At 72.1% G+C, this 57671-nt stretch carries 53 protein-coding genes (2 of these 53 only partly in view); 20 read left to right on the forward strand and 33 right to left on the reverse strand.

Features of this window, described 5'->3' with window-relative positions; genetic code table 11:
* From ABGB17_RS07645 to ABGB17_RS07655, 3 genes are all read left to right on the forward strand, one after another.
* Positions 1–289, forward strand: partial view of a response regulator transcription factor gene (locus ABGB17_RS07645; RefSeq protein WP_347627095.1) — the final stretch only. Its footprint begins 374 nt before the window's first position; 289 of the gene's 663 nt are visible here — the last part of the coding sequence; its start codon lies off the left edge, out of view; the stop codon is at positions 287–289.
* Entirely contained in the window at positions 286–1389 is a 1104-nt protein-coding gene (locus tag ABGB17_RS07650; RefSeq protein ID WP_347627096.1) for a HAMP domain-containing sensor histidine kinase, read from the forward strand. The genes ABGB17_RS07645 and ABGB17_RS07650 overlap by 4 nt, the downstream gene beginning before the upstream one ends.
* An 87-nt stretch (positions 1390–1476) precedes the next feature.
* Positions 1477–1860 carry a VOC family protein gene (locus ABGB17_RS07655; RefSeq protein ID WP_347627097.1) on the forward strand — a complete coding sequence of 128 codons (384 nt, stop codon included), beginning with the start codon at positions 1477–1479 and terminating at the stop codon, positions 1858–1860.
* A gap of 57 nt (positions 1861–1917) precedes the next feature.
* Here the strand turns inward: ABGB17_RS07655 and ABGB17_RS07660 are convergent, their stop codons facing one another.
* The 6 genes from ABGB17_RS07660 to pcrA form a co-directional block, all read right to left on the reverse strand.
* Complete coding sequence (locus ABGB17_RS07660) at positions 1918–2700, reverse strand: GntR family transcriptional regulator (protein WP_347627098.1); 783 nt, start codon at positions 2698–2700, stop codon at positions 1918–1920.
* Positions 2701–2812: 112 nt separating this feature from the next.
* Entirely contained in the window at positions 2813–3304 is a 492-nt protein-coding gene (locus tag ABGB17_RS07665; RefSeq protein ID WP_347627099.1) for an ATP-binding protein, read from the reverse strand.
* A gap of 98 nt (positions 3305–3402) precedes the next feature.
* The gene (locus ABGB17_RS07670; protein WP_347627100.1) at positions 3403–4572 is read right to left on the reverse strand and encodes a helix-turn-helix transcriptional regulator; all 1170 of its coding nucleotides are present in this window, start codon (positions 4570–4572) and stop codon (positions 3403–3405) included.
* 334 nt (positions 4573–4906) lie between these two features.
* Positions 4907–5788 carry a succinate--CoA ligase subunit alpha gene (gene sucD / locus ABGB17_RS07675; RefSeq protein WP_347627101.1) on the reverse strand — a complete coding sequence of 294 codons (882 nt, stop codon included), beginning with the start codon at positions 5786–5788 and terminating at the stop codon, positions 4907–4909.
* 2 nt (positions 5789–5790) lie between these two features.
* Positions 5791–6969, reverse strand: a complete 1179-nt coding sequence (sucC, locus tag ABGB17_RS07680; RefSeq protein WP_347627102.1) for an ADP-forming succinate--CoA ligase subunit beta — start codon at positions 6967–6969, stop codon at positions 5791–5793.
* A gap of 224 nt (positions 6970–7193) precedes the next feature.
* The gene (pcrA, locus tag ABGB17_RS07685) at positions 7194–9452 is read right to left on the reverse strand and encodes a DNA helicase PcrA (protein WP_347627103.1); all 2259 of its coding nucleotides are present in this window, start codon (positions 9450–9452) and stop codon (positions 7194–7196) included.
* A 181-nt stretch (positions 9453–9633) separates the two neighbouring features.
* On the opposite strand from pcrA, the gene ABGB17_RS07690 reads away from it, so the two are divergent.
* The gene (locus tag ABGB17_RS07690; protein WP_347627104.1) at positions 9634–10362 is read left to right on the forward strand and encodes a PIG-L deacetylase family protein; all 729 of its coding nucleotides are present in this window, start codon (positions 9634–9636) and stop codon (positions 10360–10362) included.
* Here ABGB17_RS07690 and ABGB17_RS07695 read toward each other — a convergent pair.
* The 4 genes from ABGB17_RS07695 to ABGB17_RS07710 all read right to left on the reverse strand — a co-directional run bounded on the left by ABGB17_RS07695 (position 10326) and on the right by ABGB17_RS07710 (position 14825).
* Entirely contained in the window at positions 10326–11351 is a 1026-nt protein-coding gene (locus tag ABGB17_RS07695; protein WP_347627105.1) for a CPBP family intramembrane glutamic endopeptidase, read from the reverse strand. The two genes, ABGB17_RS07690 and ABGB17_RS07695, sit on opposite strands and share 37 nt — an antisense overlap.
* 142 nt (positions 11352–11493) lie before the next feature.
* Complete coding sequence (locus ABGB17_RS07700; RefSeq protein WP_347627106.1) at positions 11494–12207, reverse strand: neutral zinc metallopeptidase; 714 nt, start codon at positions 12205–12207, stop codon at positions 11494–11496.
* A 786-nt stretch (positions 12208–12993) separates the two neighbouring features.
* Positions 12994–13632 (reverse strand): response regulator transcription factor, encoded by a 639-nt coding sequence (locus ABGB17_RS07705; protein ID WP_347627165.1) that lies wholly within the window; start codon positions 13630–13632, stop codon positions 12994–12996.
* Between the two features lie 5 nt (positions 13633–13637).
* Entirely contained in the window at positions 13638–14825 is a 1188-nt protein-coding gene (locus ABGB17_RS07710; protein WP_347627107.1) for a PspC domain-containing protein, read from the reverse strand.
* Positions 14826–15011: 186 nt separating this feature from the next.
* Here ABGB17_RS07710 and ABGB17_RS07715 point away from each other — a divergent pair, with 186 nt between their 5' ends.
* The 8 genes from ABGB17_RS07715 (at position 15012) to ABGB17_RS07750 (ending at position 25660) form a co-directional block, all read left to right on the forward strand.
* Positions 15012–16514: a PspC domain-containing protein gene (locus tag ABGB17_RS07715; RefSeq protein WP_347627108.1), complete on the forward strand. Its 1503-nt coding sequence runs from the start codon at positions 15012–15014 to the stop codon at positions 16512–16514.
* Complete coding sequence (locus ABGB17_RS07720; RefSeq protein ID WP_347627109.1) at positions 16504–16728, forward strand: hypothetical protein; 225 nt, start codon at positions 16504–16506, stop codon at positions 16726–16728. The genes ABGB17_RS07715 and ABGB17_RS07720 overlap by 11 nt, the downstream gene beginning before the upstream one ends.
* A gap of 234 nt (positions 16729–16962) precedes the next feature.
* Entirely contained in the window at positions 16963–17469 is a 507-nt protein-coding gene (locus tag ABGB17_RS07725; protein ID WP_347627110.1) for a (2Fe-2S)-binding protein, read from the forward strand.
* A gap of 50 nt (positions 17470–17519) precedes the next feature.
* Complete coding sequence (locus tag ABGB17_RS07730; RefSeq protein ID WP_347627166.1) at positions 17520–19871, forward strand: xanthine dehydrogenase family protein molybdopterin-binding subunit; 2352 nt, start codon at positions 17520–17522, stop codon at positions 19869–19871.
* Positions 19868–20761: a xanthine dehydrogenase family protein subunit M gene (locus ABGB17_RS07735; RefSeq protein ID WP_347627111.1), complete on the forward strand. Its 894-nt coding sequence runs from the start codon at positions 19868–19870 to the stop codon at positions 20759–20761. The genes ABGB17_RS07730 and ABGB17_RS07735 overlap by 4 nt, the downstream gene beginning before the upstream one ends.
* A gap of 349 nt (positions 20762–21110) precedes the next feature.
* Positions 21111–21938: an SRPBCC domain-containing protein gene (locus tag ABGB17_RS07740; RefSeq protein ID WP_347627112.1), complete on the forward strand. Its 828-nt coding sequence runs from the start codon at positions 21111–21113 to the stop codon at positions 21936–21938.
* Positions 21939–22055: 117 nt separating this feature from the next.
* Positions 22056–24599 carry a CDP-glycerol glycerophosphotransferase family protein gene (locus tag ABGB17_RS07745; protein ID WP_347627113.1) on the forward strand — a complete coding sequence of 848 codons (2544 nt, stop codon included), beginning with the start codon at positions 22056–22058 and terminating at the stop codon, positions 24597–24599.
* Positions 24596–25660 carry a glycosyltransferase gene (locus ABGB17_RS07750; protein ID WP_347627114.1) on the forward strand — a complete coding sequence of 355 codons (1065 nt, stop codon included), beginning with the start codon at positions 24596–24598 and terminating at the stop codon, positions 25658–25660. The genes ABGB17_RS07745 and ABGB17_RS07750 overlap by 4 nt, the downstream gene beginning before the upstream one ends.
* A gap of 28 nt (positions 25661–25688) precedes the next feature.
* Here ABGB17_RS07750 and ABGB17_RS07755 read toward each other — a convergent pair whose 3' ends face one another.
* Together ABGB17_RS07755 and ABGB17_RS07760 are read right to left on the reverse strand one after the other, a co-directional pair.
* Positions 25689–26732 (reverse strand): sulfotransferase, encoded by a 1044-nt coding sequence (locus tag ABGB17_RS07755; protein ID WP_347627115.1) that lies wholly within the window; start codon positions 26730–26732, stop codon positions 25689–25691.
* Complete coding sequence (locus tag ABGB17_RS07760; protein ID WP_347627116.1) at positions 26729–27745, reverse strand: CDP-alcohol phosphatidyltransferase family protein; 1017 nt, start codon at positions 27743–27745, stop codon at positions 26729–26731. The genes ABGB17_RS07755 and ABGB17_RS07760 overlap by 4 nt, the downstream gene beginning before the upstream one ends.
* Before the next feature lie 268 nt (positions 27746–28013).
* On the opposite strand from ABGB17_RS07760, the gene ABGB17_RS07765 reads away from it, so the two are divergent.
* On the forward strand, positions 28014–28766 hold the full coding sequence (locus tag ABGB17_RS07765) for a polysaccharide deacetylase family protein (protein ID WP_347627117.1): 753 nt from the start codon (positions 28014–28016) through the stop codon (positions 28764–28766).
* Positions 28767–28919: 153 nt separating this feature from the next.
* A complete protein-coding gene (locus tag ABGB17_RS07770; RefSeq protein ID WP_347627118.1) occupies positions 28920–29150 on the forward strand; it encodes a DUF397 domain-containing protein in 231 nt (76 codons plus the stop codon).
* A 16-nt stretch (positions 29151–29166) separates the two neighbouring features.
* On the opposite strand, the gene ABGB17_RS07775 is transcribed toward ABGB17_RS07770, so the two are convergent.
* The 4 genes from ABGB17_RS07775 to guaA all read right to left on the reverse strand — a co-directional run bounded on the left by ABGB17_RS07775 (position 29167) and on the right by guaA (position 33743).
* Complete coding sequence (locus ABGB17_RS07775) at positions 29167–29643, reverse strand: GDYXXLXY domain-containing protein (RefSeq protein ID WP_347627119.1); 477 nt, start codon at positions 29641–29643, stop codon at positions 29167–29169.
* Positions 29640–30842, reverse strand: a complete 1203-nt coding sequence (locus ABGB17_RS07780; protein ID WP_347627120.1) for a DUF2157 domain-containing protein — start codon at positions 30840–30842, stop codon at positions 29640–29642. The genes ABGB17_RS07775 and ABGB17_RS07780 overlap by 4 nt, the downstream gene beginning before the upstream one ends.
* 34 nt (positions 30843–30876) lie before the next feature.
* Entirely contained in the window at positions 30877–32118 is a 1242-nt protein-coding gene (locus tag ABGB17_RS07785; RefSeq protein ID WP_347627121.1) for an acyltransferase, read from the reverse strand.
* Between the two features lie 74 nt (positions 32119–32192).
* Positions 32193–33743 (reverse strand): glutamine-hydrolyzing GMP synthase, encoded by a 1551-nt coding sequence (gene guaA / locus ABGB17_RS07790; protein WP_347627122.1) that lies wholly within the window; start codon positions 33741–33743, stop codon positions 32193–32195.
* 138 nt (positions 33744–33881) lie between these two features.
* On the opposite strand from guaA, the gene ABGB17_RS07795 reads away from it, so the two are divergent.
* Positions 33882–36095, forward strand: a complete 2214-nt coding sequence (locus ABGB17_RS07795) for a beta-propeller domain-containing protein (RefSeq protein WP_347627123.1) — start codon at positions 33882–33884, stop codon at positions 36093–36095.
* 241 nt (positions 36096–36336) lie between these two features.
* Here the strand turns inward: ABGB17_RS07795 and glpD are convergent, their stop codons facing one another.
* The gene (gene glpD, locus ABGB17_RS07800) at positions 36337–38022 is read right to left on the reverse strand and encodes a glycerol-3-phosphate dehydrogenase (RefSeq protein WP_347627167.1); all 1686 of its coding nucleotides are present in this window, start codon (positions 38020–38022) and stop codon (positions 36337–36339) included.
* A gap of 369 nt (positions 38023–38391) precedes the next feature.
* Between glpD and ABGB17_RS07805 the strand changes: the two genes are divergently transcribed.
* Together ABGB17_RS07805 and nagA are read left to right on the forward strand one after the other, a co-directional pair.
* Complete coding sequence (locus ABGB17_RS07805; protein ID WP_347627124.1) at positions 38392–39267, forward strand: sugar isomerase; 876 nt, start codon at positions 38392–38394, stop codon at positions 39265–39267.
* Entirely contained in the window at positions 39264–40397 is a 1134-nt protein-coding gene (nagA, locus tag ABGB17_RS07810; RefSeq protein WP_347627125.1) for an N-acetylglucosamine-6-phosphate deacetylase, read from the forward strand. Before ABGB17_RS07805 ends, nagA begins: the two co-directional genes overlap by 4 nt.
* Positions 40398–40496: 99 nt before the next feature.
* Here the strand turns inward: nagA and ABGB17_RS07815 are convergent, their stop codons facing one another.
* The gene (locus ABGB17_RS07815) at positions 40497–41615 is read right to left on the reverse strand and encodes a GuaB3 family IMP dehydrogenase-related protein (RefSeq protein WP_347627126.1); all 1119 of its coding nucleotides are present in this window, start codon (positions 41613–41615) and stop codon (positions 40497–40499) included.
* A gap of 90 nt (positions 41616–41705) precedes the next feature.
* Positions 41706–43184, reverse strand: a complete 1479-nt coding sequence (guaB, locus tag ABGB17_RS07820) for an IMP dehydrogenase (RefSeq protein ID WP_347627127.1) — start codon at positions 43182–43184, stop codon at positions 41706–41708.
* Between the two features lie 187 nt (positions 43185–43371).
* On the opposite strand from guaB, the gene ABGB17_RS07825 reads away from it, so the two are divergent.
* Positions 43372–43749, forward strand: coding sequence for a DUF5319 domain-containing protein (locus tag ABGB17_RS07825; RefSeq protein ID WP_347627128.1), 378 nt, complete (start codon positions 43372–43374; stop codon positions 43747–43749).
* Here ABGB17_RS07825 and ABGB17_RS07830 read toward each other — a convergent pair.
* The 4 genes from ABGB17_RS07830 to groES form a co-directional block, all read right to left on the reverse strand.
* The gene (locus tag ABGB17_RS07830; RefSeq protein WP_347627129.1) at positions 43710–43853 is read right to left on the reverse strand and encodes a hypothetical protein; all 144 of its coding nucleotides are present in this window, start codon (positions 43851–43853) and stop codon (positions 43710–43712) included. The two genes, ABGB17_RS07825 and ABGB17_RS07830, sit on opposite strands and share 40 nt — an antisense overlap.
* A 56-nt stretch (positions 43854–43909) precedes the next feature.
* Entirely contained in the window at positions 43910–44536 is a 627-nt protein-coding gene (locus ABGB17_RS07835; protein ID WP_347627168.1) for a sigma-70 family RNA polymerase sigma factor, read from the reverse strand.
* 313 nt (positions 44537–44849) lie between these two features.
* Entirely contained in the window at positions 44850–46472 is a 1623-nt protein-coding gene (gene groL, locus ABGB17_RS07840; protein ID WP_347627130.1) for a chaperonin GroEL, read from the reverse strand.
* Between the two features lie 110 nt (positions 46473–46582).
* Positions 46583–46897: a co-chaperone GroES gene (gene groES, locus ABGB17_RS07845; protein ID WP_082776538.1), complete on the reverse strand. Its 315-nt coding sequence runs from the start codon at positions 46895–46897 to the stop codon at positions 46583–46585.
* A 287-nt stretch (positions 46898–47184) separates the two neighbouring features.
* On the opposite strand from groES, the gene ABGB17_RS07850 reads away from it, so the two are divergent.
* Both ABGB17_RS07850 and ABGB17_RS07855 read left to right on the forward strand, forming a co-directional pair.
* Positions 47185–48384: a class I SAM-dependent methyltransferase gene (locus tag ABGB17_RS07850; RefSeq protein ID WP_347627131.1), complete on the forward strand. Its 1200-nt coding sequence runs from the start codon at positions 47185–47187 to the stop codon at positions 48382–48384.
* Positions 48385–48583: 199 nt separating this feature from the next.
* Positions 48584–50368, forward strand: coding sequence for a hypothetical protein (locus tag ABGB17_RS07855; protein ID WP_347627132.1), 1785 nt, complete (start codon positions 48584–48586; stop codon positions 50366–50368).
* 84 nt (positions 50369–50452) lie between these two features.
* Here ABGB17_RS07855 and tsaD read toward each other — a convergent pair whose 3' ends face one another.
* The 10 genes from tsaD to ABGB17_RS07905 form a co-directional block, all read right to left on the reverse strand.
* Positions 50453–51484: a tRNA (adenosine(37)-N6)-threonylcarbamoyltransferase complex transferase subunit TsaD gene (gene tsaD / locus ABGB17_RS07860; protein WP_347627133.1), complete on the reverse strand. Its 1032-nt coding sequence runs from the start codon at positions 51482–51484 to the stop codon at positions 50453–50455.
* Positions 51485–51497: 13 nt separating this feature from the next.
* Complete coding sequence (gene rimI / locus ABGB17_RS07865; protein ID WP_347627134.1) at positions 51498–51950, reverse strand: ribosomal protein S18-alanine N-acetyltransferase; 453 nt, start codon at positions 51948–51950, stop codon at positions 51498–51500.
* Positions 51951–51973: 23 nt separating this feature from the next.
* A complete protein-coding gene (locus ABGB17_RS07870; RefSeq protein ID WP_347627135.1) occupies positions 51974–52120 on the reverse strand; it encodes a hypothetical protein in 147 nt (48 codons plus the stop codon).
* A complete protein-coding gene (tsaB, locus tag ABGB17_RS07875; protein WP_347627136.1) occupies positions 52117–52782 on the reverse strand; it encodes a tRNA (adenosine(37)-N6)-threonylcarbamoyltransferase complex dimerization subunit type 1 TsaB in 666 nt (221 codons plus the stop codon). Before tsaB ends, ABGB17_RS07870 begins: the two co-directional genes overlap by 4 nt.
* 412 nt (positions 52783–53194) lie before the next feature.
* Positions 53195–53743, reverse strand: coding sequence for a class F sortase (locus ABGB17_RS07880; protein WP_347627137.1), 549 nt, complete (start codon positions 53741–53743; stop codon positions 53195–53197).
* A 25-nt stretch (positions 53744–53768) separates the two neighbouring features.
* On the reverse strand, positions 53769–54350 hold the full coding sequence (locus tag ABGB17_RS07885; protein ID WP_347627138.1) for a hypothetical protein: 582 nt from the start codon (positions 54348–54350) through the stop codon (positions 53769–53771).
* Positions 54351–54570: 220 nt separating this feature from the next.
* On the reverse strand, positions 54571–55041 hold the full coding sequence (gene tsaE / locus ABGB17_RS07890) for a tRNA (adenosine(37)-N6)-threonylcarbamoyltransferase complex ATPase subunit type 1 TsaE (RefSeq protein ID WP_347627139.1): 471 nt from the start codon (positions 55039–55041) through the stop codon (positions 54571–54573).
* Positions 55038–56150: an alpha/beta hydrolase gene (locus ABGB17_RS07895; protein ID WP_347627140.1), complete on the reverse strand. Its 1113-nt coding sequence runs from the start codon at positions 56148–56150 to the stop codon at positions 55038–55040. The genes tsaE and ABGB17_RS07895 overlap by 4 nt, the downstream gene beginning before the upstream one ends.
* 11 nt (positions 56151–56161) lie before the next feature.
* The gene (alr, locus tag ABGB17_RS07900) at positions 56162–57277 is read right to left on the reverse strand and encodes an alanine racemase (RefSeq protein WP_347627169.1); all 1116 of its coding nucleotides are present in this window, start codon (positions 57275–57277) and stop codon (positions 56162–56164) included.
* A gap of 66 nt (positions 57278–57343) precedes the next feature.
* Positions 57344–57671 carry the 3' portion of an NAD(P)H-hydrate dehydratase gene (locus ABGB17_RS07905; RefSeq protein WP_347627141.1) on the reverse strand. The gene runs 1181 nt beyond the window's last position, so only the last 328 of its 1509 coding nucleotides appear in the window; the start codon falls outside the window, past its right edge — the gene reads right to left on this strand; the stop codon is at positions 57344–57346.

The following is a 57671-nucleotide window of genomic DNA, read 5'->3' on the forward strand; positions in this document are numbered from 1 at the left end:
CGTCCTGACGTACGGGGACATCACCCTCGATCCGGCTCGCCGTACCGTGTTCCGGGCCGGCCGGCGCCTCGAGCTGAGCCCCAGGGAGTTCGCCCTGCTGGAATGCCTGCTCGCCGTACCCGGCCTGGTCATCTCCGCCGAGGAACTGCTCGAACGCGTCTGGGACCAGGCCGCCGACCCCTTCAGCAGTGCCGTCAAGCACACCATGCACCGGCTGCGAGCCAAGCTGGGCGACCCGCCCGTGATCGAGACCATCCGCGAAGCCGGCTACCGCATCGGACCGTCATGACCCCTCGGACGCTCGCCAGAAGGTCCCTGCAGACGCGGCTCGCGCTCGCCTACGCGGCGGGTATCTACGCCGCCGGCGTCTTCGTGCTCGTCCTCGTCGCCGTCCCGCTCGCCGTCATCGACGCGGCCGTCCCCAAAGGCCGCCCCTCATCGAGCGCGAGCATCGACACCGGCCCCGGGTTCGGCCTGCCCCAGCTCCTCACGGGATCCGCCGTCGCCCTGGTGCTGCTGCTTCCCGTCGCCCTGGCGCTCGGCTGGCTCGTCGCCGGCCGGTTCCTGCGCCCGCTGCGCGCCATCACCGCCACCGCCAGAAGCATCTCCGCCGGGAACCTCCACCGGCGCCTCGACCTCGGCGCGCCCGCGGACGAGCTGACCGAACTCGGCCACACCCTCGACGACCTGTTCGCCCGCCTGCAAGCCGCCTTCGACGCCCAACGCCACTTCGTCGCCAACGCCTCCCACGAGCTGCGCACCCCCCTGACCGGTCTGCGCACCCTCCTCGAAGTCGCCCTCGCCGACCCCGACGCCGACACCGGCAGCCTGCGCACGGCCTGCCAAGAAGCCCTCGCTCTCGGCGATCACCAGGAGCGCCTCGTCCAAGCCCTGCTCACCCTGGCCACCAGCGAACGCGGCGTCACCCACCGGGACACCCTCGACCTCGCCCGCGTCGTCGCGGGAGTGCTCGCCTCCCAGCGCGACCAGGCAACACGGAAAGGCATCGACCTCGCCGACCACCTGCTGCCCGCGGTGACGACCGGAGACCCGAGACTCATCGAGAGCCTCGTCACCAACCTCATCGACAACGCCGTCCGCCACAACCACGCCGACGGCCACGTGAACGTCACGACCCAGACCTCTGGCACCCAGGTGACCCTCACGGTCACCAACAGCGGCCCCGTCATCCCCGCCGACCAGATCCAGCGCCTCTTCCACCCCTTCCAGAAACTGGCACCCGACCGCAACGGCTACGGCCTCGGCCTCGCCATCGTCAACGCCGTCACCCAAGCCCACCACGCCACCCTCACCACCAGCACACCCCCCGAAGGCGGCTTGTCCATCACCGTACGGTTCGCGCACGCATCTCAGCCGAACCATCCCTGACGGCAGGCACGACGCGTGCGAGGGCGGCCCCTGCCACCACTGTCGCCGCGCCGCCCCGCGACCTGTGGTGTTCGTACACTGACGTACATGGCATGCCGCATCAGTGAGCTGGTCATCGACGCCGCCGACCCCGCCCTGCTCGCCACGTTCTGGAGCGAGGTCCTCGGCTACGTGGAACTGGGCCGGGAGGACGACGGAAGCATCGAGATCGGCCCCCCCGACACCGGCTTCGGCGGCCCCCTGCCCACCCTCGTCCTCAGCCCCAGCACCGACCCCCGCCCCGCGAAGCTCCGCCTGCACATCGACGTCAGCCCCACCGACCGCGACCAGCCCGCCGAACTGGAACGCCTACTGGCCCTCGGCGCCAAGCCCGCCGACATCGGCCAGTCCGGCACCGAAAGCTGGCACGTCCTGACCGACCCCGAAGGCAACGAATTCTGCCTCCTCCGCACCCGCCTCCAGCCCCTCTGACCGCGCACCTCCCGATCACGACACCGTCCACATCAGCCGGCGCCCCAAACGGCGGCTCTACCGAGGCACGTCCCAGACCGACGTACCGTAGACCACCTCGTACCGGTCGACCGGGATCACGATGTCCGCCGTCTCCACCGCCCGCGCGTCGGCGTAATACGTCCGCTCGACGGTCAGCACGATGGCACCCGGTGCCACGTCCAACGCGGAGGACTCCGTCGTGAGCGCCACCCGGGCCGACACCACCTCGGCCGCATGGGTGACCAGCACGTCGATCTGCCGCATGCGAGCGACCACCCCAAGACCCGCGTACGGCCCGTCCTCAGGCAGGACGACGGGTGTCCCCCGGGTGATGGCCAGAGGTTCCCAGCTCTGGCTGAGCTGCACAGGCTGACCGTCACCGCGGAAGAGGTAACTGGTGTGCACCGTGTCCGGCTCATCCCCCTGCGGCTCCGGGAGCCCCAGCCGCTCACGTACGGCCGGCGGGGCCTGCCCGGTCCGGCTCTCGTAGTCCCACGACCCCACCTGGGCGTAGTCCTCCATCAGCCGGGCGAACGGCGACCCACCCATGGCGTTGCGATTCCAGGCCCGCACCAGACGCCGCCGACGCGGACGCGCCCGGACATAGGTCCCCGAACCTGGCCGCGCGACCGCCAACCCCTCCGTCACCAGCAGCCCCAACGCATCAGACGCCGTGTTGCGCGCCACCTTGTACTCACGCGCGATCTCAGGCGTGGACGGCAGCTTGTCTCCTTCGGACAACTCACCGGAGAGGATGCGGCGTCGTAGCCGGTCGGCGATCCGCATGTACACCGGGCGGCCACGCTCGTCCTGACTCACGTGAGTAGCTTGACGGGCTGCCTATGTAGGTGACAAGCGACGATGACGGCCGGGACACGAGGTCACGCGCAGGATTGCCGCTTCCCCCGCCGGCGACGCGATTCCGCAAGTCCTAGGGCAGGTACCGGCCAGGAGTGGCGGGGGTGTCACCGCGCTCGTAGGACACCTGGAACCAGACGGTCCGGCTCGTGTGATCCGTATGGACGCCCCAGCGGTCGGAGATCGCTTGCACCAGGAAGAGGCCTCGGCCGCCTTCCGCGAGTCTGTCCGTGTCCACGTGCGGATCGAAATCGCCGCCCTCGTCCACGACGTCGGCGTGTATCCGGTCGTGACAGTCGGCGAGGGCGAGTGTCACCCGGCCGCCGTTCCGTGAATTCGAGTGCACCACGGCATTGGTGACGAGCTCCGAAACGAGCAGGGTCACATCGCCCAGCGCCGGATGGTTGTCACCGAGTTTCTGCCTGACGTAATTCCGGGCCCGTGCCACCGATTCGGGGGAACCCGCCAGGTGAGTGGCACCCAGCAGCCTTCCCTGGATGTCACGATCCGAGTAATGGGTCCTACGGTCGGCGCCTTCGTATTCTGGCGCTTCCTGCGTTGCCATGCGGAAAACGGTATGAAGCTCAAGAGCGTACGCCTAGATCGACTTCGTATCACTCCACCGAGATCGGGACGCGAAGTGACACAGCTCTGTGCCGCTATTCACCCGTCCATTCGCATGAAATCAGCAAACTCCCGCATGTCACGGTTAGGAGTGCGCTTGCCAGCAAAAATCCCTTTAAGGATGGCTTTCGCGTAGCTCTGGTTGACGATCCACTCCGGTGAGTCCTGTCTGATCCGGCGCAGGAGCTCGAACGCCTCTCCGTACTGGCGCGACCTGCGATGAGCGTCCGCCACGTCGAGGAGATGACGGTTGCGGTTGTTGGACGTGGGGGCGAGATCGCCGGTGGGGATGACGCGTGACATGCGCAGCACCACATCGGGGCGGTCCTCCACCATGGCGTTCTCCGCCCGCTTCATGGCCACCGTGACCGGGCCGAAGGTACGGAGGAAATCGTCGTCCGGGGAGAGGTCGCGGCTCATGGCGACGGCGGCCGTACGAGCGAGCCGGATCGCGTCTTCGGCCTCACCAGGCCGGTTGTCTCGTACGGCGGCGGCCGAGGCCCGGAGGAGCAACCATCCCCAGGCCGACAACTCCCGAGGAGTGGCACGCGACATACGGGGCTCCACGTCGTCCGCCCACATGATGGCCAACCGGCGTGCCTGATCGAGCTGCCCCTGGCGGAGGAGGAGCCAGCAGCGGGTACTGACGATCGCTGCCGCGTCGAGGTGGTCATCGCTGTCGTCAAGCGCTCGCCGCAAAGCGAGTTCCGCGGGCGCGAACTGCCGGGTCTGCGTGAAGAGCCAGCCCGTGAGATGGAGCAGCCGCGATCGGACGATGCGCCGTGAACGATCGGCCTCGACGAGCGTGTCCGTGTCCGTCAGTAGCTTCGGCAGAGTCGTCGCCAGTTCCGCGTATCTGTCGTCCTTCCATAGCGGCATGGAAGCGTTCAGCACCGCGAGGACACCGTCCGCCGTCGGCGCCTCTTCGACCTGATCTCCAAGGCCGTGCAAGGCACGCCGGGCGGCCTCCCATTCGCCGGCCGTCTGAGCGTCCGCCTGGTCGGCACCATGATCCGTGATGAGCACGGTGGTCGGCACGCCCAACGCGGTGGCCAGCTTCCGGGCGGTCTCCAGCCGTGTGTCCGAACGCGACCCCTGCTCAAGCTTGCGGATCAGAGAAACGGAGATCCCGGAGAGGGCGGCGAGCTGTGTCTGACTCATGCCACGACGCTTACGAAGGCTGACGATCCGCTCACCGATGGTGGCCATGAAGCCATGCTAGGCCGGACCCTGTTCCTCATCGGGCGCCACACGATCCTGAGCTTCGGCTCGTACTCGCCAATGCCTCGTAAGTCCCCCACCGCAAGCGGTACGACGACGATCGACGTCCCGCGACAGTACCAGTGGGGGGTCGGGGGCGTGGGGGCGGAGCCCTTGCCTTGGGGTTTGGGGCGGGAGCCCCAATAAGAACAGTCCGAGCGGAGCGAGGCCCATTTCCGAGCGGTGGGCGCGATATCGCGAGGATGCGCCTTCCGGCAAGAAAGCTTGGGAAATACGTACGGCGCCCCCTAGGGGAGGGCGCCGTACGGGTATGGCTGAAAGGTCAGCGCATCAGGTCGCGCATCAGGCGGGCGGTTTCGCTGGGGGTTTTGCCTACCCTTACGCCTACCTTTTCGAGGGCTTCCTTCTTCGCTTGGGCGGTGCCGGCGGAGCCGCTGACGATGGCGCCGGCGTGGCCCATGGTCTTGCCTTCGGGGGCGGTGAAGCCGGCCACGTAGGCGACCACGGGCTTGGTCACGTGCTGCTCGATGTACGCGGCGGCACGCTCTTCGGCGTCGCCGCCGATTTCGCCGATCATGACGATGGCGGCGGTCTCGGGGTCGTCCTGGAAGGCTTCCAGGGCGTCGATGTGGGTGGTGCCGATGACCGGGTCGCCGCCGATGCCGACCGCCGTGGAGAAGCCGATGTCGCGGAGTTCGTACATCAACTGGTAGGTCAGGGTGCCGGACTTGCTGACCAGGCCGATGCGGCCGGCGGTGGTGATGTCGGCGGGGATGATGCCGGCGTTGGAGGCGCCGGGGCTCGCGATGCCGGGGCAGTTGGGGCCGATGATGCGGGTCTTGTTGCCCTTGGAGATGTTGTACGCCCACCACTCGGTGGTGTCGTGCACCGGGACACCCTCGGTGATGACGACGGCCAGGGGGATCTCGGCGTCGATGGCCTCGATCACGGCGGCCTTGGTGAACGCCGGCGGGACGAAGATGACGGTGACGTCGGCGCCGGTGGCGGCCATGGACTCGGCCACGGTGGCGAAGACGGGGAGCTCCACGCCGTCGAAGTCGACGGTGGTGCCGGCCTTGCGGGGGTTGGTACCGCCCACGACCTTGGCACCGGACTTGAGCATGCGGCGGGTGTGCTTGGAGCCCTCCGAGCCGGTCATGCCCTGAACGATGATCTTGCTGTTCTCGGTCAGCCAGATAGCCATTACTACGCACCTACCGCGGCGAGCTCGGCGGCACGCTTGGCCGCGTCGTCCATCGTGTCGACCAGTTCCACGCGGGGCAGGCCCGCGTCGGAGAGGATCTGCCGCCCGAGGGTGGCGTTGTTGCCGTCCAGCCGGACGACCAGCGGGTGGGTCACGGCCTCGCCGCGGTCCGACAGGAGCTTGAACGCCGCGACGATGCCGTTGGCGACGGCGTCGCAGGCGGTGATGCCGCCGAAGACGTTCACGAAGACCGACTTCACGCTCGGGTCGGAGAGCACGATCTCCAGGCCGTTGGCCATGACCTCGGCCGAGGCGCCACCGCCGATGTCGAGGAAGTTGGCCGGCTTCTGCCCGCCGAACGACTCGCCGGCGTACGCCACGACGTCCAGCGTGGACATGACCAGGCCGGCGCCGTTGCCGATGATGCCGACCGAGCCGTCGAGCTTGACGTAGTTGAGGTCCTTCTCCTTGGCCCGGGCCTCCAGCGGGTCCTCCGCGGCCTTGTCGGCGTACGCCGCGTGCTCGGTCTGGCGGAAGGCGGCGTTGTCGTCCAGGGTGACCTTGCCGTCGAGGGCCTTCACCTGGCCGTCCTTGGTGAGGATCATGGGGTTGACCTCGACCAGGGTGGCGTCCTCGTCCACGAAGACGGCCCAGAGCTTCTCGACGAGCTCGGCGGCGCCGTCCAGCGCGGCCTCGGGCAGGTGGCCGGCCTGCGCGATCTCACGGGCGCGGGCGCGGTCCACGCCGGTCAGCGGGGAGACCGGGACCTTGGCGACCTTCTCCGGCGCGGTGTGCGCGACCTCTTCGATGTCCATGCCGCCCGACGCGGAGCAGATCGCGAGGAAGGTGCGGTTCGCCCGGTCGAGCAGAAAGGAGAAGTAGTACTCCTCCGCGATGGCGCTGGCCTCCTCGACGAGGACCTTGTGGACCGTGTGGCCCTTGATGTCCATGCCGAGGATCTCGGTGGCCTTCCGCTCGGCGTCCGCGGCGTCGTCGGCGAGCTTCACGCCACCCGCCTTGCCGCGTCCTCCGGTCTTGACCTGGGCCTTCACCACGGTGCGCCCGGTCAGCTCCTCCGCCGCCGCGCGCGCCTCATCCGCGGTGTGCGCGACACGGCCGCGCGGCACCGGGATGCCATACTCCGCGAAGAGCTCCTTCGCCTGATGTTCGAACAGGTCCACGAGGGTCCGTCCTTGCTTGTCCGGCTGACTGCCATCTCTACGTTGAGGACCAGACCCCGGGTGTCCGCGATCCGCCGGAAGGCCTGGCCTCAGAAGCCTAGCCCCCGTCGGCACGTGGACAGCCCGGCGGGGGGCCTTTTGCCAGCGAGGGAAGCGCGAACGCATACCCCGGAATTCCCACAAAATACACAAAAGCCGCCGCAAACATTCCGCCTAATCAGCGGTCACAACTTGTCCAGCGGCGCGTACGCCAGCAGCAGGGTCTTCTCGCCGCCGGACCCGAAGTCGACCTTGACCTTGGTCTTCTCGGCGGCGCCCTCGACGGCCACCACGGTGCCGAGGCCGAACGAGTCGTGGCTGACGCGGTCCCCCGGGCTGAGGCTGGGCATGACCCGCCCGCCGGTCTTCTTCGGCGCGGCGGCGGGACGGCTCTCGCGCGTGGTGGCGGCGCTCCAGGCGGACTTGGCCGGGTCGCCGCGCCAGTCGACCAGGTCGGCGGGCACCTCGGCGAGGAACCGGGACGCGGGGTTGAACGCCGGCGCGCCCCAGGAGCTGCGCACGGCCGCCCGGGACAGGTAGAGCCGCTGCTGAGCGCGGGTGATGCCGACGTACGCCAGGCGGCGCTCCTCCTCGAGCTCGCGCGGCTCGCCGAGGGAGCGCATGTGCGGGAAGACGCCGTCCTCCAGCCCGGTGAGGAACACCACAGGGAACTCCAGGCCCTTGGCGGTGTGCAGCGTCATCAGCGTGACCACCCCCTGGTGGTCCTCGCCCTCGGGGATCTGGTCGGCGTCGGCCACCAGCGACACCTGCTCAAGGAAGTCGACCAGCGTGCCGTCCGGGTTGGCCTCCTCGAACTCCTGGGCCACCGAGATCAGCTCGTTGAGGTTCTCCAGCCTGCTCTCGTCCTGCGGGTCGCCGGACGTCTCGAGCTCCGTGCGGTAGCCCGTGACGGTGAGGACCTCCTCGGCCAGCTCGGAGATCGGCAGCTCTTTGCCGCGCAGGTCCTCGAGCAGCGCCACGAACTCGCGGATGGCGTTCACCGAACGGGTGGCGAGCCCGGGGGCCTCGTCCACGCGCCGCAGCCCCTCCCAGAACGGGACGCGCTCGCGGGAAGCGAACGCCTCGACCATCGCCTCGGCCCGCTCGCCGATGCCGCGCTTCGGGACGTTCAGCACCCGGCGCAGCGACACGGTGTCGCCGGGGTTGGCCAGCACCCGCAGGTACGCCAGCAGGTCACGCACCTCGCGGCGCTCGTAGAACCGCACGCCGCCGACCACCTTGTACGGCAGGCCGGTGCGGATGAAGATCTCCTCGAACACCCGGGAGGCGGCGTTGGTGCGGTAGAACACCGCGACCTGGCCGGGCGTGACACCCTCGTCGTCGGCGAGCCGGTCGACCTCCTGCGCGACGAACATGGCCTCGTCGTGCTCGTTGTCCGCGACGTACCCGATGATGCGGGGCCCGGCGCCCTGGTCGGACCAGAGGTTCTTCGGCTTGCGGCTCTCGTTGCGCGAGATCACGGCGTTGGCGGCGGACAGGATGGTCTGGGTGGAGCGGTAGTTCTGCTCCAGCAGGATGGTGCGGGCCGCCGGGTAGTCGCGCTCGAACTCCAGGATGTTGCGGATGGTCGCGCCGCGGAACGCGTAGATCGACTGGTCGGCGTCACCCACCACGCACAGCTCGGCCGGGGCCACCGCGCCCTCGCGCACGACGTCGCCGTCCGCGGTGCGCAGCTCGGCGAGGCCGACGAGCTCCCTGATCAGGATGTACTGCGCGTGGTTGGTGTCCTGGTACTCGTCCACCAGCACGTGGCGGAAGCGGCGGCGGTAGTGCTCGGCGACGTCGGGGAAGATCTGGAACAGCGTGACCGTCAGCATGATCAGGTCGTCGAAGTCCATCGCGCCGGCCTCGGTGAGCCGCTGCTGGTACGTGCGGTACGCCTCGGCGAGCGTGCGCTCCAGGTGGGTCTTGGCCTGCGAGGCCGCGGTCTCGTAGTCGACCAGCTCGTTCTTCAGGTTGCTGACCTGGGCCGAGAACGACCGCGGCGGGTAGCGCTTGGGGTCGAGGTCCAGCTCGCGGCACACCATGGCCATGAGGCGCTGGGAGTCGGCCTGGTCGTAGATCGAGAAGCTGGTGGTGAAGCCCAGCCGCTTGGCCTCGCGGCGCAGGATGCGCACGCAGGCGCTGTGGAAGGTCATCACCCACATGGCCTTGGAGCGGGGGCCGACCAGGCGCTCCACGCGGTCCTTCATCTCGCGGGCGGCCTTGTTGGTGAAGGTGATCGCGAGGATCTCCTGCGGCTGCACGTGGCGCTCGGACAGCAGGTAGGCGATGCGGTGGGTGAGCACCCGTGTCTTGCCCGACCCGGCGCCCGCGACGATCAACAGGGGCCCGCCCTCGTGCAGGACGGCGGCCCGCTGCTCGGGGTTCAGACCGTCGAGCAGGGGGTGATCAACAGCGGGGTTCACGGCACGGGTCGACACGCCCCCTAGCGTATGGCGCCCCACCGACAATGGCCGACTCTTCCGCCCCCTCCCCACCCCTGAAACCCCGGGACGGCGGGGCGGGACGTGCCGCGGAGGGCGATGTACCGGCACGCTGGAAATGCCGGGACAATGCAAAGGACGCGGACTGGGCAAACGCCGCGAACCGAGGAGGACGACCGTGACCGCGCTAGACGACGCCGACATCGCCAGGGTTCTCGTGGTGGTCGCACATCCAGACGATGTGGACTTCGGGGCGGCCGGCAGCATCGCCGCGTTCACCGACAAGGGCATCGAGGTCGTGTACTGCCTGGTCACCGACGGGGACGCCGGGGGCTTCGACCGGGAGACCGACGGCGAGGGCATGGCGGCGCTGCGGCGGGCCGAGCAGGCCGAGGCCGCCAAACGGGTCGGGGTGCAGGACGTGCGCCACCTCGGGTACCGCGACGGCGTCGTGGAGGCCACGCTGGGGCTGCGCAAGGACATCGCGCGGGTGATCCGGCAGGTGCGGCCGGACCGGGTGATCACGTCCTCGCCGGAGCGCAACTACGTGCGGATCAGCCCGAGCCACCCCGACCACCGGGCGGTCGGGAGCGCCACGTTGGACGCGGTCTATCCCGACGCCCGCAACCCGTACACGTTCCCCGAGCTCATCGCCGACGAGGGTCTGGAGCCGTGGGTGGTGCGCGAGGTGTGGCTGTCCGGAGGCCCGACGCCGAACCATTTCGTGGACATCACCGCCACCCTGGACCGCAAGCTGGCCGCGCTGCGGGCGCACGTGAGCCAGACCGGTCACCTGGACGACGGGCTTGAGGGGTTCGTCAAGGGTTTCCTGGCCCGCAACGCCGAGGAGGGTGGCCTGCCGCCCGGCACCTACGCCGAGTCGTTCCAGGTGGTGCCGACGCCCTGATCCTTGTCCTCGCGCCGGTCCGGCAGCAGGGCCGCGGCGCGGGCGGCGAGGAAGCCGAGCGAGTTGGTCGCCAGGTGGGTGAGGGACGGGGCCAGCAGCCCGCCTCGGCGACGCAACTCGTGGAAGAACACCCCGGCGGCGGTGGTCGAGACGACGGTGCCCGCCACGACGGCCGCCAGCGCGGGGCCGCGGCGCCGGGTCCATGGCGGGCGGGCGGAGGCGCCGGGCTTGGTGCCGCCGGGGCCGGGGCCGCCGGGTCCGAGGGTGTCGGGTCCGAGGGTGTCGGGTCCGAGGGTGTCGGGTCCGAGGGTGTCGGGTCCGAGGGTGTCGGGTCCGAGGGTGTCGGGTCCGAGGGTGTCGGGTCCGAGGGTGTCGGGTCCGGGGCTGGCTGGGGCGGGGTCGGCGAGGGCCGGGACGGCCGTGGCGGCGAGGTCGCCGAGGCCCGGGTCCGCGGCGGCGGCGAGGCCGCCCAGGGACGGGTTGGCGGCGGCCATGTCCACGGCGGGGAGGACGTGCCAGAGGCCGAAGAGGGCTGAGGACGCCAAGACGGATGTGGTGGGGCCGTGGGTGCGGCGCAGGGCTGCGGGGAGGACGCCGCGGAAGGCGACCTCCTCCAGCAGCACGGTGCCCACGGGGACCTGGATCAGGGTCTCCTCCAGGAGGCGGGCCCGGGACAGGCGCAGGGCCCGTTCGTCGTGGAAGAGCTTCCTGGTGGCGGGGAGCAGGACGCCGCCCGCGTACGCGGCGGTGACGGCCGCGGCCAGGGTGCCGCCGATGCGGGCGCCCTTGCGTCCCCTGGTGAAGCCCATCTCCTCCCAGGTCAGGCCCGCCCGCCGGGCCAGGAGCAGCAGGGTGCCCGCCGCGGCGGCCGAGGTGAGCGGGGCGATTCTTCGCGCGACACGGTTGTTCATGACGTTCGCGGCCAGGAGGACGGCGAGCGCGGACGGCAGCAGGTGGCCCTGTCCGCCCGGGTGCTCTTCTTCCTTCACGACCACCCCTGCGTCACGAATCCTCCCGCTTCACAAACAGCCCCTCGCACACGAATCCCCCCGCTTCGCGGACAGCCCCTCGCTCACGAATCCCCCTGCGTCACGAACCTCCACCTGCTTCACGAACGAGCCGTCGACCGGCTCAGCAGGAGTCGACGCCGTTGTTGTACCCGCCGGCGAAGGACTCCTGGCGCTGGGCGGCGGTGCCGTGGGCGTCCTCGCGCCACCAGGCGTCGCTGGGGTCGCCGGCCGCGGCGAGGTTGGTCATCAGCTCGTCCTCGTCGCCGTCCTCGGCCTGCAGTTGACCGCCCTGCACGAGGCCGCCGAGCGCACCGCCCGCGTAGCAGTCGGCCTGGAGCTCCCGCTCGACGCTGAAGCTGAAGTCGCTCATGAGCTGCGCCTGCACCGCGTGCCCGATCTCGTGGGGCACGATCACGTACACCGATCCGTCGCCGAGCTGGTCGTAAAGGCCGCGCATCCAGTCCGCGTCGTAAGCCACGAAGTGCCCGATCGGGCAGTAGAACGCGTTCTGCGGCACGGCCGGCTGCCCGCCGCAGTCGGGCCCGTCGTTGCCGGAGTACGCCTCGAAGCGGGTCAGCGGCCGGTACGACCGTCCCGCCGCCTCGAACCGCTGCTCCCAGAACTTCTCGGTGAGATCACGCGCGAGCGCGACGTCCTCTTCGAACGTCTGCCCAGCGGGCTGCTCTTCCTCCTTGGACGGCTCCGCCGACCGCGCCGGCTCGGACGAGCCCGTGTCCGAGTCCGGCGCACCCGAACCGTCCGGCCCGGCCAACCGGCCACAGCCAGTCGCGAGCACGGCCACCAGTACGAGCAAAACCACTGTGCGAGGGGTCACGTTCCAATCCTGACGGACCAACCCATTCCCCGCGCGACCGCTCCACCAAAGTGAGACCAAGCAGAACGAACCACCGAGCCACCCACCGTACGGCGACGCCGGTTCCGCCGCACCACATCCCACCGACGCGGCTCCGGTTCAGGACGACACACCTGAAAGCCTCGGCCGACGGGGTGCGCCGGTGTCCTGCCGTATGACGGCGCCGACTTCGCCGTGACCAGATCCCGCCGTACCGGCGCCGAAAAGACCGTTCTGGCCAGGAGCCCGACCATACCCCGGCCAGGGACCCGCCCCGGCACGGCGCAGCCCGTTCCCGGCCAGCCCAGCCCGTGCCCGGCGGGCCCGTATTTCGCGGTGGGAAGCCGCGCGGGGTTGGGTGAGGAAACTCGATGGTGGGCAAATGACCACAGCAGCCGAAGTCGGGTTGAAAGCCGATCGGCCTGAAAGCCTCGGCCGACGGGGTGCGCCGGTGTCCCGCCGTATGACGGCGCCGACTTCGCCGTGACCAGATCCCGCCGTACCGGCGCCGGCAAGGCTGCTCTGGCTGGGGGCCTGACCATAGCCCGGCCGGGAACCGCCTCCGTCGGACGTGGCCCACCCATCACGGGCCAGAGCGGACAAGGTCCACCCGCCACTGGCCAGGCCAACCAGCAGACGTGGCCCACCCACCACAAGCCAGGCCAACCAGCAGACGTGGCCCACCCACCACAAGCCTGACCAACCAGCGGACGAGGCCGACCCACCGTAGGTCAGAGCGGACGGCGGGCGTGGGTGGGGCGCTGTGGGTCAGACCAGGCGGCGGGCGGTGGCCCAGCGGGAGAGTTCGTGGCGGTTGGAGAGTTGGAGTTTGCGGAGGACGGAGGAGACGTGGGTTTCTACGGTCTTGACGGATATGAAGAGTTCTTTGGCTATTTCTTTGTAGGCGTAGCCTCGGGCGATCAGGCGGAGGACTTCGCGTTCCCGGGTGGTGAGGGAGTCGAGTTCGGGGTCGATGCTGGGGGCTTCGCTGGAGGCGAAGGCGTCCAGGACGAAGCCGGCGAGGCGAGGGGAGAAGACGGCGTCGCCTTCGGAGACGCGGACTATGGCGTCGGTCAGTTCGCGGCCGCTGATGGTCTTGGTGACGTAGCCGCGGGCGCCGCCGCGGATCACGCCTATGACGTCTTCGGCGGCGTCGGAGACGGAGAGGGCCAGGAAGCGGACCTGGGCGCCGGAGCCGAGGACGCGGCGGAGGACTTCCTGGCCGCCGCCGCCGGGCATGTGGACGTCCAGGAGGACGACGTCGGGGGTCAGTTGCTCGATGGCGGTGACGGCGGATTCGACGTCTTCGGCTTCGCCCACCACTTCGATCCTGGCGTCCAGTTCGGCGCGTACGCCGGACCTGAACAGCCGGTGGTCGTCCACGATCAGTACTTTGACCACGCTCACCGTGCTCACACCCGTTCCCGCTTCATCGTCAGCATTACCTCTGTGCCCTCGCCCGGGGCGGTCTTGACCCGGGCACTCCCGCCGTGCCGCTCCATCCTGCCGATGATCGACTGCCGGATGCCCATGCGGTCGTCGGGTACATCATCCATGCTGAACCCTTTGCCCCGATCGCGGATGAACACGGTGACCTCGTCGGCCTCCGCTTCGGCGTACACCGAGATGACGGGGGCCTCGGCGTACTTGGCGGCGTTGACCATGGCCTGCCGGGTGGCCTGCAGCATGGCGCGCAGCCCGTCGTCCAGGTCGCAGTCGCCCACGCAGACGATCTCGATCGGCACGCCGTGCTCGTCCTCGATCTCCGCGGCGACGCGGCGCACCGCGGCGGCCATCGACGCGTCGGCGTCCGCCTTGGGCTGGTACAGCCAGTTGCGCAGCTCGCGCTCCTGTGACCTCGCCAGCCGGGTGACCTCGAACGGGTCGTTGGCGTTGCGCTGGATCAGCGTCAGAGTGTGCAGGACCGAGTCGTGCACGTGCGCGGCCATCTCGGCCCTCTCCTCCTGCCGGATGCGCTCGCGGCGCTCCTTCTGCAGTTCCTTCCACAGGGCGGTGAGCCACGGCGCGGCGATCAGGCCGATGCCGCCGATCACGACCGCGGTGAACACCAGCCCGGGGCGGGCCTCGGCGAGCTTGCCCTGCGCCGCGAGGAAGCCGATCGCGCCGGTCATCACGAGCATCAGGCCGATGCCGGTGCGGACCCACGACCGGCGCACCTGGCGCACGGCGTCGGTCATCCAGCGTTGCCGCCGCCCGGGCTCGGCCTGCTGCCACAGGATCAGGGTGCCGATGCCGCCGATGGCGATCGACCAGGTGCCGAGCCCTCCGGCGGAGGCGCCGGTGAGCCAGCCGAAGGCGGTGAGGGCCAGGCCGAGCACGGCGTACGCGGTGAACTGGCCCCAGTCGCGCGGGGGCGCCTCGCCTTCATGGGGCTCGCGCGGTGTGAACATCCACAGCGCCGCGTAGGCGATGATGCCCACGCCGTCGAGCACGCTGAGCAGCACGAAGCCCAGGCGCAGCACGACGGGGTCCAGCCGTAGCTGCCCTGCGGCGCCCTGGGCGACGCCCGCGACGAGCCGGCCGTGCACCGGCCTGACCAGCCGCGGGGCGGTCTCGGGAAGTGTGGGGGTCTCGCTCATCTCCCCTGCATCGTCACACGTGAACGGCACCGAGCGCATCAGGGCGCTCCCTGACTCGTCCCCTGAGGGCTCGGGGACGAGTCAGGGGTGTCCCGGATGGTGGCCGGGAGCGGCCATGGCCACGATGGAGCCATGACAGAAGCAGGCGATCCCGGCGCACAGCCCGCAGCGGGTACCTTCGCGGCTGTGGACGACGAGGAGCGCGTGCTCGGGCGCGACAACGATGGCCGCATGATCACCGGGGTGTGCGCGGGCCTCGGGAGGTACACGGGGATGGACCCTGTGATCTTCCGGGTGGGCTGCGCGGTCCTGGTGATCGGCTCCGGCATCGGCATCATGCTGTACGTCGCGGCCTTCCTGCTGATGCGGGCGCCGGACGGCGGCCCCGGATACGCCGAGCAGTGGAGCCGCCGGGTGTTCGACCCCGAGACGGTGATGGGACTGCTCGGCACGATCTTCACGCTCGGCCTGGTCATCAACCTCGCCGCGGACGGCATCGGCGTCGCCACCGTCGTCGTCGGCACGCTGCTGGCCATCACCCTGCTCGCGGCGCACGCCCGCGGCGTGGACCTGCTGGGGCTGGCCAGGTCGCTCCCCGAGCGCCTGCGCACCGCCTCCCAGCGTCCCGCCCCAGCTCCGTACGCCCCGCCGGCGTTCGTGCCCTCCATGGGACCGCCTCCCATGGGGACGCCCGCCTCGGGGATGCCCGCGGCCGGGATGTCCGCCACGGCCACCTACCCGCAGGACGCTCCGCCCGCGGCACCCTCCGCCGAGCCCGCGGGGGCACCCGGGGCACCGGGCACACCAGGGGCGCCGCTCCCCTACCGCTCGTTGTCGGAGCTGGCACGAGAGGCCGCGCGTGAGGCACGCCAGGCCACCGAGGCCGCGCGCCAGGGCCGGCCCGTGCGGCCGGCCGCGCCACCGCCACCGCCGCCGCCCACGTGGCCGGGACGGCGGGGCGGCTACGACTCCTCGGGCGAGCCCTTCGCCCCGCACGGCCCGTACGCCCGGCAGCCGTACAACCCCTACGAATGGGCCCGCACCGGCACCGTGCACCCTCCGAACAAGAGGGAGCGGCGGCCGAGGGCCTACATCGGCGGGCTCACCGTCTTCATCGCGCTCCTGGTCGGAGGGATCATGGTCGCCACGCAGGCGCCGCCCAGCCCGTCACACCTCCCACTGATCGGCGGGGTGGCGCTCATCATCGTCGGCGCGGGACTGCTCATCACGACGTGGTTCGACCGGGGCGCCGGACTGGTCGCCGCCGGGACCGTCCTGTCGCTCGTCCTGATCGCGGGGGCCGGTGTGAGCGACATCCCGAAGAAGATCGGCAGCTACACCTGGGAACCGGTGGACACCTCCGAGCCGGTGCGCACCTACGCGGTCGGCATCGGGGACGGCACGCTCGACCTGAGCGACACCAAGCTGCCCCCCGGCTCCCGCACCCGGTTCGACGCCTCGGTGTCGGTCGGCGAGATCAAGGTCATCGTGCCCCGCACCGCGCGGGTCGAGGTGTTCGGCCACACCCGCCTCGGCGACGTCAAGATCGAGCACAAGGTGAAGGGCGGCACGGACATCACCCACAACGGGGTGCTGGCGCCGGACGTCCCGGTGAGCGGCCCGGTGCCGGTGATCGAGCTGCACGTCAAGGCGGGCATCGGGGACGTCGAGGTGTGCCGTGCTGCCTGAGCCCGGCGAGACCGCGCCGGTGAAGAAGAAGCGCCGGTACTGGCACCGCACCGACTGGTTGTCGTTGTTCTCCGGCCTGCTTTTCATCGGCATCGGGATCCGATACCTGGTGAAACCGCCGCCTGACACGGGCGTCATGCTCCTCGCCCTGGTCTCCGGCCTCGGTTTCGCCGGTTTCTTCGCGGTGATCTCCCGCGCGATCCGCAAGCGCTGAGACGGGAGAGGCGGGTCTTTTACCGTCACGGGGGTTGACCAGGGAGCCCATCGGCGTACTTTCGCATTTGTCGGTTCTCACTCCTACCACATCAATCCCCGTTAGTGCGCTCGCCAGGTACGGCGCCTGCCGAAGCTCCACCTCCAGCGAGGTCCGCACTGGCCGCGCACGGGACCACGGCCCGAGGGCCGTACGTCAGCGATGACGCCTGAACAGCGCGCGCATGGAGGACGAATGACCCGTATCACCGTCACCGTCGACGGAATCGCGTACGAGGAGGAGGTGGAACCCCGGCTGCTGCTCGTCCATCTGCTGCGAGATCGCCTCGGCCTGACGGGCACGCCGATCGGCTGCGACACCGGCAACTGCGGCGCCTGCACCGTCATGCTGGACGGCCGGAGCGCCAAGAGCTGCTCGGTGCTCGCCGTGCAGGCCGACGGATCCGACGTCGTCACCGTGGAGGGCCTGTCCGCCGACGGCGGCGGCTGGCACCCCATGCAGCGGGCCTTCCACGAGGAACACGCCCTGCAGTGCGGCTACTGCACCCCCGGCATGATCATCGCCGCGATCGACCTGCTCAAGGACGACCCCGACCCCTCCGACGACGCCATCCGCCACGGCCTCGAAGGCAACCTGTGCCGGTGCACCGGCTACACCAACATCGTCAGGGCCGTCCGGCGCGGCGCGCGGGACATGAGCGGCCAGGACGCGGCCACCGCGACCGGGGAGGGGGGCCGATGACCGAGGAACTCGACGCCGGCATGGTGGCGCGCACCATCGCCGAGAGCGACATGCTGAGCGAGCCCGCCCCCGGCCGCGCGGAGGTCGGCGCGGCGCGGCGGCGCAAGGAGGACGCGCGCCTGGTCACCGGCCGCACCCGGTGGACCGACAACATCCAGCTCCCCGGCATGCTGTACGTGGCGTTCCTGCGCAGCCCCATGGCGCACGCCCGGCTGACCCGGGTGGACGTCTCCGGCGCGCTCGGCCTGCCCGGCGTGGTGGCGGCGTTCAGCGGGCGCGACCTGGCGGACGAGCAGGGCAGCCTGCCGTGCGCCTGGCCGGTCACCGAGGACATCGTGATCCCCGACCACCCGCCGATGGCCGTGGACGAGGTGAGGTACGCGGGCGAGGCCGTCGCGTGCGTCGTCGCCACCGACCGGTACCGGGCCGCGGACGCGCTGGAGGCCGTCGAGGTCGACTACGACCCGCTGCCGCCGGTGCTTGACATGACCGAGGCCCTCACCGAGGGCTCCCCGAAGGTGCACGAGCAGGGCAACCGCTCGTTCGTGTGGAAGTTCGCCGCCGGGGACATCGGCGCGGCGTTCCAGGACGCCCCGGTGGTCGTGGAGCGCACCTACGTGCAGCAGCGGCTCATCCCCTCGGCCATGGAGCCGCGCGCGGTTGTCGCGCAGAGCGACGGCGACGCCTTCACGCTGTACTCGGCGACCCAGATCCCGCACATCCTGCGGATCATGCTGGCGTCGGTCACCGGCATCCCCGAGCACAAGCTGCGGGTGATCGCCCCGGACGTCGGCGGCGGCTTCGGCTCCAAGCTCCAGGTGACCGCCGAGGAGGTCATCCTGCTGCTCCTGGCGCGGCGGCTCGGCAAACCGGTCAAGTGGACCGAGTCGCGCTCGGAGGGCAACCTCACCGTGCACCACGGCCGCGACCAGCTCCAGCGCATCTCCCTGGCCGCCGAGGCGGACGGGCGCATCCGTGGCCTGAAGGTGGACCTGCTGGCCGACATGGGCGCGTACCTGATGCTCGTCACGCCGGGCATCCCGCTGCTCGGGGCGTTCATGTACAACGGCATCTACAAGATGGACGCCTACGACTTCACGTGCACCGGCGTGTTCACCACCAAGATGCCCACCGACGCCTACCGGGGCGCCGGCCGGCCGGAGGCGACGTATGCCATCGAGCGGGTGATGGACGAGCTGGCGCACGAGCTCGGCCTGGACCCCGTCGAGGTGCGGCGGCGCAACTGGATCAGGCACGAGGAGTTCCCGTACGCCACCATCGCCGGCCTGACGTACGACTCGGGCAACTACGAGGCGGCCACCGACAAGGCGCTCGCCCTGTTCGGGTACGACAAGCTGCGCGCCGAGCAGGCCGACCGGCGCGAGCGCGGCGACCACGTGCAGCTCGGCATCGGCACCTCGACCTTCACCGAGATGTGCGGCCTGGCGCCGAGCCGGGTGCTCGGCTCGCTCAGTTACGGCGCGGGCGGCTGGGAGCACGCGGACGTGCGCATGCTGCCGACCGGCAAGGTCGAGGTGGTCACCGGGTCGAGCCCGCACGGCCAGGGCCACGAGACGGCGTGGAGCCAGATCGTCGCCGACGCGCTCGGCGTGCCCTTCGAGGACGTCTCGGTGGTGCACGGCGACACCGCCGTCTCGCACAAGGGCATGGACACCTACGGCTCGCGCTCGCTGGTGGTGGGCGGCATCGCGGTGCTGCGCGCCTGCGACAAGGTGAAGGAGAAGGCCAGACAGATCGCGGCGCACATGCTGGAGGCGTCACCCGACGACGTCGAGTTCGCCGAGGGCACGTTCCGGGTGCGCGGCACCGACGCGGGCAAGACGATCCAGGAGGTCGCGCTGGCGACGTTCGCGGCGCACGACCTGCCGGACGGCGTGGAGCCGAGCCTGGACTCCTCGGCGACGTTCGACCCGGAGAACTTCTCGTTCCCGCACGGCACCCACCTGTGCGCGGTGGAGGTGGACACCGAGACCGGAGGCGTCAAGATCAGGTCGTACGTCGCGGTGGACGACGTGGGCAAGGTCGTCAACCCGATGATCGTGGAGGGCCAGGTGCACGGCGGGCTCGCCCAGGGCATCGCGCAGGCGCTGTTCGAGGAGGCCGTGTACGACGCCGAGGGCAACCTGCTCACCACCACGATGGCCGACTACCTGCTGCCGTCGGCCGCCGACCTGCCCGACTTCGTCACCGACCGCACCGAGACGCCGGCCACCACCAACGCGCTCGGCGTCAAGGGCGTCGGCGAGGCCGGCACGATCGCCTCGACCCCCGCCGTGGTCAACGCCGTCGTCGACGCGCTGCGGCCGTACGGCGTCCACGACGTGCCCATGCCCTGCGCCCCGGAACGTGTGTGGCGGGCGATCAACGGAGGTGCCGCGTGATCCCGGCCACGTTCGACTACGTCCGCCCGGCGACGCTGGAGGAGGCGCTTGACGTCCTGCGCGACGCCGGGGACGAGGCCAAGGTGCTGTCCGGCGGCCAGTCGCTGCTGCCCCTGCTGCGGCTGCGGCTGTCGTACCCCTCGGTCCTGGTGGACGTCGGCCGCCTCGGCGAGCTGCGCGGCGTCAGGGACGAGGACGACCACGTGCGCATCGGCGCGGGCACCACCCACGACGAGGTGGTGCGCTCCGCCGTCGTCAACGCCGAGTGCCCGCTGGTCGCGCTCGCCACCGCGACGGTGGCCGACCCCGCCGTCCGCCACCGCGGCACCTTCGGCGGTTCCCTGGCGCACGCCGACCCCGCGGGCGACCTGCCCGCCGTGGCGGTGGCCCTGGACATGGAGCTGGTGCTGCGCTCGGCGTCCGGCGAACGGGTGGTCGCGGCCCGCGACTTCTTCGCCGACTACCTGGAGACGGTCATGGAACCCGGTGAGATCCTCACCGCCGTCCGGGTCCCCAAGCTCGGCCCCGGCTGGGGTTGCCACTACGAGAAGTTCCAGCGCACCGCCCAGGCCTGGGCCATCGTCGGCGTCGCCGCCGCGGTCCGGGTCTCCGGTTCGGGTGGCTCGCGGCGCGTCGAGGAGGCCAGGGTCGGCCTGACCAACATGGGCTCCACCCCCGTCCGCGCCACCGCCGTCGAGTCGGCCGTCCCCGGTGCCGAGCTGAACGGCGCCGCGGCCAACGGCTCGGGCGGCGCACTGCGCGACGCGTCCGCCCTCGCCGCGGACGGCACGTCCCCTCCTGCCGACCTGCACGCGTCCCCCGCCTACCGCGCCCACCTCGCCCGGGTCCTGACCTGCCGGGCGCTGTCGGCGGCGGCCCTGGCGGTTTAGACCTGTTTTCCGCACGAGCCCGAAAGCCCCTGGCCGGGTGCTATGTGCTGTCCGGCACGGGGATCGATCGGTCCAGGTCGTCGAAGGCGACGTGCGGAAAACGGGTCAGGCGATACCGCGGGGATCGGCGGACCTTCTCCGCGGATCCCCGTGGGAGCGGTGACGCGCCGTAGGGTGGAAGGAGACGCCCGACCGGCGATATGCCGCAATAGTGATTTCAGTTATTGGGTAGTGCGGTATCGGGGTATCGCGGCATACAGCTGGTCGTGCGCACGAACTGGTGAGAGGAGGAGGCAGGCACTCCCGCCCTCCATCTGGGCGGCGCGTCCCTGCCGAGAATCTGATGGCGATGCGGTTCGAGCATGACTTCACGGTCCCCGTGCCCGTCGAGCAGGCGTGGGCGGTGCTCCTCGACGTGGAGCGGGTGGCGCCGTGCCTGCCGGGGGCGACGCTCGACACCGTGGAAGGGGACGCGTTCACCGGGCGGCTCAAGGTGAAGGTCGGGCCGATCACCGTGACGTACCGAGGCCAGGCGACGTTCACCACCGTCGACAAGGACGGCCACACCATCGGCATCAGCGCGTCGGGCAAGGAGGCGCGGGGCACCGGCACGGCCAAGGCGGACGTCGAGGCGGCGCTGTCCGGCGAGGGCGGCTGGACCCGGGTGAACGTGCGCACCTCCTTCAACGTCACCGGCCGCCCCGCGCAGTTCGGCCGCGGCGTGATGGCCGAGGTGGGCGCCAAGCTCATCGACCGTTTCGCCGCCAACCTCGCGGCCCTGCTCCGCGACGTCCAGGAGCCCCCCTCGGAGAAGGCCCTCGCCGAAGGCGCCGCCCCCGCGTCCACCGAGCCCGCCACCACCCCGTTCAACGAGCCCGTCGAGTCGCCCTCCCCTCAGGCGGTCCCCGCCCCTCTGAAGCCCGCCGCGAACGGCACCGAACCTCCCGCGCGCCACCTGTCGGCCGTCCCCGACCCCGCGGACGTGGAGGAGCTCAGCGCACGCGAGGCGCACCCGGCCGGCACGGCGCGCACCAGCCGCACCCCGGAGGAAGAGGCCCTGGACCTGCTGGAGGTCGCGGGTGTCCCCCTCCTCAAGCGCCTCGCCCCCGCGGCGGCGGCCGTGACCGCGGCGATCCTGCTGGCCTGGGTGCTGCGCCGCCTGTTCACCCGCCGCTAGACCCGGCGATATACGCAAAAGTCCGGCAAGTGGGGGTCAGCAGTCCCCTGGCAGAGGCGGCAGAGCGGGTGGCACGGGAATACCCGAGTCAGCACGGATGCCGACTCGGGGGGCAGCATGCGACCGGACGTCAGCGTTGTGCTCACCACCTTCGACGACCCGGACCCCCGGGTCGTGCGGTCGGTGCTCGGGCAGTCGCTGGGGAACCTGGAGCTGATCGTCGTCGGGGCCGGGACAGGCGGGCCCGGCGGCGGGGACGGGCGGGTGCGGTTCGTCGCGGGGCAGGACTCCGGCGGGCGGGGGGCGGCGCGCAACGACGGCCTGGACGCGGCGCGGGCACCGTTCGTCATGGTGCTGGACGCGGGGGCCGAGCTGACGCGGCACGCCTGCGGGAGCCTGCTCGCGGAGGTGGAGCGGACGGGGGCGGACTTCGCGACCGGGGCGATCGGGTGGGGCCAGGCGCGCGGACGGGGAACGGCGGCGGCGCCGCGGGCGGGGCTGTACGCGCCGCGGCGGGTGGTGGACGGGATACGCGCGGAGCCGCGGATGTTCCTGGACGCGGCGGCGACCAACAAGCTGTACCGGACGGCGTTCCTGCGCGAGCACGGGCTGCGGTTCCCCGAGGACGTCCACGGGGAGGACGTCGTGTTCACCTCCACGGTCTTCCGGGACGCGCGGCGGTTCGCGGTGGTGCCGTGGCCGGTGCGGCTCGTCACGGCGGGGAGGGCCGGGGACGACGCCGGCGACATGGAGGACGTGCGGCGGCGGGTGCGGGCCGCGCGGATGGCGGACGCGCGGCTGCGCGACGGCGGGGCGCCCGACCTCGTGGGTGACCGGCAGCGGCGGTTCCTGGTGCACGATCTGCGTGAGCACCTGGACGGGCTGCCGCGGCGGAGCACCGTGTGGGTCAAGGAGTTCGCGGCGGTGCTGCGGCCCTACCTGGACGAGCTGGAGCCGGGTGTCGCGGCCACGGTGGACCCGATGGTCGCGGTGTGCTGCCACCTCGTGCAGGCCGACCGGGTGGACGACCTGGTGGTCGCGGCGCGGTCGCTCACCACGCCGCGGGCCGCGCCGCGGCACGCGCTGCGGGTGGACGGGCGCACCTACTGGGGGACACGCGCGCACCCGGGACTGGACATCACGGGGCTGGGGCTGGCCGAGCTGCCGTTCTCCGCCTCGCGGATCCGGCACGAGGTCACCGAGATGACGGTGTCGGGCACGGTCGTGTCCATGACGATCAGGACGTACGACCCGTTCGCGGTGCTGCGCCGCCACCGTACCGTGGCCGACCTGGTGGTGCGGGGGGTGCGGGTGCGGCTGGCGCCCCGCAGGCAGCCCGACGGCGGGTACCTCATCAGGGCCGAGACCGACCTCGCGGAGATCCGGCCGGGACGCGACGGGCGTACCGACGCGCTCATCAGGTTCACCCGGGCCGACGGCCACCACACCAGCGACCGGCTGCTGATCGACCCCGCCACTCCCCCGCTGGCGCTCACCGCCGGCGGGCACCGGATCACCGTGGGGCCGGTGGGCGACAGCGCCTTCCTGCGCGTCCGGTGGCGCCGCGCCGGGGCGCGCCGCCGCACGGCCCGGCCGCGGCCCCGGGTGCTCACCGGCGTCCGCGTCAAGGAATGGGTGTACCGGCGGCTGATCCGCGTCGTGCGGCCCCGCCGCGACCTCGCGCTGTTCGAGTCGGCCGGCGGGGCGGCCTGCACCGGCAACCCGAAGTACGTCCACGAGGAGATCCGGCGCCGCGGCCTGCCGCTGCGGGTGTGCTGGTCGGTGCGGGACGACGCGGCGGGCTTCCCGGCGGACGTGCCCCTGGTGCGGCGGATGAGCTGGCGGTACGTCTGGCTGCTCGCCCGGTCGGGGTACTGGGTGGACGACCGCGGCCTGCCGCCCGGCTTCCCCAAGCCCGCCCGCACGCGTTACCTGCAGACGTGGGACGGGTTCCCCGGGCCGGGGGGCGGCGATCCCGCCGGGCGCGGGGCGGCGGTGACCCGGTGGGACGCCCTGGTGTCCCCCGGGCCGGAGTTCGCGCGGGTCTTCGTGCCGGCCACCGAGTTCACCGGCACCGTGCTGCCGTTCGGCTCCCCCAAGTGCGACGTGCTCGTCACCGGCGACCCCGGCGCGGCGGCTCGGGTGCGTGAGGCACTGGAGATCCCCCCGGACCGCCGGATCCTGCTGTACGCCCCGCACCCCGGCACGACGGCCGGCGACGAGCTGGAGACCCTCGCCGAGGCCCTGGCGGGCCAGTGGGTGATCGTGCTCCGCGCCGGCCCGCGGTACAGGGTGCCCCGCCGGGTGCGCCCCCTCGTGCGTTCCGCCGCCGGCTACCCCGAGGTCAACGACCTGATCCTCGCCTCGGACGCGCTGGCGGGCGACTGCATGCCGCTGGTCCGCGACTACGCCTGCACCGGCCGCCCCATCCTGATCTACTCCCCCGGCGGGCCCGCCGCGGACCCGCGCGAGCCCGTGCCCGGTCCCGTCCTGACCACCCCCAAGGAACTCGTGGCGGCCCTCGCCGACCTGGAGGACGTCAGGGAACGGCACGCCGCCCGGTACGCCGACTTCCGGGCCCTGTACTGCGCCGAGGAGACCGGGGACGCGGCCCGCCGGGTCGTCGACGCGTTCTTCCACCCGCACGAGCGCCGCCGATGACGGTCGTGTTCGTCTGTGTGGACGCCGACGCGCTGGGCGGGGTGCAGCAGGTCACGCACACGCTCGCGCAGGGCCTCGCGGTCCGGGGGTACGCGGTGCGGGTCGCCGGGCTGCGGCGGGCGGGGGCGCCGTTCCGTTACGTCGAGCGGCCGCTGTACGAGCGGCGGGCGCCGGGGTGGGGCACCCCGTGGCGCGGCGTGGCGCGGTGGTGGGGGGCGCGGACGCTGCGGGAGGCGGGCGGCGGGATCGCGGTGCTGACCTGCCCTGAGGTCACGGGCCTGCTGGCGGGGACGGTCCCGGAGGGCATGCGGGTGATCGGGCAGTACCACGGGTCGTTCGCGCAGGCCCGCGCGGGCGGACGCCTGGCGCAGGTGCGGCGGCACTACGGCACGCTGGACCGTGCCGTGTTCCCGAGCGCCGACGACGCCTGGCGGTTCGCCGAGGAGGCGCTGCTGCCGAACGCGGTGGACCTGCCGGGCCCGCTGCGCGCCTGGCCGGACACGACGTCGTACCTGGACGTGCCCCGGGTGCTCGGGGTGGGCAGGCTCGTGCCGGGCAAACGGTTCGACCGCCTGATCACCGCGTTCGCCCGCGCGGCCCGGGCCCGCGCCGGGTGGGAGCTCCACCTGGTCGGCGACGGGCCCGAGCTGCCGCGCCTGCGGGCCTGCGCGGCCGCGGCGGGCGTCGCGGACCGCGTGGTGTTCCGCGGGCGGGTCGCGGCGGCCGAGCTCGGCAGGGAGTTCCTCAACGCCGCCGTGCTCGGCCTGACCAGCGAGCACGAGGGCCTGCCGCCGGTGGTGGCAGAAGCGGCGGCGCACGGCATGCCGGCCGTCGCCTTCGACGTGTCAGGCGGGGTGCGCTCCCTGGTGCTGGACGGCACGACGGGTGTGCTCGTGCCGCACCCCGACCTGGACGCGTTCACCGGCGCCCTGGCCGGCCTGATGGCCGACCCGGCCCGCCGCCGCCGGCTCGGCGCCGCCGCCCGCGCCCACGCCGCGTCGTTCCGCCTGGAGCCGGTGCTCGACCGCTGGGAGGAGCTGTTCGCCGCCATCCACCGCTGATCAGCCCTTGATGAGCTCCCCCGCCGCGTCAGCCCTTGATGAGCTCCCCCGCCACGCGCGGCCGGGGCACCCCGGCCAGGGCGAGCTGGCCGGAGGTCAGCATGGCGGCGAGCGGGCCCGGCTCACGGCGGCGGTTCACCTGGTCGCGTGCCTGGCGCTCCAAGCGGCCGAGAGCGCGACGGGTCGCGGTCCTGCGGTAGGTGAGCAGGTGCCGGGCGGACGGCGACGGCGCGCCGCTGAGCTCGTAGCCGTGGTCGCGCAGGCGCCGGGACAGCACGTGCTCGCACAACGCGACCTCCCAGGGCTCGAGGCGCGCGGCCCAGCTCCCCACCCGGGCCGCCGAGACCTCGTTGCGGGTGTTGCGGTGCCACACCTTCCGCGCGGGCACGGCGACGTCGGCCACCCGCTGCGGCTCGCACATCGACGGGTCGAACTCCTCGCCGAGGAACTCGCACAGCTTGGACAGCTCCCCCGCGGGGTCGGCGGTGAGGTCCTCGTAGCGCAGCTCGTGGTAGCTCCCGGGCGGCAGCGACCTCGCCAGGCGCCGGCCCTGGTCCACGGACTCGGCCCAGTTGGCGACGGCGTGGTAGACGTCCAGGGTGTACCACGGCATCTCCTTCAGGGACGCGACGCAGTCACGGCCGTCCCTGACCAGGTGCACGAACTGCGCGTCGGGGAACAGCCGCAGCAGCACGTCGACGTACTTCACGTAGCTCGGCCGCTTGTCGCCCCACCGCGCCTTGCCGAACCGCTCGGCGTACTCGCGGAACGCCTCGCCGACCACCGAGCCGAGCGAGCCGGGCCCCTCGGTGGCCCGGCGCACGTACTCCGCCCGGTCGAGACCGAGCTCGTGGAACTTGGTGGCCTTGTCGCCCGCGATCCACTCGGCCAGCGCGCGGCGCCGCCCGGCGTCGCGCATGTCGCCGTGGACGCGGCGGTGGTAGTAGGCGGACAGCAGGAACCGCGTCTCCGGCGGGACCGCGATGCGCTTGTGCGCGTGCAGCATGAGCTGCAGCATCGTGGTGCCGGAGCGCGGGCAGCCGACCACGAAGATCGGCCGGTCGGTACTCATCGGATCTCCACCCCCGTACGGAACGGATCGGTCCGCAGGCGTGGGCCCGCGGCGGGACGCGGCGCCGGCCGTACGGCCCGGGCCGCCACCGCGCGCGTGGCCTGCCACATGCGGTAGATCAGGAAGACTTCGTTGAGGACGAGCAGGGCGCCCGCCCCCGCCGCGACCGGCAGCAACGCCCCGGCCCCGGCGAGCGGGGCCAGCACGAACACGGCCGCGTGGAACTCGATGCCGCTCATCAGGTGCGTGCGCACCCGGTGCGCGGCGAGGACCCCGCCGGCCCGCCGCCGCGCCCCGGCCACCGGGAGCGGCACCGGGGGCGGCGCCGCGACGTGGCCCGGCGGCGCGTGGGACAACTTCATCGCCGGGTGAGCCTCGTGAGCCACCTGAGCGTCGTGAGCCGGGGGGACCGGCGCGGTGGGCGTCACGGGGCCGAAGGGCGTCACGAACTCGGGCCGCGCCGTGGGCCGCGACGGCACCCGGTGCGGCGCGGGCTCCCTGGTGAGCCACTCGACCGCCATGGCGTCGAGCCGTGCCCTGGCGGTGCGGCGCACCCGCCTCATCTGCGGCGCGTTGACGTACCGGAACAGGTCCAGGATCGCGACGCCCGCGCCGAGCAGCACGTACTCCAGCCGTCCCGTGGCCGCGTACTGGCCGTACGCGAGGCCGCAGGCGCAGCAGACCACCCGGAAGCGGTCGCCCACGTGGTCAAGCCACAGGCCGAACGGCGTGCCGGTGCCCTTCAGCCGGGCGATCTTGCCGTCCACGCAGTCGACCGTGAAGCTCAGGTAGAACACCAGCGCGCCGAGCGCCAGGTGACCGGCCGCGAAGCACGCCGCCGCCCCCACGCCGAGGAGCAGTGACAGGCGGGTGAGGCCGTTCGGCGTGATGTCGGTGTGGTTCGCCACGAGCAGCGCGGCCCGGCAGGCGACCGGGTCGACGAAGAACACCGTCCACCACGAGTCTTTGCGCTTGCGCGTCGCCCGGATGTCATCCAGCGAATAGGACCCCATGGCCACCCAGCATGACTACCCCAAGTCATCGGAATCTTACCCTGTGTAAGTCGCATGAGGTCTGCAGATGGATTCTTGACCGGCCCGGGCGCCTGCCGTCGTTCCTCTTGACCTGCGCGCAGGGTAATGGCCGCCGGCGGAGGAGGAGTGAGACGCGATCACGGGGGAAGCGGGGACGCCGCGCGCTGATTTACCGGTATCGCATGGTTTCTCAGCTAGAGCGGCATTTGGGATAGGGTGGCGCGGCGCTGATGGAAGGAGATGGACGATGCGGCGGTGGTTCCCGATCGTGACGGCGGCCCTGGCGGCCCTGGTGGCGGCGGCCCCGGCCGCGGCGGCCGATCCGAGCGGGGCGGCGAGGACCGGCGCGACGGCGGGGAAGGCCGCGAAGGCGAAGCCCGTCAACTGCGCCAAGGTGAAGTGCATCGCCCTGACCTTCGACGACGGCCCCGGCCGCTACACCGGCAAGCTGCTGGAGACCCTGCGCGAGAACAAGACCACGGTCACGTTCTTCCTGATGGGCGAGCACGTCGACAAGTACCGTGGGACGGCCCGCGCCATCGCCCGCGCCGGGCACGAGATCGGCAACCACACCTACGCCCACCCGCACCTGACGTCGCTGTACGACGGCCTGATCCGCGACGAGCTGGTGCGCGCCCAGGACTCCATCGAGCGGGCCACCGGCAAGCGCCCCACCCTCATGCGACCGCCGTACGGCGACACCGACGACCGGGTGTCCGGCATCGCCGCCGAGCTCGGGCTGGCGCAGATCCTGTGGAACCGCACGTCCCGCGACTGGGAGCTGCGCGACAGCAAGGCCATCACCAAGCGGGTGCTCAAGGACGCCGCGCGCAACCGGATCGTGCTGATGCACGACATCTGGCCGGAGACGGTGGCCGCGATGCCCGGCATCCTGCGTTCGCTGAAGAAGAAGGGCTTCCACGTCGTGACGGTCGGCACGCTGCTGCGGGGCCGCGAGCTCGCGCCCGGGGAGATGTACCCGCTCACCGGCTGGCGCTGACCCGCCGGTTCCCGTCCGGAACCGATCCGTCACGGATCGGCGCGGCGGGCTGGGACGACGTGTATTCTCTCGAACTGGTGTGCCGTACCACTGTTCTCCGGCCACGCGTGATCCGACGTCCCCGGGCTGTTGCCGAAGGAGATCTGGTCGACGATGAGTGACGCAGGTGAGAAGACCGAGCTGTACGCCATGGACATCTCCGATGTCACCTGGCTGAGCGCCCCTGGCAGCACGTCCGACGACCGCATCGAGATCGCCTACCTGCCGGGTGGCGCCGTCGCCCTGCGCAACCCGGCCGATCCCAACGGCACCGTGCTGCGCTACACCGCCGGCGAGTGGCGCGCCTTCGTCCTCGGTGTGCGCGACGGCGAGTTCGACGACTGACGCCAGGCCGCCGCCCTCAGCGGGGCTCGATGTCCAGCACGGCGGCGTTGCCCTCGTCGTCGACGCGCACCACCGCGGCGGCGGTGCCGGCCCTCAGCTCGTCCTGCACCCGGCGGGCGGCGTCCTCCGGCATGAACAGGCTGTCGATGCCGCAGCTCAGCGGCCCCTCTCCCCGGGTCTCGCACGCCAGGTACGGCGGGGCGGCCGGGCGGCTCGTGACGATGCCGGTGCCCTTCCACACCGTGCCGTCGCGGGTCAGGGGCACGAACACCCGGCCGGGGCGCAGGTTCCGCGCGACGGGCAGTCCGGGGTAGTCGAGCGCGGCGTACGCGCCGCGGAACGGGTCGATGGGGTCCACCGGGCCCACGGCGAGGCGGTACCGCGTGCCGGTCAGCCGGGCGGACAACTGGGGCCACACCGCGACCGCGAGCAGCGCGAGCTGGAGCACGATCGCCGCGGCCACCAGCACCGGGCGGGACGTCAGACGGTTCATCGCACCACCCGCATGAGCCTGCGGCGGCCGTAGTCGACCAGCACGCCGGTGACCAGGAACACCACGCCGAGCACGAGGAACAACGCCGCGCCGGACAGCAGCGGCTGGAACACCGCGAAGCTCTGCACCGTCACGAACAGGACCAGCGCGGCGGTGACGAGGTACACCAGCGGCGACAGATCGCGCCGCGCGGCGACGACCGCGAACCACACGGCGGACAGCACGTACACCAGCGTGCCCGCGAGCGCCCGCGCGGTCTGCGCCGCTCCCGGTCCGGCCGGGTACGCCGGCAGCTCTGGCGCCCAGGCCACCAGCAGCAGCGCGGCGCCCAGCATGAGCACCACCGCGGCGACCTCCCTGCGCCCGCCGGTGTCACCCAGCGCGAACGCGGCCGCGCCGGCCAGCACCACGGCCACCAGCCCGGGCCAGATCGCCACCGAGCCGTACATGCCGCCGGCGCCGGACGCACGCGGGAAGGCGGCGACGAACAGGCCGACGAGCACGAGCACCACCCCGGTGAGGCGCCACAGCGGGGCGAACTCAGGACGCCACCCCGCCTCGTGCAGCACGGCGACCGCCACGGACACCACGCCCGCGATCAGCAGGGCCACCGCGACACCGCCCCCGACGGACAGGTGCTCCCCGGCGAACCAGCCGTACCAGCCCGCGCCGAGCACAAGCGCGGCAAGCAGGGGCCCGCGGGCCCCGGTGGCGTAGGCGTAGGCCAGGGACCCCGCGGCCCACACGCCGAGCAGGCTCGACTCGTACGCGGGAACCTGGAGGCTCTGCGCGGCCTGGAAGACCACACCGCCCCCCGCGAGCACGGTCACCAGCCGGGCCGCCTCCGCCCCGCCCTCGGCGCCCGGCCGGGGGCGGCCGTCCGGTCCGGGGCGGACGACACGCGCCAGGATCTCGCCGAGCACGGCGGCGCCCAGCCAGATGATCAGGATGCCGGCGAACCGGGTCAGCGGCGAGATGAGGTGGAGGTTGGCCGAGACCAGCCAGATGAGGCCGACGCCGAGGAAACCGCCGCCGAGCACGAGGATGAGCCGCTCCAGGCTCAGCCGGCGCCCGGGGACGTAGCGGCCGGCGATCTGTGCGGCCGTCCCGGCGTCGATCAGGCCGTCGGCCTGCCAGCGGGCCAGCTCACCGCGCAGCCACTCCAGGCGCCGTGCCGGCACCCGGGTCGTCGCGTCCATTGTTTCTTCTCCGCTCACGGGCCGCGCGGCCCGGTCAGCCAAGGTTACTGGCGGAAACCGCCCGGCGGCTCGGGGTGCCCTGAGGCGGCGCGGGCAGCGAACGCGCGAGGCGGCGGCCGAGGGCCTGCATGGGCCGCTCCACCACACGGTAGGTCAGCCAGCTCAGCCCGAGCACCACGGCGATGTACGCCACGGCGAGCGCCGCCTGCAGGAGCAGGGGCTCGCGGCGGGGGTCGCCGTACAGGGCGAGGAACAGTTTCAGCAGGGGGTGGTGGAGCAGGTAGACCGAATAGCTGACCAGGCCGAGCCACACCAGCGCGCGGGGCACCGCGCGGCGGCGGCAGGCCATGCCGAGCGCGAAGGTGGCGGCCGCCAGCGCCATGGTGACATGCCACACCGGCGGGTCGGCCCACCACCCGGCCCTCGCGGCGAAGAACGGCACGACGGAGAGCGGCACCACCACCCCGGCGACCGCCCAGAGGTGGGAGATCTGGCCACGCTCCCAGCGGTACAGCACGGTGCCGGTGAACATGACGGCCAGGATGGCCGGGCCGAGCCACGGCGCACGCCCGCCGGCCAGCACCAGGACCACCGCGAGCCCGCCGACGACCACCGCCCCGGCGGCGCGCACCCGGCCCGTCCCCGCGATCACGAGGGCGAGGCCGGCGGCCATCACGCCGAGGGAGATCAGCGCCGCGGGGACGTACGCGGTGAGCGGCCTCGCCAGCAGCAGACCGGTGCCGAGCGCGGCCACCGCGAACGCGACCGCCCACAGGCCGCTGCGCCGGTGCAGGCCGCCGACGAACAGCGCGGTGACCAGCAGGTAGAAGGCCATCTCATAGGAGAGGGTCCACATGGTGTCGGCGAACCCGGCCGCCCACACCATGTCGATCAGCATGGTGGCGTGCGCGGCGGCCGTCTCGGGGTCGAGCCCGAGCCCCCGCCGCAGCGGCACCAGCGGGACGCACAGCAGCACGACCCCGATGACCAGCAGGTACAGCGGGTAGAGCCGGAACAGCCTGCCCAGCCAGAACGCGCGCACGTCCCCCCTGCTCTCCAGCGAGGCCGGGATGACGTACCCGCTGACCAGGAAGAACACCATCACACCGTAGATGCCGAGGTTCATCCAGTACGGCCGCAGCCCCGGCAGGAAGCGGTACAGCATGTGCTCCAGCACCACCGCGATCGCCCCCACCCCGCGCAGCGCGTCCAGCCACGCCAGTCGCTGGCCTGCGTGCGAGGGGGTACCCGGGAGAACCGGCTGGGGGGTCGGCATCCGACCAGGCTGACCCACACCGCGCCGCGAGGCAACCGATATCGGTCAACCGGCGGCTGGGCGGCGCGGCGCGGTCACTCCCACTCGATGGTGCCCGGGGGCTTGCTGGTGACGTCGAGGACCACCCGGTTGATCTCGCGCACCTCGTTGGTGATGCGGGTGGAGACGCGGGCGAGCACGTCGTACGGGACGCGGGACCAGTCGGCGGTCATGGCGTCCTCGCTGCTGACGGGACGCAGGACGACCGGGTGGCCGTAGGTGCGGCCGTCGCCCTGGACCCCCACCGAGCGGACGTCGGCGAGCAGGACCACGGGGCACTGCCAGATGTCGCGGTCGAGGCCGGCGCGGGACAGCTCCTCGCGGGCGATGGCGTCGGCCTCACGCAGGATGGCCAGGCGGTCGGCGGTGACCTCGCCGACGATGCGGATGCCGAGGCCGGGGCCGGGGAACGGCTGGCGCCACACCATGGCAGGAGGCAGGCCGAGCTCCTCGCCGGCCCTGCGTACCTCGTCCTTGAACAGGGTGCGCAGGGGCTCCACCAGGGAGAACTTCAGATCGTCCGGCAGGCCGCCGACGTTGTGGTGTGACTTGATGTTGGCGGCGCCGGTGCCGCCGCCGGACTCCACGACGTCGGGGTAGAGCGTGCCCTGCACCAGGAAGTCGACCGGGCCGTCCGCCATGACGGCCCGCTGCTCGTCCTCGAAGACCCGGATGAACTCCCGGCCGATGATCTTGCGCTTCTCCTCGGGGTCGGTCACCCCGGACAGCGCCTTGAGGAACCGCTCCGCGGCGTCCACCACCCGCAGCCGCACCCCGGTGGCGGCCACGAAGTCGCGCTCCACCTGCTCGGCCTCGCCCTTGCGCAGCAGGCCGTGGTCGACGAACACACAGGTCAGACGGTCGCCGATGGCCCGCTGCACGATCGCGGCGGCCACCGCGGAGTCCACGCCGCCGGACAGGCCGCAGATCGCCCGCCCCTCGGGGCCCACCTGGGCGCGCACGGCGTCCACGGCGTCCTCGACGATGTTGAGCATGGTCCAGGACGGCCGGCAGCCCGCCGCGTCGAGGAAGTGCTTCAGCACGGCCTGGCCGTGGTCGGAGTGCAGCACCTCGGGGTGGAACTGCACGCCGTACAGCCCCCTGCCGGGGTGCTCCATGACGGCCACAGGCGTGTCGGACGTCCACCCCGTCACCTGGAAACCCTGGGGCGCGGCGACCACGCTGTCGCCGTGGGACATCCACACCGACTGCGTCGCGGGCAGCCCGGCGAGCAGCACGCCCTCGCTGCTCACTGTGAGCTGGGTGCGGCCGTACTCGGAGATGCCGGTGTGCGCCACCTGGCCGCCGAGCACCCGCGCCATCTCCTGGAAGCCGTAGCAGATGCCGAACGTCGGCACACCGGTCTCGAACAGGCCCTCCGGCGCGGCGGGCGCGCCCTCGGCGTACACCGACGCCGGGCCGCCCGACAGGATGATGGCCTTCGGCCGCTTGGCGAGCATCTCGTCCACCGGCATCGTGGACGGGACGATCTCGGAGTACACATGGCACTCGCGGACCCGCCGGGCGATCAGTTGCGCGTACTGCGCACCGAAGTCGACCACCAGGACCGTGTCGAACTCAGACACCGAAAGACCCCCAAAGAGCTGCCGCGATGCCCCTAGTCTATCGACGGCCCCGGATGGCCGGACGAATTCCAAGATCCACCGATGTGACCCCCGCCACTTCCCCGTGAACCGCGCCCGCGCCGGATTCGTCGTAGGGGCATGAGGACTTCGATCGGCACGGCCGCCGCCGTCGCACTCGCCCTCGGGCTGCTCGCGACGGCATGCACGGGCGGCGGTACGGCGACGCCCCCCGCCTCCTCCGCGACGGCCCCGGCGGGCACGCCGGTGAGCCTCGGCGCCATCAAGCTGGTCTCCTACAGCTCGTGCGACGACATGCTGTCCGGTCTGCGTGAGGCGGCGGCCAAGACGGTCGGGCCGTGGGGCTTCGGCGGGGACACGCTGTTCCGCTCCGCCCGCGAGAACGCGGCCACGGCGCAGGCCGACGCCAAGGGCGCACCCGCCCACTCCACGACGAACGTCCACGAGGCGGGCACCGACGAGCCCGACCTGGTCAAGACGGACGGCGAGCGGATCATCACGGTCACCCGGGGCGTGCTGCGGGTCGTGGACGCCGCCACCAGGAAGGTCACCGGCACGCTGCGGCTGCTGACGACCGAGCAGGGGTGGGTCGCGGCGAACCTGCTGGTGAACGGCGACCGGGCGCTGGTGCTGCTCGGCGAGGGCTCGATGGTCCCGCCCGGCGCCATGGCCAAGCGGGCGGCGCCCGTGTCCGGCCCGCGGTACGTGCTGGTCGATCTGGCGCAGATGAAGGAGATCGGCTCGCTCAGCCCGCTCGGGCAGCAGGTGGACGCCCGCATGGTGGGCTCCACCGTGCGGATCGTGGTCCGCTCCCAGCCGGTCATCGAGTTCCCCGAGGGGCGCCCGGACGACACGGAGCAGGAGCGCCTCGCGCGCAACAAGAAGGCCGTCGAGGAGGCGCCGATCGAGGCGTGGCTGCCGCGGTACGACGTCACCGGGGCCGACGGGAAGACGCGCACGGAGCGGGTGCCGTGCGAGCAGGTCAGCCACCCGGCCGAGTACACCGGCACCTCCATGCTCACGATGCACACCATCGACCTCGGGGCGGCCATCGACGGCGGCGAGCCGATCAGCGTGGCGGCGGACGGCGACACCGTGTACGCCACCCCGTCCAGCCTCTACGTGACCAGCAACCCCGGCTGGTGGGGCCGGGGCCGGGTCCGCCTCCCGATCATCGTCGAGGACGAGCCCGCCGACGTGGTGCCGGTCGACCCCAAGGCCACCCCGGTCCCGGCGCCGGTGAGCCCCGCCGGGGAGGCGGCGTCCACGCCGTCCGGCCCGGTCGCCCCGAAGGCCGAGACCTCCCCCCCGGACGAGAAGGTGGAGCCGAGCAACGACCCCTCGATGCCGTCGCTGCTCCCCGAGCCCACACCCACCGCGCCCTCCGCGACCCCCACCGGCGAGCTGCCGCCGCCCGCCACCGAGCCGCCGACCGGTACGCCCGAGCCCAAGGTCACCCCGGACCCCGCCGATTCGCAGCCGCCGGAGCGCACCGAGGTGCACCGGTTCGACATCACCGGCCCCGGCACGCCGCGGTACACCGGCTCGGGTGAGGTGCCGGGGCGGCTGCTCAACCAGTACTCCCTGTCCGAGCACGAGGGGTACCTGCGGGTCGCCACCACCTCGTTCGATCCTTCGGGGATGACCAGGGGGGACACCTCCAGCGGGGTGTACGTGCTGAAGGCCGACACCCTGGAGCAGGCCGGCGAGGTGACCGGGCTCGGGAAGAGCGAGCGGATCTACTCGGTGCGGTTCATCGGGCCTGCCGGGTACGTCGTCACCTTCCGTGAGACCGACCCGCTGTACACGCTGGACCTGCGCGACCCCGCCCAGCCGAAGGTCAGCGGCGAGCTGAAGATCACCGGGTTCTCGTCCTACCTGCACCCGGCCGGCGACGGGCGGCTGCTCGGCATCGGGCAGGAGGCGAGCGAGCGGGGCCAGATCCAGGGCACGCAGATCTCGCTGTTCGACGTGAGCGACCCCGCGGCGCCGGAACGCCTCGCCCAGTTCCACAAGAAGGAGTCGTCGTCCGAGGCCGAGGGGGACCCGCACGCGTTCTTCTACTGGCCGGCGACCGGGCAGGCCGTGGTGCCGCTGAACACCTGGAACGGCGAGCAGAACTCGGCGGTGGTGCTGAAGGTCGGCGAGGACTCCCTCACCGAACAGGGCGTGATCACGCATCCGGTGCCGAAGCAGGACGAGCGGAACCCGCTCGACCCGCGGGTGCGGCGGGGCCTGATGATCGGTGAGACGCTGTGGACGCTCTCGGACAACGGGCTCAAGGCCAGCGACGCCGCCACCCTCGACGAGCAGGGGTGGGTGCCCTTCACCTGACAGATGGCTTCCGGGTCGTATCGCGCAGTACGGCCCGGGGGTGCCAGGCCGTACGGTACTCGTCCGCGGCGAGCCGAGACGGGGACCGTACGGCCCACGGCACCGAGGGAACGGCGCCGCCGCCGGGCCACGCACCCACACTGCCCCGGCCCGGCGGCGGCGCTGGGCCACGCACCCGCGTCCGCCGGGCCCGGCCGCTGCGCATGCCCGTCCAGCAGGCGCTCGTGGCCGTCCCGGCCGGTCAGACGGACTTGGGGTCGGGCTCGGTGACCGGGACGATCTCCGGGGCGCCGAGGCGGATGGCGTCGGCCTCCTGGTCGGTGTCCTGCTCCTGGGAGCGGCGCTCGGCCTCGATGCGCTTGGTGTAGTACTCGACCTCACGCTTGACCTGCTCGGCGTCCCAGCCGAGCGGGCCAGCCAGCAGCTCGGCGGCCTCCTGGGCGACGGCCGTGCCCCGGTGGAAGGTCTCGATCGAGATGCGGGTGCGGCGGGTCAGGACGTCGTTGAGGTGGCGGGCACCCTCGTGGGTGGCCGCGTAGACCACCTCGGCGCGCAGGTAGTCGTCAGCGCCGGGCAGGGGGCGGCCGAGCGAGGGGTCCTCCTGGATCAGCGTGAGCACCTCGTCGATCAGCGAGCCGAACCGCTGGAGCAGGTGCTCGATGCGGGCGACATGCAGGCCGGACTCGCGGGCCAGCCGGTGCCGGGAGTTCCACAGCGCCTGGTAGCCCTCGGCGCCCACCAGCGGGATGCGGTCGGTGCAGGACGGCGGCACCCGCCGGTCCAGGCCGTGCGCGACGGCGCTCACCGCGTCCTCGGCCATCACACGGTACGTGGTGTACTTGCCACCCGCGATCATGACAAGGCCCGGCACGGGGTGGGTGACCACGTGCTCCCTGGACAACTTGGACGTCTCCTCGGACTCCCCGGCGAGCAGCGGCCGAAGGCCCGCGTACACGCCCTCGACGTCGTCGCGGGTGAGCGGGACCGAGAGCACCGCGTTGACGTGGTCGAGCACGTAGTCGATGTCCTGGCGCGAGGCCGCCGGGTGGGCCTTGTCCAGGGACCACTGGGTGTCGGTGGTGCCGACGATCCAGTGACGGCCCCAGGGGATCACGAACAGCACGGACTTCTCTGTGCGCAGGATGATGCCGGTGAGCGAGTGGATGCGGTCCCTCGGCACCACCAGATGCACGCCCTTGGACGACCGCACGTGGATCTGCCCGCGCCCGCCGACCAGTTCCTGGATCTCGTCGGTCCACACGCCCGTGGCGTTCACCACCTGCCGGGCCCGCACGTCGTACTCGGTGCCCGCCTCCAGGTCCCTGATCCGCACCCCGGTGACCCGCTCCCCCTCGCGCAGGAACCCGATGACCTTGGTCCGCGAGGCCACCTGGGCGCCGTACGCCGCGGCGGTGCGCAGCATGGTGGTGACGTACCGGGCGTCGTCCACCTGCGCGTCCCAGTACTGCACCGCGCCTGTCATCGCCGACTTGCGCAGCGCGGGCGCCAGCCGCAGGGCACGGCGCCGGGACAGGTGCCGGTGGCCCGGCACGCCGCGGGTCAGGCCCGCAGAGAAGCCGAGCGAGTCGTACATGACCAGGCCGGCGCCGACGTAGGGCCGCTCCCAGAGGTGATGGGTCAGCGGGAAGAGGAACGGCACCGGGCGGACGAGATGAGGTGCGATCCGCTGCAGCAGCAACGACCGCTCCCGCAGCGCCTCGCGCACCAGGTCGAAGTTCATCTGCTCCAGGTACCGCAAGCCCCCGTGGATCAGCTTGGACGACCGGGAGGACGTCCCTGACGCGAAGTCCCGCGCCTCCACCAGCCCCACAGAAAGCCCCCGGGTGACCGCGTCGAGCGCGACCCCCGACCCGACGACCCCGCCTCCCACGACCACGACGTCCAGCTCCTGCGCGGGATCCGCCATGCGGCCGAGCGCCGCCGCCCTCTCGGCCGGCCCGAGCCGCGCCGAATGCGTGCCCCCGATCCGGGTCCCGACGCCGTCCGCCCCCCATCCCCGCGTCGCGTCCCGCCGGGCGCCACCATCGTGCCCTGTCATCGCATCCCCCTGGGATATGGCATGTCGCGTCCCGTCATTTCTACCCGTGGGTAGATAACCACACGCCGCGCACACGCCCGCTGGGGCCGGTTCTCTGGACCGTTCCCGGCCCCCGCCGGCGTTCCCGGCCTGGTCCCGGTGGCCGGCGGCCCCAGCGGGAGCGGGCTCGGCGCACCTGCCTGCACACCATCCTGCTATAAATAGCCCTGACCAGGCTCGACCACCCCGGAGCGGCTCGTGACCACGCACCTCGCGACCGAGATCGCGTCCCAGCCGGGCTGCTGGCGCCGCGCCTCGGAGCTGGCGGGCACCGCCCCGCTGCCGCAGCGCGGGGAGCGGGTGGCCGTCACCGGGTGCGGCACCTCCTGGTTCGCCGCCCAGTCCTACGCCTCCTTGCGCGAGCGGGCCGGGCACGGCGAGACCGACGCGTTCGCCGCCTCGGAGTTCCCGCTCGGGCGGCGGTACGACCGGGTGGTCGCCCTCACCCGTTCCGGCACCACGACCGAGGTGCTCGACCTGCTGTGCGAGCTGCGCGGCACGCGGACCACCGTGATCACGGCCGATCCGTCGGCGCCTGTGGTGCCGGCGGCCGCCGAGGTGATCGTGCTGGACTTCGCCGACGAGCGGTCGGTGGTGCAGACACGGTTCGCCACCACCCAGCTCGCGCTGCTGCGCACCCACCTCGGCGAGGACCTCACCGAGGCGATCGCGGACGCCGAGCGGGCCGTCGCCGACGAGGTGCCGGCCGAGCTGATCGAGGCCGAGCAGTTCGCCTTCCTCGGGCGCGGCTGGACGTACGGGCTGGCGCAGGAGGCCGCGCTGAAGATGCGCGAGGCCGCGCGGGCCTGGACCGAGGCGTACCCCGCGATGGAGTACCGCCACGGCCCCATCAGCGTCGCGGGGCCCGGCCGGGTCACCTGGATGCTCGGCGTGCCCCCGCCCGGCCTGCCCGCCGAGGTCGCGCGCACCGGGGCCGTCTTCGTCACCCGGGACACCGACCCCATGGCGGAGCTGATCCGCGTCCAGCGCCTCGCCGAGGCCCGCGCCCTCGCGCTCGGGCTGGACCCCGACCGTCCGCCCCACCTCACCCGATCGGTGATCCTGTCCCCATGAGCACCACACTCACCGACGCCCGCGTCGTGACCCCCGGCGGCATCCATGAGGGCTGGCTCACCATCGAGGACGGCCGCCTCACCCACATCGGGCGGGGACGGGCACCGGGCGCGGGGGAGAGCCTCGGGGGCCGCCACGTCGTCCCCGGCTTCGTCGACATCCATACCCATGGGGGGGCCGGGGCCTCCTTCCCCTCCGGCGACCAGGACCAGGCCCGGCGCGCGGCGGAGTTCCACGCCCGCCACGGCACCACCACGATCATGGCGAGCCTCGTCACCGCCTCCATCGAGGACCTGTCCCGCGCCACGGCCGCCCTGGCCGAACTCTGCGACGACGGCCTGCTCGCCGGAGTACACCTGGAAGGCCCCTACATCGCCCCGTCGCGCCGCGGAGCCCACGACCCCGGCCTTCTGCGCCACCCGTCCCCCGGAGAGCTCACCGCGCTCCTGAAGGCCGGGCGCGGCCACGTCCGCATGGTCACCATCGCCCCGGAGCTCCCCGGCGCCCTGGACACCGTGCGCACCGCGGTCTCCGAAGGCGTGATCGCGGCCCTCGGCCACAGCGACGCGACCTACGACCAGGCCCGCGACGGCATCGAGGCCGGCTGCACGGTCGCCACCCACCTGTACAACGCCCTGCCTCCCCTGCACCACCGCTCCCCCGGCCCGGTCGCCGCCCTCCTGGAGGACCCCCGCGTCACCGTCGAGCTGATCAACGACGGCGTCCACGCCCACCCCGCCATGCTCCGCCTGGCCGTCTCCGCCACCGGCGCCGCCCGCGCCGTCCTGGTCACCGACGCCATGGCCGCCGCCGGCATGGGCGACGGCACCTACCGCCTCGGCACCATGGAGGTCGACGTCACCGGCGGCACCGCCACCCTGACGGACGGCGGCGCCATCGCCGGCAGCACCCTGACCATGGACACCGCCTTCCGCCGCGCCGTCCACGACGTGGGCCTGACCCTGGAACAGGCCACCGAGATGTCCTCCCACACCCCCGCCCGTGTCCTCGGCATCGACTCCCGCACCGGCTCCATCACAGTGGGCCACCAAGCCGACCTGGTCGTCCTCAACGACAACCTGACCGTCCACCGCGTGATGCGCCACGGCACCTGGCTCCCCACCACCTGACCCACCCCGCCGGGCCACGGCACCCGGCTCCCCCGGCTCCCCCGGCACCCGACCGGCCCCCGCCGGGTCACCGGCAGGGGCCGTTCGCCTGGGTGCGGGTCAGTGGTGCTGGGGGGCCACGACGACCTCGACGCGCTGGAACTCCTTGATGTCGGAGTAGCCGGCCGTGGCCATGGTGCGGCGGAGTGCGCCCATGAGGTTCATGGAGCCGTCGGCCACCGTGGAGGGGCCGTGGAGGATCTCCTGGAGGCTGCCGATGGTGCCCACCTCCACGCGGGCGCCTCTCGGGAGGTCGGGGTGGTGGGACTCCGAGCCCCAGTGGTGGCCCCGGCCGGGGGCCTCCACGGCTCTGGCCAGGGGGGAGCCGACCATCACGGCGTCGGAGCCGCAGGCGATGGCCTTGGCGATGTCGCCGGAGCTGGTCATGCCGCCGTCGGCGATGACGTGCACGTAGCGGCCGCCGGACTCGTCGAGGTAGTCGCGGCGGGCGGCGGCAACGTCGCCGATGGCGGTGGCCATGGGGACGGCCACGCCGAGGACGGTGCGGGTCGTGTGGCCGGAGCCGCCGCCGAAACCGACCAGCACGCCGGCGGCACCGGTGCGCATCAGGTGGAGTGCGGCGGTGTAGGTGGCGCAGCCGCCCACGACGACGGGGACGTCGAGTTCGTAGATGAACTGCTTGAGGTTGAGGGGCTCGGCGCGGCCGGAGACGTGTTCGGCGGAGACCGTGGTGCCGCGGATGACGAAGATGTCGGCGCCGGCGTCGATGACGGCCTTGTAGTGCTGGGCGGTGCGCTGGGGGGACAGCCGGGCGGCGGTGGTCACGCCGGCGGAGCGGATCTCCTCGATGCGGCGGCCGATGAGCTCGTCGCTGATCGGGGCGGAGTAGATCTCCTGCAGGCGCCGGGTGGCCGCCTCACCCTGGAGCTCGGCGACCTCGGACAGCAGGGACGCGGGGTCCTCGTAACGGGTCCACAGGCCTTCGAGGTCCAGCACGGCCAGGCCGCCCAGGCGGCCGATGTGGATGGCGGTGGCCGGCGAGACCACGCTGTCCATGGGGCTCACCACCACGGGGAGCTCGAAGCGGTAGGCGTCGATCTGCCACGCGATCGACACCTCCTCGGGGTCCCGGGTGCGCCGCGACGGCACGATGCCGATCTCGTCCAGCTCGTACCCGCGGCGGCCGCTCTTGCCCCGCCCGATCTCAACCTGAGTCATGCTTCGCTCGTTCCCGTTCCTCGGTGACGCCCGCGCCTGGGGCACACATCGTTCTACCCCGCCACGACCGGTGCATCCCGGGCGGGCGGCTCAGCGGCCGTGGTAGTTGGGGGCCTCGACGGTCATCTGGATGTCGTGCGGGTGGCTCTCCTTGAGTCCCGCGGCGGTGATGGGCATCAGCAGGCCGTTCTCGTGCAGCTCGGCGATGGTGCGCGACCCGGTGTACCACATGCCCTGGCGCAGGCCGCCGACGAGCTGGTGGGCCACGGCGGCCACGGGGCCGCGGTAGGGGACCTGGCCCTCGATGCCCTCGGGGATGTACTTGTCCTCGCCGGCGACGTTCTCCTGGAAGTAGCGGTCCTTGCTGTAGGAGCCGCCGCGCTCGCGGTTGCGCACCGCGCCGAGGGAACCCATGCCGCGGTACGACTTGAACTGCTTGCCGTTGATGAAGATCAGCTCACCCGGCGACTCCTCGCACCCGGCGAGCAGCGAGCCCAGCATCACGGCGTCCGCGCCGGCGGCGATGGCCTTGGCGATGTCGCCGGAGTACTGCAGGCCGCCGTCGCCGATCACCGGCACACCCGCGGGGCCGGCCGCCAGGGACGCCTCGTGGATGGCCGTCACCTGGGGGGCACCCACGCCGGCCACCACGCGGGTGGTGCAGATGGAGCCGGGGCCCACGCCGACCTTGACGGCGTCGGCGCCGGCGTCGATCAGCGCCTGCGCGCCCGCCCGGGTCGCGATGTTGCCGCCGATGACGTCCACGTGGGAGCTCGCCTTGATCTTGGCCACCATGTCGCACACCCCGCGCGAGTGGCCGTGGGCGGTGTCGACCACGATGACGTCCACACCGGCCTCGATGAGCGCCTGCGCCCGCTTCTCGGCGTCGCCGGCGACGCCGACCGCCGCGCCGACCACCAGACGGCCGTCGGCGTCCTTGGTGGCGAGGGGGTACTGCTCGCTCTTCGTGAAATCTTTCACAGTGATCAGGCCGCGCAGCCGGCCCCCGGCGTCCACCAGCGGCAGCTTCTCGACCTTGTTTTCGCGCAGCAGCCGGAACGCCTCGTCACGTGACACCCCGACGGGCGCGGTGACCAGCGGCATCGGGGTCATGACCTCGCGCACCGGCCGGTCGTGGTCGCCCTCGAACCGCATGTCGCGGTTGGTGACGATGCCGAGCAGCACCCCGCTGTGGTCGGTGACCGGCACGCCGGAGATGCGGTACTTGGCGCACAGCCGCTCCACATCGGCCAGCGTGTCGTCCGGCGCGCAGGTCACGGGGTTGGTGACCATGCCGGCCTCGGAGCGTTTCACCAGGTCGGCCTGCTGGGCCTGGTCCTCGATGGACAGGTTGCGGTGCAGGATGCCGATGCCGCCCTGCCGGGCCATGGCCACCGCCATGCGTGCCTCGGTGACCGTGTCCATCGCCGCGGAGACCAGGGGGACGCGCAGGGTGATCGAGCGCGACAGACGGGTGGTGGTGTCGGCGTCACCGGGTTGGAGATCGGAATACGCGGGCACCAGCAGCACGTCGTCGAACGTCAGCCCCTGCTCGGTGAACCTGGCCATCTTTCACCCCATCTGTACCCTTGGCGCACTCAAAACCGGGAAAGGCGCCGACCCCGGGACACCAGTTTAGTGGCCCCCTGGTCAGGGGCTTGTCCGCCCTGTGGACGGAGATCACATCCCGCTGCGAGGTCATAAGCTTCCCGGCACTTCCCTCACCAGGACAACCAAGGGTCATAAGGTGGAATGCGTGCTGGAAGACGTCCCCCGCGACCCGTTCGCGGACGACCCGAACGACCCCACCGCGGCACTCGGCGAGCTCGAACGCTGCGAGCCGCTGACCCTGGCCGAGCGCGAAGAGGCGCTCACCGACCTCGCCGACGTGGAGGTCTTTCGCTCGCTGCTCGAACCGCGGGGTGTCCTCGGACTGTGCCTGGACTGTCCTGAGTGTGGCGAGCACCACTATTTCGGCTGGGATCTCCTGCGGGGGAACCTGCGTCAGATGATCAACCATGGGCGGCCTCAGGTGCACGAGCCCGCCTTCGAGCCCGACCCCGCGCACTACGTGTCCTGGGAGTACGCCCGGGGCTACGTCGACGGCGTGATCGACACCGAGGAGAGCCGCTGATCGACGTCCTCGGCGAGCGCCCTCAGCAGGCGCACGGCGGCGTCGCCGCCCGGCACGGGTTCCCGGCGCGCCAGCGCGTCGAGGACCTCGTCCGTCCGGAGCACTGCCGGATCGGCCTCCGGCCCGTGTCTCCGGATCGGATGCGCCGGGCGGAGGGAGGTCAAGCTATCGACTCCATGTCGGCCATCGCCCGCAGCCTGGCCAGGGCCCGATGCTGGGCGACGCGAACAGCGCCTGGTGACATACCGAGTACGTTACCCGTCTCCTCCGCCGACAGTCCCGAGACCACGCGCAAGATGATCAGTTCGCGCTGGTTGTCGGGCAGGCGGGACAGCAGCGCGCGGGCGTGCTCGGCCTCGATGTAGCGCACCACGGTCTCCTCCGGCCCCGGCCCCTGGTCGGGGCCGTCCGGCAGGTCCTGCGTGGGCACGGCGGACCGCACGGAGCTGCGCAGCGCGTCGGCGACCTTGTGCGAGGCGATGCCGAAGACGAACGACGCGAACGGGCGGCCCATGTCCCGGTAACGGGGCAACGCGGCGAGCACCGCGATGCACACCTCCTGGGCGACGTCGTCGGCTATGTGGTAATGACCGGAGACCCGGCCGAGCCGGGCGCGGCAATAGCGCACCACCATAGGGCGCAACCGGCCCAGCAATGATTCGATCGCGCTGCGATCCCCCTGTACGGCAAGGCTTGTCAGATCCCTGAGGTCGGACTCGTCCGATCTCGTCGCAAGCCTTACCCCAGCCTTGGCGTCGGCGACGCATCCCTCGGTCACGTTACGCATGATGCCCGCCACGATCGCGTATGTCGTCATCGTGAATGGATACGGATTGGTCACATTGACGCGTCGATAACCGAGGGTAATCATTCGAACACAGGAGTGTTTCCATATTTCGCGGACGTAGCCGAATTCGCGGGTATTTGTTAGATGTCGCCCGCGGAGGGGAAGGATGAGGTTGACGTCCGCCCGACGCCCCGGCACGCCGATCGGTTTACCGTGCCCTCAAATCCGGTGCCGGCGAAAATCGTTTGAACGAAATAGCAGCGGCCCGCGCCTGTGACAGGCGCGGGCCGCTACGTCGAACCGTGGGGGCGGGTCAGTGGCCGTGGCCGTGACCGTGACCCTGGCCCGCGGCGGCCGGAGCCTCCTCCTCGGGCTTGTCCACGACGAGCACCTCGGTGGTGAGGAGCATGCCCGCGATGGAGGCGGCGTTCTGCACCGCCGAGCGGGTGACCTTCACCGGGTCGATGACGCCCTCGGCGACCAGGTCGCCGTACTGGCCGGTGGCGGCGTTGAGGCCGTGGCCCGCCGGCAGGTCGCTGATCTTGGCGGTGATGACGTAGCCCTCAAGACCGGCGTTCTCCGCGATCCAGCGGGCGGGCTCGACGAGCGCCCGGCGGACGATGGAGACACCGGTGGCCTCGTCGCCCGACAGGCCGAGGTCGTCCAGCTCCTTGGACAGGTGCACCAGCGCGGAACCACCGCCGGAGACGATGCCCTCCTCGATCGCGGCGCGGGTGGCCGAGATGGCGTCCTCGAGGCGGTGCTTCTTCTCCTTGAGCTCCACCTCGGTGGCGGCGCCGACGCGCAGGATGCACACGCCGCCGGACAGCTTGGCGAGGCGCTCCTGGAGCTTCTCGCGGTCCCAGTCCGAGTCGGTGTGCTCGATGGCGTACTGGATCTCACGCACGCGGTCGGAGATGGCCTGGGGGTCGCCCGCGCCGTCCACGATGGTGGTGTTGTCCTTGTCCACCACGATGCGGCGGGCGGTGCCGAGCACCTCGAGGCCGACGTTCTCCAGCTTGAGGCCGAGCTCCTCGGAGACCACCTGGCCGCCGGTGAGGATGGCCATGTCCTGGAGCATCGCCTTGCGGCGGTCACCGAAACCGGGGGCCTTGACGGCCACGGAGGTGAACGTGCCGCGGATCTTGTTGGTGACCAGGACGGCCAGGGCCTCGCCCTCGATGTCCTCGGCGACCACGAACAGCGGCTTCTTGGTCTGCGCGACCTTCTCCAGCAGCGGGAGGAACCCGGCGATGGAGGAGATCTTGCCGAGGTGCAGCAGGACGTAGGCGTCCTCCAGCACGGCCTCCATGCGCTCGGGGTCGGTCACCATGTACGGCGACAGGTACCCCTTGTCGAACTGGAGTCCCTCGGTGAACTCCAGCTCAAGGCCCATGGTGTTGGACTCTTCGACGGTGATGACACCGTCCTTGCCCACCTTGTCGAACGCCTCGGCGATCAGCTCGCCGATCTTGGCGTCCTGCGCGGAGATGGTCGCGACGTTCGCGATCTCCTTCTTGTCCTCGACGGTGCGGGCACGCTCGAGGAGGCGGTCGCTCACCGTGCGCGCGGCGATGTCGATGCCGCGCTTGAGGCTGAGCGGCGAGGCGCCCGCGGCGACGTTGCGCAGACCCTCGCGCACCATGGCCTGGGCGAGCACCGTAGCGGTGGTGGTGCCGTCACCGGCGATGTCGTTGGTCTTCGTCGCCACTTCCTTGGCGAGCTGCGCGCCGAGGTTCTCGTACGGCTTGTCGAGCTCGACCTCACGGGCGATGGTGACACCATCGTTGGTGATGGTGGGGGCACCGAACTTCTTGTCGATGACGACGTTCCGCCCGCGCGGCCCAAGGGTCACCTTGACGGCGTCCGCGAGGGCGTTCACGCCGCGCTCAAGCGCGCGGCGGGCGTCCTCGTCGAACTCCAGGATCTTCGGCATTTAAGGTCCTCTCACTGCATCAGAGCCCCGGGCCTTCGGCGAAGTACCCGGGGCTTGATACGCGTTTTCTGTAAGGCTCCGTGGAGATGGCCGCTTACGCGCCCGGGGCTTTACTTCTCGATGATCGCGAGAACGTCGCGGGCGGAGAGCACCAGGTACTCCTCACCGCCGTACTTGACCTCGGTACCGCCGTACTTGCTGTAGAGAACGACGTCCCCTTCCTTGACGTCGAGCGGGATGCGCTTCTCGCCGTCCTCGTCCCAGTTGCCGGGGCCCACCGCGAGGACCTTGCCCTCTTGCGGCTTCTCCTTGGCGGTGTCCGGGATGACAAGACCGGAAGCGGTCGTCTGCTCGGCCTCAAGCGGCTGGACCACGATGCGGTCGCCGAGCGGCTTAACGGGAACCTTGGTGGCGGTCGTCACGATCGGACCTCCCCTTCAGATATGTGATGACGAGCTGAAGAGGCGACCAGCGGCCTGCCGTCGCGGGTGTCAGACCTGCCTCGTCGCATTATGTCTGGCACTCTCACTAGCCGAGTGCCAACACTGAACAGTATGCAAGGGCGCCGACACAGTCAACACGGACAGGCCGTCCCAGGTCAGTGCGCTCAACGGTACCCCCGCCAACAGAACGTTCCTCGCGTGAAATGTCCGCTCAAGGCAGGCCGTGACCTGCTCTTGGCTCCCCCGCGGTGCCGGTAGCGTCAGCAAGCGTGGACCTTGACGCTTTCCGCGAACTTCTGACCCCGCACGGCCGGAAAGCGCTGGCGGACGCGGAGCGCACGGTGGCGGAGGGCGCGGACGCGGTCGCCGCGGCGGTGGCGCTGCGCAGGACGTACCCCGCCGGGCTCGCCGGCGCCGCGCTCACCCAGGCGCGGCTGCGGGCCCGCGCCGCCGCGAAGTTCGGGGCGGACGCCGCGGTGATGTACTTCACCCCGGACGGGCTGGAGCAGGCGACCCGGGCCGAGGTGGCGGCGCACCGCGCCCGCCGGTTCGGGCCGGGCGACCGGGTGGCCGACGCCTGCTGCGGCGTCGGCGGCGACCTGCTCGCGCTGGCCCGCGCCGGGTGCCGGGTCGACGCGGTGGACCGCGACCCGCTCACCGTGGAGGCCGCCCGCGCCAACGCCGCCGCCCTCGGCCTGTCCGGCCTGGTGACCGTGACGGTGGGCGACGCCGCGGCGGTGACTCCCGAGCGGTACGACGCGCTGTTCGCCGACCCCGGACGGCGCACCACCGGCAGGCGCGTCTTCGACCCCCAGGCCTACTCGCCGCCGTGGCCGGACGTGCTCGCCCTCGCCGCCCGCGCCAGGGGCGCGTGCCTGAAGGTGGCGCCCGGCGTGCCGTACGAGGTGCTGCCGCCGGGGGCGGAGGCCGAGTGGGTGTCCTGGCGCGGCGAGGTCAAGGAGGCCGCGGTGTGGACCGGCGCCCTGGCCACGGCCTCCGTGGAGCCCGGCCCGGGAGACGTCGTGCTGCGCCGGGCCACCATGCTGCCGTCCGGGCTGAGCCTGACGCCCGATCCGGCGCTCGGGGATCCGCCGGTCGGGCCGGTGGGGCGGTACCTGTACGAACCGGACGGGGCCGCCATCCGGGCGCACCTGGTGGCCGAGGTCGCCGCGTCCGTGGACGGGCGCCTGCTCGACCCGCGCATCGCGTACATCACCGGGGACGGGCCGGCGGTCACCCCGTGGGCGTCGCGGTACGAGGTGCGGGAAACCCTGCCCTTTTCCCTGAAACGGCTGCGGGCGGCGCTGCGGTCGCGCGACATCGGCACCGTGACGCTGAAGAAAAGGGGCTCGGCGCTGGACGTCGAACGGCTTCGCAGGGATTTGCGGCTGTCCGGGGGGAATTCCGGGATTGTGGTGCTCACCCGAATTGGCGAGCATCCGTACGCCCTCATCTGTGAACCCGCCTGACCTGCGACGATAGCAAAGCCGGGCAATTTCTCGGAAATCACGATCTTTTAAACTCGGCCCAGAAAGCGTCATGGTCAGGCACTACAGTTGGCCCGCGCGGGATTTCGCTGACCGTCGTTTCACTTTGTTTTGTTCGTCGTGCCCGCCGGCCGCACCCCCTTCACCGCCGGGCGTGCGCCCGCGAGCGAAGGAGCCCTCGGTGGATCACTCCAACCACACCCTCCTCCAGGCCGGAAGCCAGACCGCCATCTCCGACCGCATGCGCGAGCTCCTCGCCCGCGCGGCCCAGGACCACGTCTACGAGCAGCGCACCCAGGGTGCCGTGCTCGACGAGATCCGCCAGCGGCTCGAAGGCATGGAGTGGCTGCTGCGCGAGGTGCGCGAGCGCGAGCTCGGCGGGCTCAGCGGCGCGCTGGAGGACATGGGCGGGCGGCTCGGCGAGCTTGCCACCCGGCCGCCCTCGTGGGCCGAGGGCCTCGCCCAGCACGTCGAGATCGTCCGTGAACGGGTGGACGGCGTGGGCAGCCGCATCGCGGGCATCGGCGACCGCATCGAGTCGGTGAGCGACCGCGTCAAGCCCGTGTCCGAGCTCCCCGGCCTGTGGACCGACCTCGGCACCGTGCGGGAAGGGGTCGCCGAGGCGCTGAAACGCATCCAGGCGGTCCTGGACGGCACCCACGGCATGGCGGAGCGCATGGCCGAGTTCACCCGCCGCCTGGCCCAGTTCCAGTCCGGCATCGAGGCCGCCGGTGGCCGCTTCACCCGGGTGGACAAGGCCCTGCTCGACCTCACCCAGCGCACCGAGCGGGTGGAGGGTTGCGTCCTCGACCTCAGCGAGGGCATGGAGGACACCCTCGGCGCCACCATGGACCGCCTCACCGCCACCATGGAGAAACTCGCCGCCGGCCTCGACGGCGTCACCACCCGCCTCACCGGCACCGAGTCGCAGATCACCACCCGCCTCACCGCCATCGACACCCACCTGACCGCCCTGACCGCCCGCCTGGAGTCCCTGGACTCCCGCCTCACCACCCACACCGACACGACCCGCACCCACCTGGAGAGCCTGACGGCCACCACGGAGGCGACCCGCTCCGGCGTCCAGGACCTGACGGCGTCGGCGGAGTCCACCCGGTCCTGCCTCCACGATCTGACCGCGTCCGCCGAGGCCACCCGCACCGGCCTGGCCGGCCTGACCACGTCCGTGGAGTCCACCCGGACCGACGTCCGGGACCTGACCGCGACCGTGGAGTCCACCCGGACCGACGTCCGGGACCTGACCGCGACCGTGGAGTCCACCCGGGCCGGCGTCCAGGATCTGACCGCGTCCGTGGAGTCCACCCGGGCCGATGTTCGCGACCTGAGCGCGACCGTGGAGTCCACGCGGTCCGATGTTCGCGACCTGACGGAGGCCGGCCGGTCCGGCATGCGGGACCTGACCGCGTCCGCCGAGGCGACCCGGTCCGGCCTCCAGGGCCTCACCGCGTCGCTGGAGACCGGCCGGTCCGCGCTCCAGGAGCTCGGCACGCGGGCCGAGGCCGTGGAGGAGCGGCTGGCGGGGCACGACGCGCGTTTCAACGCCCTCGACCAGGGGGTCGGGGCGCTCAACAAGGACTTCGAAGGTGTCAACGAGCGCCTTGACCTGCTGGACGACCACCTGGAGGCCGTCAACCAGCGGGTCGGCCAGTTGCCCGCCCTCCTTGAGGTCGGCGAGGTCCACAAGCGCGTCGGCGAGCTGATCGACGCCCAGACCGGCACGCAGGGTGAACGCCTCGACGCCATCGCCGAGCGCGTGGCCGAGACCGTCCCCGCCCTCAGGGAACTCATCCAGGCCCGCCCCGACCAGGCGCAGCTCACCAAGACCGTGGACGACCTCCTGCGCCCCGCCCACACCGACCTCACCCGCCACCTCGGCGGCCTGGAGGAGACCATGCTGGCCCTCGCGGAGGCCCTGCTGCGCCCCGCCCGTCCCCCCAAGGACTGACCCGCAGCCTGCCGCGTCCTGGGGCGGGCCAGAACCTGCCGCCGCGTCCCCGAGGAACGGCCCCTCCCCGAGGGCCGGTCGGGTCTACAGGCGGGTCGTGGTGACGGGCAGCGAGGAGTCGGCGGGGATGTCCAGGCCGGACGGCGCGGCGCCCGAGGCAAGCAGTTCTGAGCCGAGGGCGGCCACCATGGCCCCGTTGTCGGTGCACAGGCCCGGACGGGGGACCCGCAGGCGCACGCCGGCGGCGTCACACCGCTCCTGGGCGAGGGCGCGCAGGCGGGAGTTGGCCGCGACACCGCCGCCGATCAGCAGGTCCTTCACGTCGTACTGACGGCACGCCTGGAGGGCCTTGCGAGTGAGCACGTCCACCACGGCCTCCTGGAACGACGCCGCGACGTCCGGCACCGACACGGCCTCCCCGGCCCGTTCCCTGGCCTCCACCCACCGCGCCACGGCGGTCTTGAGGCCGGAGAACGAGAAGTCCAGGGTGCCGTCGTCGTACTTGCCCCTCGGGAAGCCGATGGCGGTCCCCGAGCCGTTCGCCGCCGCCCGGTCGATGTGCGGGCCGCCGGGGAACGGCAGCCCGAGCACCCGGGCCACCTTGTCGAACGCCTCCCCCGCCGCGTCGTCCACGGTGGAGCCGAGCGAGATCAGGTCGCCCGCGACGTCCGGCACCAGCAGCAGCGAGGAGTGCCCGCCGGAGACCAGCATCGCGATGCACGGCTTCGGGAGCGGCCCGTGCTCGAGCTGGTCGACGGCCACGTGCGCCGCGAGGTGGTTGACGCCGTACAGCGGCACCCCGAGCCCGAGGGCGTACGCCTTGGCCGCCGCCACCCCCACCAGCAACGCGCCCGCGAGCCCCGGCCCCGCCGTGACCGCCACCGCGTCGACGTCGGAGAACCGCACGCCGGCCTTCCGCAGGGCCCGCTCCACCGTGGGCGCCATGGCCTCCAGGTGCGCCCGCGACGCCACCTCGGGCACCACGCCGCCGAACCGGGCGTGCTCCTCGACGCTGGACGCCACCGTGTCCGCGAGCAGCGTGTGCCCGCGGACCAGCCCGATCCCCGTCTCGTCGCACGAGGTCTCGATCCCGAGCACCAATGGTTGATCAGTCACCGTCTTGTCCACCTCATCCAGTGCCGCCGCCCGCCTCGGCGTGCGTGGTGAGCACCATCATGATCGCGTCGGTCCCGTCGTCGTAGTACCGGCGGCGAAGCCCGATGCGCTCGAACCCGAAGCCCTCGTACATGGCCTGCGCGGCCGGGTTGTCCGCCCGCACCTCAAGGAACACGGCCGTGACCGCCCGCCGCTCCGCCTCGGCCAGCAGCTCGCGGAGCATCGCGCTCCCGATCCCGGTCCGCTGCCGCCCGGACGCCACCGCGATGGTCTGCACGTCGGCCTGATCCCCCGCCGCCGCCAGCCCCGCGTACCCCACGATCTCGTCCCCCTCGATCGCCACGATGTAGTGCCGGGTACGCGGCTGATCGTGCAACTCCCCGCGCAACATCCCCTCACTCCAGGCGTCCGACGGAAACGTCGCCCGCTCGATGGCCAGCACGGCGGGCAGATCAGTCTCGTCCATCCGCCGCAACGAAACCGCCACCTTCACGCCGTCACCCTCTTGACCGCCCCCGGCACCGTCACGCCGCCACCTTCCACGACGGCCCCCGGCACCTGTACGCCGTCACCTTCCACGGCGGCCCCCGGCACCTGTACGCCGTCACCTTCCACGGCGGCCTCCGGCACCGTCACGCCGTCACCTTCTTCGGCGGCCCCGGCACCCGCGCGTCCGGCCGCCGCAGGTAGATCGGACGCGCCTCCGTCAGAACCCCCCCGATTTCCTCCCCGGCCGCCAGCCGTTCGGCGGCGAGCGCCGCGAGCGCCGCCCCCGTCGGGTACTCCGCCCCCGGCTCCCGTACCCGCCCCTGCCCGAGCACAGAGGCGTACATGCGCCCCCCTGCCCCGATGACCGGCAGATCCCCCGGCACGCCGTCCGGGGAGTCGACCGAAGGCCCCTCGACCCGAGTACGACGATCGGCGTACCGAGCCCAGAACACTTCTTTCCGCCGGGCGTCGGTGAGCACCAGGAACGGCTCGTCCAGCCCGCTCCCGTAAGCCAGCGCGTCCAGGCTGCACACCCCATAGACCGGCACCCCCGAGGTCGCCGCCAAGGCCTGCGCCGTCATCAGCCCGACCCGCAACCCCGTGTACGGCCCCGGCCCCGTGCCCGCGACGATCGCGTCCACGTCCCCCAGCGCCACCCCCGCCTCCAGCAGCACCGCCCGCACTGCAGGCGCCAGCAACTCCCCATGCCGCCGAGCGTCGACCACGGTCGACTCCGCCAGCACACGCTCCCCGTCATGCACCGCCACAGTCACAGCCGGAGTAGCGGTATCAAGCCCCAAGACCAGCACGAACAATTAGCCTAGCCGCTCCCAGCGACCCCACGCCCCCCTGGCGCCGCTCACCACTCGCGACCGGTTGGACACCGTACCCAGGCGCCGGATTCGCCGCACCACCCCCCACCGCGTCGGCGCCGGCCAGGAGGCCGCACGGACCGAGGGTGGGGAACCGTGCGGCGTGCGGACATGCGGAGGCGCCGGGCCCAGGGCCGGCCGGGCCGCGGCCGCTGGGCCGCGGGACCGCCGGAAGCCGGCCGCCGGAAGCCAGCCGCCGGAGAGCGGCGGCGCCGGAGAGCGGCGGTGCTAGATGATCAGTTCAAGATCATAGGCGGTGATGTGCGCATGGTCGGCTGGCTGATGTGGTCGTTACGCCAGATGGCGGCGCTCTGTGACGCGGTGGCGAGGTGCGGGATGGAGGTGGGGGTCAGGCGAGGGAGGCGTAGACGATCACGTTGTCCAGGTATTCGTGGGTTGTTCGGTCGAAGGCGCCGCCGCAGGTGACCAGGCGGAGGCCGTCGGCCATGTAGACGCGGTCCGTGGGGAAGTCGTCCTTGGGGATCTGTTCGACTGAATCGACCTTGTAGTGGGCGGTTCTGCCGTCGCTGCGGAGCACTCTGATGGCGGCGCCCTTCTTGACCTGGCGGAGGCGGTAGAAGACGGCGGGGGCCGTTTTGGTGTCCACGTGGCCGATGATCACTGAGGGGCCGGGGTCGCCGGGGACTTCGCTCTGGTCGAACCAGCCCGCGGTGGTGGGCTTCTCGTACGGGGGGAGTTCCACCTCGCCGTTGCCTGCCATGCCCAGTTTCATCAGGGGGGCCTTCAGGTTCAGGGAAGGGATCTCCAGGCGCTGGGGGGTGGCCGCGGAGGCGCGCTTCGGCTCCTCGGGGGTGCTGGAGCGGCCGTTGAGGGCGAACAGGACGGTTCCGGTGACGAAGCCGGCCAGGACGATTTTGAGCCACTTGGAGTCGGCCATGGGACTGCTCGGACAGGGGCCGTGGCTAGCGGGACCTGCGGCGGGCCACGGCTATGCCGCCTGCCAGGGCACCGGCGAGTACGGCTACGGTCACCCCTACGGGAATGCCGGTGGACTGGTCCTCGGTGGCCCCGGCCGCGGTGCCGCCGCCGCCGGCCCTGGGGGCGCTGGTGGGGACGACGCGGGTGCGGGTGGCGGTGGGGGTCGGGCGGGCGGTGACGGTGAGGGTGGCGGCGCCGGTGTCGTTGGTGCCTTCGCACTTGACCTCGACGCGGTAGCGGCCGGGGGTGGCGTCCTCGTCCACCAGGGCGAAGCCGCGGACCTCGGGTGAGGGAGCGGTCGTCTCGGTGGGGGTCGCGGAGCCGGACGGTGTGATCGGCGGGGGCTGCGTGAGGGTCACGACGCCGGTGAAGGCGTCGGACCTGGCGGTGGCGCGGTAGTCGGTGCCGCCCTGCGGGAGCGGGCAGAAGGCGCGGACCCGGATGGACCTGGTGGCGCCGCCCTGCACCCGGTTCGGGATGAGCTGCACGCGGATGTCCTGGCGGCTCATCGTGGGGGCCGGGGTGGCCGTGGGATCACCGGCCTGGGCCGAGGCCGTGCACCCCATGGCCGTGACTAAGAATGCTCCAGCAACCGTGACCTGCCCGACCCTGTGCACCGGCGCACTCCACTTCGCGTCCGACCTGAACCCGCCTGATATGACCACGCCTAGGTGTTACGCCACCTGAATACCCAGAATTATCCGGCCAACCCTTGGAACGATCTTCCTTCTGATGATCCGCACCAGGGACGGCCTGCGTCAAGGCACGCCAGACTACCGGTCTAGATCAGCCCGCAGGCGCCGGTTCGAACCACTCCGGCGAATCGGCCCACCGGGCCCCCACGCCACGCACCCGGATCACCCGCTCGTCCCCGGCGTCGGCCCGCTCGACCGACACCTCCAGCCGGTCCTCGGCGAGCCCCTCGACCAGGCCCTCCCCCCACTCCACGACGGTCACGGAGTCCTCCAGGGAGGCGTCCAGGTCCAGGTCGTCCACCTCGAGTGCCCCTCCGAGGCGGTACGCGTCCGCGTGCACCAGCGCCGGGCCGCCGGTCCGCGACGGGTGGACCCGCGCGATCACGAACGTCGGCGAGGTGATCGGCCCGCGGACCTTCAAGCCCTCGGCGATGCCCTGCACGAGGGTCGTCTTCCCGGCGCCGAGCGGCCCCGACAACACCACGAGGTCCCCGGGCCGCAACTCCCGCGCCAGTTCCTCGCCGAGCGCCCGCGTGGCCTCGGCTGTGTCCGCCCGCCTCATCGGGCCCCTCCCGCCGCGTCGTCCCCAAGCGTGTCCAGATCACCCAGGTTGCCGGACTTGTCGGCGTCGACCTCGGCGACGGCCGTGAGGAGTTCCGTGACGGCCGCGCCGACCACGGCCGGCTTCTCCAGCAGCACCAGGTGGGAGGATCCGGGGACCACGGTGAGGCGCGCGGTGGGCAGGCCCGCCGCGATGGCCCTGCTGTGCTCCACCGGGGTCAGCCAGTCCTTGTCGCCGACGATCACCGAGGTGGGGACCTTGTTCAGGACGTCCAGCGCGGCCAGCTTGTCGTGGGACATCAGCGCCGGGTAGAAGTCCGCGATCACGTCGGTGGGGGTGGACCGGATCATGGACTCGGCGAAGTCGACCACCGTCGGGCTGATGGTGGACGGGTCGCCGAACCCGAGGTAACGCAACGCGAGGAACGACAGGTCGGTGCCCGCCTGCCGCCCCCGGTCCACCAGCGCGGCCCGGCGGCCGAGCACCGACACCGCGGGCGGTGTCGCCCAGTGGACGACCTTGGAGATCAGCGCGGGCAGCCCGAGCGTCAGCTCGGCCAGCCGCCCCGCCGACGTGGCGATCAGCGCGACCCCGCAGACCTTCTCGCCGAACAACTCCGGGTGGCTGTCGGCGAGCGCCATGACCGTCATGCCGCCCATCGAGTGCCCCACCAGCACGCACGGCCCAGGCACCAGCGCCTTGAGCACCTCGGCCAGGTCGTACCCCAGCCGGTCGATCGTGCAGTCCTCCGCGGGCGTGCGGGTGGACCGGCCGTGGCAGCGCTGGTCCCAGAACACCATGCGGTGGGTCTCGCGCAGCTCACGACGCTGGTAGTGCCAGGAGTCGAGGTTCAGCGTGTACCCGTGGCAGAACACGACGGTCAGCGGGGCGTCCTCCGGCCCGTCCACCTCGGCGTACAGCTCCACGCCGTCCGACGTCTTCACGATCGCCGGACGGCCCCGCATCTCGCCGAAGGGCTCGCTCGCCTCCAGATCGGGCCGCAAACGGATGCGCCCAACGGCGTACCGCTTCGCCAGGGCACCCGCCGCCAGCCCCGCCGACGCGGTACCGACGATCGCCCCCGCGATGCCGACCTTCCGCCGCGACATTCGACCTCCTCTTACCGGTGAACGCGCGGGACACGCGCGCCGATCCTCGTCACGATCTCATGGGTGATCGTGCCCAGGGAATCGGCCCACTCCTGAGCGGTCGGCTCGCCCGACGTCCCCGGCCCGAACAGGATCACCTCGTCCCCTTCCCGCACGTCGTCGTCCGCCATGTCGATCATGAACTGGTCCATGCAGACCCGGCCCGCGATCGTACGCCTGCGGCCCGCGGCGAGGACCTGCCCACGGTTGGTCGCCGCACGCATCACACCGTCGGCGTACCCGAGGGGCACCAGCGCCAGCGTGGTCTCGCTCTCGGTGGTGTACAGGTGCCCGTACGACACGCCCGTGCCCGGAGTGACGCGTTTCACCATGGCCACCTGGGCCACCAGCGTCATCGCGGGCCGCAGCCCGAAGTCGCCGAGCTCGGGGATGGGGCTGAGGCCGTACACGGCGATGCCGGGCCGCACCATGTCGTACCGGGCGGCGGGCAGCGACACGGTGGCCGCGGAGTTGGCGATGTGGCGCAGGACGTGGGAGCCGCCCGCGCCGGCCTTCTCCGCGACGGCCAGCGCCTCGTCGAACGCCGCGAGCTGTCGGGCGATGGACGGGTGCCCCGGGATGTCGGCGCACGCGAAGTGGGACCACAACCCGGCGATCTCGACGGTCCCGGCGGCCTGGAGGGCGAGCGCGCGGTCCACGAGCGTGGGCCAGTCGGCCACCGTGGCGCCGCCCCGCGAGATGCCGGTGTCGGCCTTCAGGTGCACCCGCGCGGTACGCCCGGCGCGTCCCGCCGCGGCGGCGATGCCGTCGAGCACCCACGGGTCGCCCGCGGACAGCTCGACGTCCGCGGCGACCGCCTCTTCGAGGGGCTCCCCCGGCGTGATGATCCACGACAGGATCGGCGCGGTGACCCCGCCGGCCCGCAGCGCGAGGGCCTCCCGCACGAAAGCGGTGCCGAGGCGGGACGCCCCGGCGGCGAGTGCGGCGCGGGCGCACGGCACCAGGCCGTGCCCGTAGGCGTCGGCCTTGACCGCGACCATCATCTCGGCACCGGGGGCGTGCCCGCGCAGCACCGCGATGTTGTGCTCGATCGCCGAGAGGTCCACCCGGGCCTCGGCGGGCGTCATGAGGGATCCGCTGATGGGGAGACTCACCCTTTCAGTGTCGCAGCCACCCGGCGTCGCGGGACCGGTTCACCCGCCCGCCACCAGGGAGCGGATGACGCCGGGGAGCTCCCGCGCGACGTCGAGGGCCGCGATCGGCGCCTCGCCGCCTCGCGGCCCGCCGGCCGCCGCCCGCCCGGCGAGCCCGTGGAGGTACGCGGCGCAGGAGGCGGCGTCGCGCGTGCTCATGCCGCCGGCGAGGAAGGCCCCGCAGATGCCGGCGAGCACGTCGCCGGTGCCTCCGGTGGCCAGCCAGGGGGTGCCCGTGACGTTCACCAGGACCGGCCCGCCCTCCTCGGCCACCAGGGTAGTCGACCCCTTGAGCAGCACCGTCACCCCGAGCTCGGCGGCGGCGCGG

Origin of the sequence: Sphaerisporangium sp. B11E5 (genome assembly GCF_039871875.1) — a bacterium.
Classification (GTDB): Bacteria; Actinomycetota; Actinomycetes; order Streptosporangiales; family Streptosporangiaceae; genus Sphaerisporangium.

Coding starts and splice junctions, on each gene's coding strand:
- groL (WP_347627130.1), bottom strand. CDS start 46,472: ATGCCGAAGATCCTGGAGTTCGACGAGGACGCCCGCCGCGCGCTTGAG.
- ABGB17_RS07835 (WP_347627168.1), bottom strand. CDS start 44,536: ATGCGTAACGTGACCGAGGGATGCGTCGCCGACGCCAAGGCTGGGGTA.
- ABGB17_RS07775 (WP_347627119.1), bottom strand. CDS start 29,643: ATGAACCGTCTGACGTCCCGCCCGGTGCTGGTGGCCGCGGCGATCGTG.
- ABGB17_RS07745 (WP_347627113.1), top strand. CDS start 22,056: ATGCGACCGGACGTCAGCGTTGTGCTCACCACCTTCGACGACCCGGAC.
- ABGB17_RS07730 (WP_347627166.1), top strand. CDS start 17,520: ATGCTGAGCGAGCCCGCCCCCGGCCGCGCGGAGGTCGGCGCGGCGCGG.
- ABGB17_RS07880 (WP_347627137.1), bottom strand. CDS start 53,743: ATGGCCGACTCCAAGTGGCTCAAAATCGTCCTGGCCGGCTTCGTCACC.
- glpD (WP_347627167.1), bottom strand. CDS start 38,022: ATGGCGGATCCCGCGCAGGAGCTGGACGTCGTGGTCGTGGGAGGCGGG.
- sucD (WP_347627101.1), bottom strand. CDS start 5,788: ATGGCTATCTGGCTGACCGAGAACAGCAAGATCATCGTTCAGGGCATG.
- ABGB17_RS07765 (WP_347627117.1), top strand. CDS start 28,014: ATGCGGCGGTGGTTCCCGATCGTGACGGCGGCCCTGGCGGCCCTGGTG.
- ABGB17_RS07755 (WP_347627115.1), bottom strand. CDS start 26,732: ATGAGTACCGACCGGCCGATCTTCGTGGTCGGCTGCCCGCGCTCCGGC.
- ABGB17_RS07795 (WP_347627123.1), top strand. CDS start 33,882: ATGAGGACTTCGATCGGCACGGCCGCCGCCGTCGCACTCGCCCTCGGG.
- ABGB17_RS07710 (WP_347627107.1), bottom strand. CDS start 14,825: ATGAGCGAGACCCCCACACTTCCCGAGACCGCCCCGCGGCTGGTCAGG.
- ABGB17_RS07895 (WP_347627140.1), bottom strand. CDS start 56,150: ATGTCGCGGCGGAAGGTCGGCATCGCGGGGGCGATCGTCGGTACCGCG.
- ABGB17_RS07780 (WP_347627120.1), bottom strand. CDS start 30,842: ATGGACGCGACGACCCGGGTGCCGGCACGGCGCCTGGAGTGGCTGCGC.
- ABGB17_RS07760 (WP_347627116.1), bottom strand. CDS start 27,745: ATGGGGTCCTATTCGCTGGATGACATCCGGGCGACGCGCAAGCGCAAA.
- ABGB17_RS07665 (WP_347627099.1), bottom strand. CDS start 3,304: ATGGCAACGCAGGAAGCGCCAGAATACGAAGGCGCCGACCGTAGGACC.
- ABGB17_RS07785 (WP_347627121.1), bottom strand. CDS start 32,118: ATGCCGACCCCCCAGCCGGTTCTCCCGGGTACCCCCTCGCACGCAGGC.
- ABGB17_RS07770 (WP_347627118.1), top strand. CDS start 28,920: ATGAGTGACGCAGGTGAGAAGACCGAGCTGTACGCCATGGACATCTCC.
- guaB (WP_347627127.1), bottom strand. CDS start 43,184: ATGGCCAGGTTCACCGAGCAGGGGCTGACGTTCGACGACGTGCTGCTG.
- ABGB17_RS07650 (WP_347627096.1), top strand. CDS start 286: ATGACCCCTCGGACGCTCGCCAGAAGGTCCCTGCAGACGCGGCTCGCG.
- tsaE (WP_347627139.1), bottom strand. CDS start 55,041: ATGAGGCGGGCGGACACAGCCGAGGCCACGCGGGCGCTCGGCGAGGAA.
- rimI (WP_347627134.1), bottom strand. CDS start 51,950: ATGGACGAGACTGATCTGCCCGCCGTGCTGGCCATCGAGCGGGCGACG.
- nagA (WP_347627125.1), top strand. CDS start 39,264: ATGAGCACCACACTCACCGACGCCCGCGTCGTGACCCCCGGCGGCATC.
- ABGB17_RS07885 (WP_347627138.1), bottom strand. CDS start 54,350: ATGGGGTGCACGGCCTCGGCCCAGGCCGGTGATCCCACGGCCACCCCG.
- ABGB17_RS07655 (WP_347627097.1), top strand. CDS start 1,477: ATGGCATGCCGCATCAGTGAGCTGGTCATCGACGCCGCCGACCCCGCC.
- alr (WP_347627169.1), bottom strand. CDS start 57,277: ATGACGCCCGCCGAGGCCCGGGTGGACCTCTCGGCGATCGAGCACAAC.
- ABGB17_RS07740 (WP_347627112.1), top strand. CDS start 21,111: ATGCGGTTCGAGCATGACTTCACGGTCCCCGTGCCCGTCGAGCAGGCG.
- ABGB17_RS07815 (WP_347627126.1), bottom strand. CDS start 41,615: ATGACTCAGGTTGAGATCGGGCGGGGCAAGAGCGGCCGCCGCGGGTAC.
- ABGB17_RS07670 (WP_347627100.1), bottom strand. CDS start 4,572: ATGGCCACCATCGGTGAGCGGATCGTCAGCCTTCGTAAGCGTCGTGGC.
- ABGB17_RS07725 (WP_347627110.1), top strand. CDS start 16,963: ATGACCCGTATCACCGTCACCGTCGACGGAATCGCGTACGAGGAGGAG.
- ABGB17_RS07750 (WP_347627114.1), top strand. CDS start 24,596: ATGACGGTCGTGTTCGTCTGTGTGGACGCCGACGCGCTGGGCGGGGTG.